This window comes from Variovorax sp. YR750 (assembly GCF_900109805.1).
GTDB lineage: Bacteria > Pseudomonadota > Gammaproteobacteria > Burkholderiales > Burkholderiaceae_C > Variovorax > Variovorax gossypii.
Genome location: NZ_FOBJ01000002.1, coordinates 559,028 through 613,080 on the forward strand (window position 1 = coordinate 559,028; position 54,053 = coordinate 613,080).

General features: G+C 66.7%; 60 protein-coding genes and 1 tRNA gene (2 of these 61 running past the window's edge). 28 read left to right on the top strand and 33 right to left on the bottom strand.

Annotation, left to right across the window (positions count from 1 at the left end; genetic code table 11):
• The 15 genes from rpsN to BMY35_RS06190 form a co-directional block, all read left to right on the top strand.
• On the top strand, positions 1 to 29 hold the end of the coding sequence (rpsN, locus tag BMY35_RS06120; protein WP_093196101.1) for a 30S ribosomal protein S14. It extends 277 nt beyond the left edge of the window; only the last 29 of its 306 coding nucleotides appear in the window; the start codon falls outside the window, past its left edge; its stop codon occupies positions 27 to 29.
• Between the two features lie 20 nt (positions 30 to 49).
• Positions 50 to 445, top strand: coding sequence for a 30S ribosomal protein S8 (gene rpsH, locus BMY35_RS06125; RefSeq protein ID WP_081267428.1), 396 nt, complete (start codon positions 50 to 52; stop codon positions 443 to 445).
• 24 nt (positions 446 to 469) lie between these two features.
• Positions 470 to 1,003 (top strand): 50S ribosomal protein L6, encoded by a 534-nt coding sequence (gene rplF, locus BMY35_RS06130; protein ID WP_093196102.1) that lies wholly within the window; start codon positions 470 to 472, stop codon positions 1,001 to 1,003.
• Positions 1,004 to 1,017: 14 nt separating this feature from the next.
• Positions 1,018 to 1,383, top strand: a complete 366-nt coding sequence (gene rplR, locus BMY35_RS06135; RefSeq protein WP_093196193.1) for a 50S ribosomal protein L18 — start codon at positions 1,018 to 1,020, stop codon at positions 1,381 to 1,383.
• An 18-nt stretch (positions 1,384 to 1,401) separates the two neighbouring features.
• Positions 1,402 to 1,920 (top strand): 30S ribosomal protein S5, encoded by a 519-nt coding sequence (gene rpsE / locus BMY35_RS06140; RefSeq protein ID WP_019653973.1) that lies wholly within the window; start codon positions 1,402 to 1,404, stop codon positions 1,918 to 1,920.
• Positions 1,921 to 1,955: 35 nt separating this feature from the next.
• Complete coding sequence (gene rpmD / locus BMY35_RS06145) at positions 1,956 to 2,138, top strand: 50S ribosomal protein L30 (RefSeq protein ID WP_019653974.1); 183 nt, start codon at positions 1,956 to 1,958, stop codon at positions 2,136 to 2,138.
• Between the two features lie 11 nt (positions 2,139 to 2,149).
• On the top strand, positions 2,150 to 2,581 hold the full coding sequence (gene rplO, locus BMY35_RS06150; protein WP_019653975.1) for a 50S ribosomal protein L15: 432 nt from the start codon (positions 2,150 to 2,152) through the stop codon (positions 2,579 to 2,581).
• A 27-nt stretch (positions 2,582 to 2,608) separates the two neighbouring features.
• On the top strand, positions 2,609 to 3,922 hold the full coding sequence (secY, locus tag BMY35_RS06155; protein ID WP_093196103.1) for a preprotein translocase subunit SecY: 1,314 nt from the start codon (positions 2,609 to 2,611) through the stop codon (positions 3,920 to 3,922).
• A 64-nt stretch (positions 3,923 to 3,986) separates the two neighbouring features.
• Positions 3,987 to 4,100 (top strand): 50S ribosomal protein L36, encoded by a 114-nt coding sequence (rpmJ, locus tag BMY35_RS06160; RefSeq protein WP_013544106.1) that lies wholly within the window; start codon positions 3,987 to 3,989, stop codon positions 4,098 to 4,100.
• Positions 4,101 to 4,123: 23 nt separating this feature from the next.
• The gene (gene rpsM / locus BMY35_RS06165) at positions 4,124 to 4,489 is read left to right on the top strand and encodes a 30S ribosomal protein S13 (protein WP_013544105.1); all 366 of its coding nucleotides are present in this window, start codon (positions 4,124 to 4,126) and stop codon (positions 4,487 to 4,489) included.
• 12 nt (positions 4,490 to 4,501) lie between these two features.
• Entirely contained in the window at positions 4,502 to 4,906 is a 405-nt protein-coding gene (gene rpsK / locus BMY35_RS06170; RefSeq protein ID WP_009124825.1) for a 30S ribosomal protein S11, read from the top strand.
• Positions 4,907 to 5,037: 131 nt separating this feature from the next.
• On the top strand, positions 5,038 to 5,661 hold the full coding sequence (rpsD, locus tag BMY35_RS06175) for a 30S ribosomal protein S4 (protein WP_093196104.1): 624 nt from the start codon (positions 5,038 to 5,040) through the stop codon (positions 5,659 to 5,661).
• A gap of 142 nt (positions 5,662 to 5,803) precedes the next feature.
• Positions 5,804 to 6,793, top strand: a complete 990-nt coding sequence (gene rpoA, locus BMY35_RS06180) for a DNA-directed RNA polymerase subunit alpha (RefSeq protein ID WP_009124827.1) — start codon at positions 5,804 to 5,806, stop codon at positions 6,791 to 6,793.
• A gap of 95 nt (positions 6,794 to 6,888) precedes the next feature.
• Positions 6,889 to 7,287 carry a 50S ribosomal protein L17 gene (gene rplQ, locus BMY35_RS06185; protein ID WP_093196105.1) on the top strand — a complete coding sequence of 133 codons (399 nt, stop codon included), beginning with the start codon at positions 6,889 to 6,891 and terminating at the stop codon, positions 7,285 to 7,287.
• Positions 7,288 to 7,305: 18 nt separating this feature from the next.
• Positions 7,306 to 7,382 (top strand) — tRNA-Met (locus BMY35_RS06190).
• Positions 7,383 to 7,515: 133 nt separating this feature from the next.
• On the opposite strand, the gene BMY35_RS06195 is transcribed toward BMY35_RS06190, so the two are convergent.
• Genes BMY35_RS06195 through BMY35_RS06220 form a run of 6 tightly spaced genes read right to left on the bottom strand, consistent with a single transcriptional unit; the run spans position 7,516 to position 14,456 of the window.
• Complete coding sequence (locus BMY35_RS06195; RefSeq protein ID WP_093196106.1) at positions 7,516 to 7,914, bottom strand: RidA family protein; 399 nt, start codon at positions 7,912 to 7,914, stop codon at positions 7,516 to 7,518.
• On the bottom strand, positions 7,911 to 9,533 hold the full coding sequence (locus BMY35_RS06200) for an AMP-binding protein (protein ID WP_093196107.1): 1,623 nt from the start codon (positions 9,531 to 9,533) through the stop codon (positions 7,911 to 7,913). Before BMY35_RS06200 ends, BMY35_RS06195 begins: the two co-directional genes overlap by 4 nt.
• Positions 9,534 to 9,538: 5 nt before the next feature.
• A complete protein-coding gene (locus tag BMY35_RS06205; protein ID WP_093196108.1) occupies positions 9,539 to 10,732 on the bottom strand; it encodes an acyl-CoA dehydrogenase family protein in 1,194 nt (397 codons plus the stop codon).
• A 4-nt stretch (positions 10,733 to 10,736) separates the two neighbouring features.
• Positions 10,737 to 11,591, bottom strand: coding sequence for an enoyl-CoA hydratase family protein (locus BMY35_RS06210; protein WP_093196109.1), 855 nt, complete (start codon positions 11,589 to 11,591; stop codon positions 10,737 to 10,739).
• Positions 11,588 to 12,070, bottom strand: a complete 483-nt coding sequence (locus tag BMY35_RS06215) for a MarR family winged helix-turn-helix transcriptional regulator (RefSeq protein WP_093196110.1) — start codon at positions 12,068 to 12,070, stop codon at positions 11,588 to 11,590. Before BMY35_RS06215 ends, BMY35_RS06210 begins: the two co-directional genes overlap by 4 nt.
• Before the next feature lies 1 nt (position 12,071).
• Complete coding sequence (locus tag BMY35_RS06220) at positions 12,072 to 14,456, bottom strand: bifunctional salicylyl-CoA 5-hydroxylase/oxidoreductase (protein WP_093196111.1); 2,385 nt, start codon at positions 14,454 to 14,456, stop codon at positions 12,072 to 12,074.
• Between the two features lie 132 nt (positions 14,457 to 14,588).
• On the opposite strand from BMY35_RS06220, the gene BMY35_RS06225 reads away from it, so the two are divergent.
• Both BMY35_RS06225 and BMY35_RS06230 read left to right on the top strand, forming a co-directional pair.
• Positions 14,589 to 15,857, top strand: a complete 1,269-nt coding sequence (locus BMY35_RS06225; RefSeq protein ID WP_093196112.1) for an SAM-dependent methyltransferase — start codon at positions 14,589 to 14,591, stop codon at positions 15,855 to 15,857.
• A gap of 11 nt (positions 15,858 to 15,868) precedes the next feature.
• Positions 15,869 to 16,192, top strand: a complete 324-nt coding sequence (locus tag BMY35_RS06230; protein ID WP_093196113.1) for a DUF1840 domain-containing protein — start codon at positions 15,869 to 15,871, stop codon at positions 16,190 to 16,192.
• Between the two features lie 118 nt (positions 16,193 to 16,310).
• Here the strand turns inward: BMY35_RS06230 and BMY35_RS06235 are convergent, their stop codons facing one another.
• Both BMY35_RS06235 and BMY35_RS06240 read right to left on the bottom strand, forming a co-directional pair.
• Positions 16,311 to 17,336: a Bug family tripartite tricarboxylate transporter substrate binding protein gene (locus BMY35_RS06235; protein WP_093196114.1), complete on the bottom strand. Its 1,026-nt coding sequence runs from the start codon at positions 17,334 to 17,336 to the stop codon at positions 16,311 to 16,313.
• Positions 17,337 to 17,418: 82 nt separating this feature from the next.
• Entirely contained in the window at positions 17,419 to 18,357 is a 939-nt protein-coding gene (locus BMY35_RS06240) for a LysR family transcriptional regulator (RefSeq protein ID WP_093196194.1), read from the bottom strand.
• 122 nt (positions 18,358 to 18,479) lie between these two features.
• On the opposite strand from BMY35_RS06240, the gene BMY35_RS06245 reads away from it, so the two are divergent.
• Both BMY35_RS06245 and BMY35_RS06250 read left to right on the top strand, forming a co-directional pair.
• Positions 18,480 to 19,253 carry an SDR family oxidoreductase gene (locus BMY35_RS06245; protein WP_093196115.1) on the top strand — a complete coding sequence of 258 codons (774 nt, stop codon included), beginning with the start codon at positions 18,480 to 18,482 and terminating at the stop codon, positions 19,251 to 19,253.
• Between the two features lie 17 nt (positions 19,254 to 19,270).
• On the top strand, positions 19,271 to 20,029 hold the full coding sequence (locus BMY35_RS06250; protein ID WP_093196116.1) for an SDR family oxidoreductase: 759 nt from the start codon (positions 19,271 to 19,273) through the stop codon (positions 20,027 to 20,029).
• Here the strand turns inward: BMY35_RS06250 and BMY35_RS06255 are convergent.
• The 12 genes from BMY35_RS06255 to BMY35_RS06310 form a co-directional block, all read right to left on the bottom strand.
• A complete protein-coding gene (locus tag BMY35_RS06255; RefSeq protein ID WP_093196117.1) occupies positions 20,017 to 20,472 on the bottom strand; it encodes a MarR family winged helix-turn-helix transcriptional regulator in 456 nt (151 codons plus the stop codon). The two genes, BMY35_RS06250 and BMY35_RS06255, sit on opposite strands and share 13 nt — an antisense overlap.
• Before the next feature lie 20 nt (positions 20,473 to 20,492).
• Complete coding sequence (locus tag BMY35_RS06260) at positions 20,493 to 21,452, bottom strand: alpha-ketoacid dehydrogenase subunit beta (RefSeq protein ID WP_093196118.1); 960 nt, start codon at positions 21,450 to 21,452, stop codon at positions 20,493 to 20,495.
• On the bottom strand, positions 21,449 to 22,483 hold the full coding sequence (locus tag BMY35_RS06265; RefSeq protein WP_093196119.1) for a thiamine pyrophosphate-dependent dehydrogenase E1 component subunit alpha: 1,035 nt from the start codon (positions 22,481 to 22,483) through the stop codon (positions 21,449 to 21,451). Before BMY35_RS06265 ends, BMY35_RS06260 begins: the two co-directional genes overlap by 4 nt.
• A gap of 167 nt (positions 22,484 to 22,650) precedes the next feature.
• Positions 22,651 to 22,884, bottom strand: coding sequence for a hypothetical protein (locus tag BMY35_RS06270; RefSeq protein WP_143080652.1), 234 nt, complete (start codon positions 22,882 to 22,884; stop codon positions 22,651 to 22,653).
• Between the two features lie 88 nt (positions 22,885 to 22,972).
• Positions 22,973 to 23,290 carry a hypothetical protein gene (locus BMY35_RS06275; RefSeq protein WP_143080653.1) on the bottom strand — a complete coding sequence of 106 codons (318 nt, stop codon included), beginning with the start codon at positions 23,288 to 23,290 and terminating at the stop codon, positions 22,973 to 22,975.
• Positions 23,280 to 23,783, bottom strand: a complete 504-nt coding sequence (locus tag BMY35_RS06280) for a hypothetical protein (protein WP_218152975.1) — start codon at positions 23,781 to 23,783, stop codon at positions 23,280 to 23,282. The genes BMY35_RS06275 and BMY35_RS06280 overlap by 11 nt, the downstream gene beginning before the upstream one ends.
• 52 nt (positions 23,784 to 23,835) lie before the next feature.
• The gene (locus BMY35_RS06285) at positions 23,836 to 24,258 is read right to left on the bottom strand and encodes a hypothetical protein (protein ID WP_093196122.1); all 423 of its coding nucleotides are present in this window, start codon (positions 24,256 to 24,258) and stop codon (positions 23,836 to 23,838) included.
• A 59-nt stretch (positions 24,259 to 24,317) separates the two neighbouring features.
• A complete protein-coding gene (locus BMY35_RS06290) occupies positions 24,318 to 24,689 on the bottom strand; it encodes a DUF7674 family protein (RefSeq protein WP_093196123.1) in 372 nt (123 codons plus the stop codon).
• A 117-nt stretch (positions 24,690 to 24,806) separates the two neighbouring features.
• The gene (locus BMY35_RS06295; RefSeq protein WP_093196124.1) at positions 24,807 to 25,106 is read right to left on the bottom strand and encodes a hypothetical protein; all 300 of its coding nucleotides are present in this window, start codon (positions 25,104 to 25,106) and stop codon (positions 24,807 to 24,809) included.
• Positions 25,107 to 25,334: 228 nt separating this feature from the next.
• Positions 25,335 to 25,652 carry a hypothetical protein gene (locus BMY35_RS38695; protein ID WP_256228247.1) on the bottom strand — a complete coding sequence of 106 codons (318 nt, stop codon included), beginning with the start codon at positions 25,650 to 25,652 and terminating at the stop codon, positions 25,335 to 25,337.
• 278 nt (positions 25,653 to 25,930) lie between these two features.
• A complete protein-coding gene (locus BMY35_RS06305; RefSeq protein ID WP_093196125.1) occupies positions 25,931 to 27,424 on the bottom strand; it encodes an aldehyde dehydrogenase family protein in 1,494 nt (497 codons plus the stop codon).
• A gap of 58 nt (positions 27,425 to 27,482) precedes the next feature.
• Positions 27,483 to 27,836, bottom strand: coding sequence for a cupin domain-containing protein (locus BMY35_RS06310; protein WP_093196126.1), 354 nt, complete (start codon positions 27,834 to 27,836; stop codon positions 27,483 to 27,485).
• 657 nt (positions 27,837 to 28,493) lie between these two features.
• Here BMY35_RS06310 and BMY35_RS06315 point away from each other — a divergent pair.
• Both BMY35_RS06315 and BMY35_RS06320 read left to right on the top strand, forming a co-directional pair.
• On the top strand, positions 28,494 to 29,129 hold the full coding sequence (locus BMY35_RS06315) for a response regulator (protein WP_093196127.1): 636 nt from the start codon (positions 28,494 to 28,496) through the stop codon (positions 29,127 to 29,129).
• A 205-nt stretch (positions 29,130 to 29,334) separates the two neighbouring features.
• The gene (locus BMY35_RS06320; protein WP_093196128.1) at positions 29,335 to 29,835 is read left to right on the top strand and encodes a ferritin-like domain-containing protein; all 501 of its coding nucleotides are present in this window, start codon (positions 29,335 to 29,337) and stop codon (positions 29,833 to 29,835) included.
• 24 nt (positions 29,836 to 29,859) lie between these two features.
• Here BMY35_RS06320 and BMY35_RS06325 read toward each other — a convergent pair whose 3' ends face one another.
• Positions 29,860 to 30,132, bottom strand: a complete 273-nt coding sequence (locus tag BMY35_RS06325) for a hypothetical protein (protein WP_093196129.1) — start codon at positions 30,130 to 30,132, stop codon at positions 29,860 to 29,862.
• Positions 30,133 to 30,405: 273 nt separating this feature from the next.
• Between BMY35_RS06325 and xylF the strand changes: the two genes are divergently transcribed.
• From xylF to BMY35_RS06345, 4 genes are all read left to right on the top strand, one after another.
• Positions 30,406 to 31,428: a D-xylose ABC transporter substrate-binding protein gene (xylF, locus tag BMY35_RS06330; protein ID WP_093196130.1), complete on the top strand. Its 1,023-nt coding sequence runs from the start codon at positions 30,406 to 30,408 to the stop codon at positions 31,426 to 31,428.
• A gap of 151 nt (positions 31,429 to 31,579) precedes the next feature.
• The gene (locus BMY35_RS06335; RefSeq protein WP_093196131.1) at positions 31,580 to 32,779 is read left to right on the top strand and encodes a sugar ABC transporter permease; all 1,200 of its coding nucleotides are present in this window, start codon (positions 31,580 to 31,582) and stop codon (positions 32,777 to 32,779) included.
• Position 32,780: 1 nt separating this feature from the next.
• Positions 32,781 to 33,584, top strand: coding sequence for an ATP-binding cassette domain-containing protein (locus BMY35_RS06340; RefSeq protein ID WP_093196132.1), 804 nt, complete (start codon positions 32,781 to 32,783; stop codon positions 33,582 to 33,584).
• A 13-nt stretch (positions 33,585 to 33,597) separates the two neighbouring features.
• On the top strand, positions 33,598 to 34,761 hold the full coding sequence (locus tag BMY35_RS06345; RefSeq protein ID WP_093196133.1) for an ROK family transcriptional regulator: 1,164 nt from the start codon (positions 33,598 to 33,600) through the stop codon (positions 34,759 to 34,761).
• A gap of 4 nt (positions 34,762 to 34,765) precedes the next feature.
• Here BMY35_RS06345 and BMY35_RS06350 read toward each other — a convergent pair whose 3' ends face one another.
• The gene (locus tag BMY35_RS06350; protein ID WP_093196134.1) at positions 34,766 to 36,031 is read right to left on the bottom strand and encodes a helix-turn-helix domain-containing protein; all 1,266 of its coding nucleotides are present in this window, start codon (positions 36,029 to 36,031) and stop codon (positions 34,766 to 34,768) included.
• Between the two features lie 144 nt (positions 36,032 to 36,175).
• On the opposite strand from BMY35_RS06350, the gene BMY35_RS06355 reads away from it, so the two are divergent.
• Positions 36,176 to 38,290 carry a PQQ-dependent dehydrogenase, methanol/ethanol family gene (locus tag BMY35_RS06355; RefSeq protein ID WP_093196135.1) on the top strand — a complete coding sequence of 705 codons (2,115 nt, stop codon included), beginning with the start codon at positions 36,176 to 36,178 and terminating at the stop codon, positions 38,288 to 38,290.
• Positions 38,291 to 38,314: 24 nt separating this feature from the next.
• Here the strand turns inward: BMY35_RS06355 and BMY35_RS06360 are convergent, their stop codons facing one another.
• The 4 genes from BMY35_RS06360 to BMY35_RS06375 all read right to left on the bottom strand — a co-directional run bounded on the left by BMY35_RS06360 (position 38,315) and on the right by BMY35_RS06375 (position 43,897).
• Positions 38,315 to 40,741 (bottom strand): hypothetical protein, encoded by a 2,427-nt coding sequence (locus tag BMY35_RS06360; RefSeq protein ID WP_143080654.1) that lies wholly within the window; start codon positions 40,739 to 40,741, stop codon positions 38,315 to 38,317.
• Positions 40,738 to 41,499 carry a hypothetical protein gene (locus BMY35_RS06365; RefSeq protein WP_143080655.1) on the bottom strand — a complete coding sequence of 254 codons (762 nt, stop codon included), beginning with the start codon at positions 41,497 to 41,499 and terminating at the stop codon, positions 40,738 to 40,740. Before BMY35_RS06365 ends, BMY35_RS06360 begins: the two co-directional genes overlap by 4 nt.
• A 117-nt stretch (positions 41,500 to 41,616) precedes the next feature.
• Entirely contained in the window at positions 41,617 to 42,591 is a 975-nt protein-coding gene (locus BMY35_RS06370) for a tripartite tricarboxylate transporter substrate-binding protein (protein ID WP_093196138.1), read from the bottom strand.
• Positions 42,592 to 42,718: 127 nt separating this feature from the next.
• A complete protein-coding gene (locus BMY35_RS06375; RefSeq protein ID WP_093196139.1) occupies positions 42,719 to 43,897 on the bottom strand; it encodes a citrate synthase in 1,179 nt (392 codons plus the stop codon).
• Positions 43,898 to 43,979: 82 nt separating this feature from the next.
• Here BMY35_RS06375 and BMY35_RS06380 point away from each other — a divergent pair, with 82 nt between their 5' ends.
• Positions 43,980 to 45,104 (top strand): citrate synthase/methylcitrate synthase, encoded by a 1,125-nt coding sequence (locus BMY35_RS06380; RefSeq protein WP_093196140.1) that lies wholly within the window; start codon positions 43,980 to 43,982, stop codon positions 45,102 to 45,104.
• Positions 45,105 to 45,188: 84 nt separating this feature from the next.
• On the top strand, positions 45,189 to 46,196 hold the full coding sequence (locus tag BMY35_RS06385) for a hypothetical protein (protein ID WP_093196141.1): 1,008 nt from the start codon (positions 45,189 to 45,191) through the stop codon (positions 46,194 to 46,196).
• On the opposite strand, the gene BMY35_RS06390 is transcribed toward BMY35_RS06385, so the two are convergent.
• From BMY35_RS06390 to BMY35_RS06420, 7 genes are all read right to left on the bottom strand, one after another.
• On the bottom strand, positions 46,187 to 47,437 hold the full coding sequence (locus BMY35_RS06390; protein WP_093196197.1) for a phenylacetate--CoA ligase family protein: 1,251 nt from the start codon (positions 47,435 to 47,437) through the stop codon (positions 46,187 to 46,189). The genes BMY35_RS06385 and BMY35_RS06390 overlap by 10 nt on opposite strands.
• Before the next feature lie 145 nt (positions 47,438 to 47,582).
• Positions 47,583 to 48,395, bottom strand: a complete 813-nt coding sequence (locus BMY35_RS06395) for an ABC transporter ATP-binding protein (protein ID WP_093196142.1) — start codon at positions 48,393 to 48,395, stop codon at positions 47,583 to 47,585.
• Between the two features lie 169 nt (positions 48,396 to 48,564).
• Positions 48,565 to 49,896 carry an ABC transporter substrate-binding protein gene (locus tag BMY35_RS06400; protein WP_093196143.1) on the bottom strand — a complete coding sequence of 444 codons (1,332 nt, stop codon included), beginning with the start codon at positions 49,894 to 49,896 and terminating at the stop codon, positions 48,565 to 48,567.
• A 54-nt stretch (positions 49,897 to 49,950) separates the two neighbouring features.
• On the bottom strand, positions 49,951 to 51,015 hold the full coding sequence (locus BMY35_RS06405) for a branched-chain amino acid ABC transporter permease (RefSeq protein WP_093196144.1): 1,065 nt from the start codon (positions 51,013 to 51,015) through the stop codon (positions 49,951 to 49,953).
• A 94-nt stretch (positions 51,016 to 51,109) separates the two neighbouring features.
• Entirely contained in the window at positions 51,110 to 52,039 is a 930-nt protein-coding gene (locus BMY35_RS06410) for a branched-chain amino acid ABC transporter permease (RefSeq protein ID WP_093196145.1), read from the bottom strand.
• Between the two features lie 2 nt (positions 52,040 to 52,041).
• Entirely contained in the window at positions 52,042 to 52,875 is an 834-nt protein-coding gene (locus BMY35_RS06415) for an ABC transporter ATP-binding protein (RefSeq protein WP_093196146.1), read from the bottom strand.
• A protein-coding gene (locus BMY35_RS06420; protein ID WP_093196147.1) for an AMP-dependent synthetase/ligase crosses the window boundary here: on the bottom strand, positions 52,872 to 54,053 show its 3' portion. The gene runs 774 nt beyond the window's last position; 1,182 of the gene's 1,956 nt are visible here — the last part of the coding sequence; its start codon lies off the right edge, out of view; its stop codon occupies positions 52,872 to 52,874. Before BMY35_RS06420 ends, BMY35_RS06415 begins: the two co-directional genes overlap by 4 nt.

Sequence of the window (54,053 nt, forward strand, 5' to 3'; positions counted from 1 at the left end):
TCCCCGGTGTCACCAAGGCCAGCTGGTAAGCCAGGCAGGAGCAAACAACATGAGCATGAGTGATCCCATTGCCGACCTGCTGACGCGTATCCGCAACGCGCAGATGGTGGCGAAGCCCACCGTGTCGGTCCCGTCTTCCAAGGTGAAGATCGCGATCGCACAAGTCCTGAAGGACGAGGGCTACATCGACGGTTTCCAGGTCAAGACCGAAGCCGGCAAGAGCGAACTGGAAATCTCGCTGAAGTACTACGCTGGCCGTCCGGTCATCGAGCGCATCGAACGCGTGAGCCGCCCCGGCCTGCGCGTCTACAAGGCCAGCGCTTCGATTCCGCAAGTCCAGAACGGCCTCGGCGTTGCGATCGTCACGACCCCCAAGGGCGTGATGACCGACCGCAAGGCTCGCGCCTCCGGTGTCGGCGGCGAAGTCCTGTGCTACGTCGCCTAACCGAGACATCGAGGAGTAACTGAAATGTCCCGAGTAGGAAAAATGCCGATCACCATCCCCGCAGGCGTGGATGTGTCGATCAAGGAAGACCAGATCAGCGTCAAGGGCACGGGCGGCACGCTCGCCCTCGCGCGCAATGTGCTGGTCAACGTCGTCAGCAAGGACGGCAAGCTGAGCTTCGAGCCCGCCAACGATTCGCGTGAAGCCAACGCGATGAGCGGCACGGTTCGCCAGCTCGTGAACAACATGGTGGTCGGTGTGACCAAGGGCTTCGAGAAGAAGCTCAGCCTGATCGGCGTCGGCTACAAGGCCGCAGCCCAGGGCACGAAGCTGAACCTCCAGGTCGGCTATTCGCACCCGGTCAACATCGACATGCCGCAAGGCATCACGGTGGCCACCGCGACCCCGACTGAAATCGTGATCAAGGGTGCTGACCGTCAGCGCGTTGGTCAAATCGCCGCTGAGATCCGCGCTGTTCGTCCGCCAGAGCCCTACAAGGGCAAGGGCATCCGCTATGCGGACGAGAAGATCGTGATCAAAGAGACCAAGAAGAAGTAAGGGGCAGCAAAATGATGTTGACCAAAAAAGCACAGCGTCTTCGCCGCTCGCGCCAGACCCGCATCCGCATCGCGACACAGGGTGTGGCTCGTCTGACGGTGAACCGCACCAACCTGCACATCTACGCCACCGTCATCTCCGGCGACGGCGCCAAGGTGATTGCAACCGCATCGACGGCAGAAGCCGAAGTGCGTACCTCGCTCGGCGGTTCGGGCAAGGGCGGCAATGCTGCCGCCGCCACCGCCGTCGGCAAGCGCATCGCTGAAAAGGCGAAGGCTGCCGGCGTCGAGAAGGTCGCCTTCGACCGCGCAGGTTTCGCATACCACGGCCGCGTCAAGGCGCTGGCCGAGGCTGCCCGCGAAGCCGGCCTGCAGTTCTAACCGGACACGAGATTCAAAATGGCAAAGATTCAGGCAAGAACGCAGAACGAAGGCCCCGAGGACGGTTTGCGCGAGAAGATGATCGCGATCAACCGCGTCACCAAGGTGGTGAAGGGTGGTCGTATCCTCGGTTTCGCAGCACTCACCGTGGTCGGTGACGGCGATGGCCGCGTCGGCATGGGCAAGGGCAAGTCGAAGGAAGTGCCCGCTGCAGTGCAGAAGGCAATGGAAGAAGCTCGTCGCAACCTGCTGAAGGTTTCGATCAAGAACGGCACGCTGCACCACCAGGTGCAAGGTCACCATGGCGCTTCGACGGTCGTGATGTACCCGGCCCCCAAGGGTACTGGCATCATCGCCGGCGGCCCGATGCGCGCCGTGTTCGAAGTGATGGGTATCACCGACATCGTGGCCAAGAGCCATGGTTCGTCGAACCCCTACAACATGGTTCGCGCCACGCTCGACGGGTTGAAGAACTCGACGACCGCCAGCGAAGTGGCTGCCAAGCGCGGCCTGACCGTCGAAGAAATCTTCGCCTGAGCGCAGGCCGTCGCAAGCCTCAAGGAAGCATTCAAATGACGCAACAACAAACCCTCAAGGTGCAGCTGGTCAAGAGCCCGATCGGCACCAAGGAATCGCATCGCGCGACCGTGCGCGGCCTCGGCCTGCGCAAGCTCAACAGCGTGAGCGAGCTGCAAGACACGCCCGCTGTGCGCGGCATGATCAACAAGATCAGTTATCTGGTCAAAGTCCTGTAAGAGAGACTGATATGGAACTCAATGGCATCAAGCCGGCGGATGGCGCCAAGCACGCCAAGCGCCGTGTCGGCCGCGGTATCGGTTCCGGCCTGGGCAAGACCTCGGGTCGCGGCCACAAGGGCCAGAAGTCGCGCGCAGGTGGTTTCCACAAGGTCGGCTTCGAAGGCGGTCAAATGCCGCTGCAGCGTCGGCTGCCGAAGCGTGGCTTCAAGTCGCATCTGCTGAAGTTCAACGCCGAAGTCACGCTGACCGCTCTCGAGCAGCTCGGCCTGGCCGAAGTGGACATCCTGGCGCTGAAGCAAGCCGGCCTCGTCGGCCAGCTGGCCAAGGTCGTCAAGGTCGTGAAGACCGGTGAGCTCACCAAGGCCGTCAAGCTGACGGGCGTGGGCGCAACGGCTGGCGCCAAGGCTGCGATCGAAGCGGCCGGCGGCAGCATCGCCTGATCATCATCGGACTGAAAGAAGTTCTTCGTGGCAACTAACGCGGCAACGATCGCAAAAACAGGCAAGTTCGGCGACCTCCGTCGTCGGCTCGTCTTTTTGCTGCTCGCGCTCGTGGTCTACCGGATTGGCGCGCATATTCCTGTGCCGGGCATCAACCCGGACCAGCTGGCTGCGCTGTTCCAGGGCCAGCAGGGCGGCATTCTGAGCCTGTTCAACATGTTCTCGGGCGGTGCGCTGTCGCGCTTCACCGTGTTCGCGTTGGGGATCATGCCGTACATCTCGGCGTCGATCATCATGCAGCTGATGACCTACGTGCTTCCTACCTTCGAGCAATTGAAGAAGGAAGGCGAGGCCGGCCGCCGCAAGATCACGCAGTACACGCGCTATGGCGCGCTGGGTCTGGCACTGTTCCAGTCGTTCAGCATCGCGGTGGCTCTCGAGTCGTCGGCCGGCCTGGTGATCTCGCCCGGCTTCGGCTTCCGCATCACCGCCATGGTGAGCCTGACGGCAGGTTCGATGTTCCTGATGTGGCTCGGCGAGCAGATCACCGAGCGCGGCCTGGGCAACGGCATCTCGATCCTGATCTTCGCGGGTATCGCGGCCGGTCTGCCCAACGCCATCGGCGGCCTGCTGGAGCTGGTTCGTACCGGCGCCATGAACGTGATCGTCGCGCTCTTCATCGTCGCCGTGGTGGTGCTGGTCACCTACTTCGTGGTGTTCGTGGAGCGCGGCCAGCGCAAGATCCTCGTGAACTATGCGCGGCGCCAGGTCGGCAACAAGGTGTACGGCGGCCAGTCGTCGCACCTGCCGCTGAAGCTGAACATGGCCGGCGTGATCCCGCCGATCTTCGCCTCGTCGATCATCCTGCTGCCGGCAACGGTGGTCGGCTGGTTCAGCACCGGCGAAGGCGGTTTTCGCTGGATCAAGGACGTTGCCAGCGCACTGCGCCCCGGCGAGCCGATCTACGTGCTGCTGTATGCCGCTGCGATCGTTTTCTTCTGCTTCTTCTACACGGCGCTCGTGTTCAACAGCAAGGAAACGGCCGACAACCTGAAGAAGAGTGGTGCATTCATTCCTGGCATTCGTCCGGGTGACCAGACCGCTCGCTACATCGACAAGATTCTGGTTCGCCTGACGCTGGCTGGCGCGGTGTACATCACCTTCGTCTGCCTGCTGCCAGAGTTCCTGATCCTGAAGTACAACGTGCCGTTCTACTTCGGTGGTACCTCCCTGCTGATCATCGTGGTCGTCACGATGGACTTCATGGCCCAGGTGCAAAACTACATGATGTCCCAGCAGTACGAATCGCTGCTGAAGAAGGCTAACTTCAAGACATCGTAGGGCTGTGTTTCAGTATTGAGTCCGGGCGGTAGACCGCCACGTTAAACAGTTTTAGGAGAGTGAAATGAGAGTTTCGGCTTCGGTCAAAACCATCTGCCGTAATTGCAAGGTCATCCGCCGCAAGGGTGTGGTGCGTGTGATCTGCACCGACCCGCGCCACAAGCAGCGCCAGGGTTGATTGAAGAGTATTAGAGGACGCACATGGCACGTATTGCTGGCATCAACATCCCGCCGCACAAGCACGCTGAAATCGGCCTGACCGCCATCTTCGGCATCGGTCGCACCCGCGCCCGTCAGATCTGCGAAGCGAGCGGCATCGAGTATTCGAAGAAGATCAAGGATCTGACCGACGCCGATCTCGAGAAGATCCGCGACCAGATCGCGCTGTTCACGATCGAAGGCGACCTGCGTCGCGAGACGACGATGAACATCAAGCGCCTGATGGACATCGGCTGCTACCGCGGCTTCCGTCACCGTCGCGGCCTGCCGATGCGCGGCCAGCGCACGCGCACCAACGCCCGCACCCGCAAGGGTCCGCGCAAGGCTGCGCAGTCCCTGAAGAAATAAGGATAGAACAGCATGGCTAAAGCACCTGCAAACAACGCCGCACAGCGCGTTCGCAAGAAGGTTCGCAAGAACGTCGCGGACGGTATCGCTCACGTGCACGCTTCGTTCAACAACACCATCATCACGATCACCGATCGCCAGGGCAACGCCCTGTCGTGGGCTTCGTCGGGTGGCCAGGGCTTCAAGGGCTCGCGCAAGTCGACCCCGTTCGCTGCGCAGGTCGCTTCGGAAGTTGCCGGCCGTGCTGCTGTCGAACAAGGCATCAAGAACCTCGACGTCGAGATCAAGGGCCCCGGCCCCGGTCGCGAATCGTCGGTGCGCGCACTGGCTGCGCTCGGCATCCGGATTAACTCGATCGCCGACGTGACGCCCGTTCCGCACAACGGCTGCCGTCCCCAGAAGCGTCGCCGCATCTGATCGTCAGTCCGCAAGGCGCAGCCGGCTTTGAATAGCGGCTGCGCATTTGTTTTTTAACTAAGCCCACTGCCATCAGCATCTTGCCGATGGCTCCCGCAGGCAACTGCGGCAGATGACACAAAGGAAAAATCGTGGCACGTTACCTCGGCCCCAAGGCCAAACTTTCCCGCCGTGAAGGCACCGACCTGTTCCTGAAGAGCGCCCGCCGCTCGATCCAGGACAAGGCCAAGTTCGACTCCAAGCCCGGCCAGCACGGCCGCACCTCGGGTCAGCGCACCTCCGACTACGGCCTGCAGCTGCGCGAGAAGCAGAAGGTCAAGCGCATGTACGGCGTGCTCGAGAAGCAATTCCGCCGCTACTTCGAAGAAGCCGATCGCCGCCGTGGCAACACCGGCGCCAACCTGCTGTTCATTCTCGAATCGCGCCTGGACAACGTCGTCTACCGCATGGGCTTCGGCTCGACCCGCGCCGAAGCGCGTCAGCTCGTGTCGCACAAGGCGATCACGGTGAACGGTCAGTCGGTCAACATCCCGTCGTACCTGGTGAAGACCGGCGACGTGATCGCCGTGCGCGACAAGTCGAAGAAGCAGACCCGCGTTGTCGAAGCGCTGCAACTCGCCCAGCAAGTCGGTATTCCGGCATGGGTCGACGTGAATGCCGACAAGGCCGAAGGCACGTTCAAGAAGGTGCCCGATCGCGACGAATTCGCAGCCGACATCAACGAATCGCTGATCGTCGAACTGTATTCGCGTTGATTTCTTCTACCCGCACCCGCCATTCGGCGCGTGCGGGAGATTGTTTTTGTTGTTCACGTTCCTGTTCCGCGCTTCGTCGCGGCTCAGGTGCTTCACCAGCCTTACCGGTGTAACGAGCCGGGGGTATTGAGAGGAAGTCTGCATGCAAACCACCCTGCTGAAACCCAAGACCATCCAGGTCGAGCAACTTGCCGCCAACAAGGCCAAGGTGACGCTCGAGCCTTTCGAGCGCGGCTACGGCCACACGCTCGGCAACGCGCTGCGTCGCGTTCTGCTGTCGTCCATGGTGGGCTACTCGGCCACCGAAGTCACGATCGCTGGCGTTCTGCATGAGTACTCGTCGATCGACGGCGTGCAGGAAGATGTCGTCAACATCCTGCTGAATCTCAAGGGCGTGGTGTTCAAGCTCCACAACCGCGACGAAGTCACGCTGAGCCTGCGCAAGGACGGCGAAGGCCCGGTGCTGGCCTCGGACATCCAGACCCCGCACGACGTCGAGATCATCAATCCCGACCACGTGATCGCCCACCTGTCGCAAGGCGGCAAGCTCGACATGCAGATCAAGGTCGAGAAAGGCCGCGGCTACGTGCCCGGCACGATGCGCCGCTACGCGGACGAGCCGACCAAGTCGATCGGCCGCATCGTTCTCGACGCCTCGTTCTCGCCCGTCAAGCGCGTGAGCTACACGGTCGAAAGCGCCCGCGTGGAGCAGCGCACCGACCTCGACAAGCTGCTGGTCGAAATCGAGACCAACGGTGCGATCACCGCCGAAGACGCAGTGCGCGCATCGGCTAAAATCCTGGTCGAGCAGCTCGCCGTGTTCGCGCAGCTCGAAGGCGGCGAACTCGCTGCGTTCGATGCTCCGGCTCCGCGCAGCGCACAGCAGTTCGATCCGATCCTGCTGCGCCCTGTCGACGAACTCGAACTGACGGTGCGTTCGGCCAACTGCCTGAAGGCCGAAAACATCTACTACATCGGTGACCTGATCCAGCGCACCGAGAACGAGCTGCTCAAGACCCCGAATCTGGGTCGCAAGTCGCTCAACGAAATCAAGGAAGTGCTCGCCTCCCGCGGCCTGACCTTGGGCATGAAGCTCGAAAGCTGGCCGCCGGCCGGCCTCGACAAGCGTTGATTATTTGAATTTTTGAAATAGGCCCCCTGAAAAGGGCCAGTGCACCGGGCAGTACCTGACACGGCTGCCTGTTTTATAAAGTAAAGGAAAGCACCATGCGTCACGGACACGGACTCCGCAAACTCAACCGCACCAGCTCGCACCGCCTCGCGATGCTGCAGAACATGATGAATTCGCTCATCGAGCATGAAGTCATCAAGACCACGGTCCCCAAGGCCAAGGAACTGCGCCGCGTCATCGAGCCGATGATCACGCTCGCCAAGAAGCCCACCGTCGCCAACAAGCGCCTGGCCTTCGACCGCCTGCGCAACCGCGACAGCGTCGTGAAGCTCTTTGGAGACCTCGGCCCGCGTTTCGCAGCACGTCCGGGCGGCTACACCCGCATCCTGAAGATGGGTTTCCGCGTGGGTGACAACGCCCCGATGGCGCTCGTCGAACTGGTTGATCGTCCTGAAATTAAAGAAGACGCAGCCGAGCAAAACGCTGCTGAATAAGCTATAATCTAAGTCTGCCGCGCGATGGAGCAGCCTGGTAGCTCGTTGGGCTCATAACCCAAAGGTCGCAAGTTCAAATCTTGCTCGCGCAACCAAATTGAAAAGGCCCTTTGAGAAATCAAAGGGCCTTTTTCTTTTTCGATCTTTTACCCATCAATTGCCGGTGAATGGCAAAAAAGAAATGCCCTCGCAATGAGGGCATTTTTTATTTTTGGTCAGCGTGGCAACTCAGTCAGGAATGACTGCCGTCACCTCGATCTCGACCTTCGCCCGATGCTCCACCAGCGCCGCCACCTGCACGCAGGTCATGGCCGGGAAGTTGCGCCCCATCGCGTCGCGATAGACGGGACCGAGCTCGGCGAGCCGGCGGCTGTATTCGTCGCGGTCCGTCACGTACCAGGTCATGCGCACCATGTGCTCCGGGCCCGCGCCGCCCGCACGCAGCACCTCGACAATGTTGCGCAGCGCCAGGCCGCATTGGTCGATGAAGTCGTCCGACTCGAATTGCTGCTGTGCATTCCAGCCGATCTGGCCACCGACGAACAGCATAGTTCCACGAGCGGCGACGCCGTTCGCATAGCCCTTGGGAGGCAGCCAGCCTTCGGGTTGCAGGAGTTTGTTGATCATGATGTCGTGTTGAGTTGTCTCAGTTTGAATCGTTGGAGCTTGCCGGTTTCCGTGCGCGGCAGGGCCGGCACGAACTCGATCTCCCGTGGGTATTTGAACGGCGCGATGGTCGCCTTCACGTGGTCCTGCAGTGTCTTCACGAGGGCGGCGTTGCCCTCGTTGCCCGGCTTGAGGACGCAGAACGCCTTCACGATCATGCCTCGCTCGGCATCCGGCTTGCCGATCACGCCGCACTCGGCCACGGCCGGGTGCTTGAGCAGCGCATCCTCCACCTCCGGGCCGCCGACGTTGTAGCCGGCCGTGATGATCATGTCGTCGGCGCGCGCCTGGTAGAAGAAGTAGCCGTCGTCGTCCTGCACGAACGAATCGCCGGGGTAGTTCCAGCCGTTCTTCACGTAGTCTGCCTGGCGCGGGTCGTCGAGGTATCTGCAGCCCACCGGCCCCTGCAGCGCGAGCTTGCCGACCGTGCCGCGCGGCACTTCGTTGCCCTGGTTGTCCACCACCTTCGCGGTGAAGCCCGGCACGGCCTTGCCGACCGCGCCACGGCGTACGTCGGAGCCCGCGGCCGAGATGTAGATATGGAATACCTCGGTGCCGCCGATGCCGTCGAGCATCTCGATGCCGGAAGCCTCCTTCCACAGCTGCCGCGTGGCGTCAGGCAGGGCCTCGCCCGCGCTCACGCTGATGCGCAGGCTGGGCATGCCGTGCTGCTTCACGAACGGCGCCATCTGGCGGTAGAACGTGGGCGCCGTGTAGCAGATGGTCGCGCCGACCTCGTTGATGAGCTTCACCAGCCCCTCGGGCGTGAACGGCGCATCGGGAAAGTAGACCGAAGCCCCGGCCCACATCGGAAACACCAGCAGCCCGCCGAGCCCGAAAGTGAAGGCCAGCGGGGGCGATCCCACCACGATGTCGTCGCTGCGCGCGCGCAGCACGTGGCGCGGCCATGTCTCGCACATCGCGAGCACGTCGCGGTGCGTGGTGACGGGCGCCTTCGGCTTGCCGGTGGTGCCCGAGGTGAAAGCCAGTAGCGCGATGTCGTCGGAAGCCGTGGGGCAGGCCGTGAATACGCCGCTCTTCTTCGCCGCGCGCGCGGAGAGCGAGTCTTCCGCGTCGGGCTTGTTGAATGCGATCACCGCGGCAAGCACCGGATGTTCCCGCTGCGCGATCGCCAGCTCGTCGAGCAGCCGTCCGTCGCACAGAGCGGCCACGGGCTGCGCCTTCTCGATGATGTCGCCCAGTTCCTTCGCGCGCAGCAGCGGCATCGTCGCCACTGCAATGAGCCCGGCCTTCACCACCGCGAGCCAGGCCAGCGCCATCGCCACGGAATTGCCGCCGCGCAGCAGCACGCGATTGCCCGGCACCAGACCGAGATCTTCGACCAGCACCTGGGCGATGCGATTGACCTCGACGGCCGCCTGCGCATAGGTCAGCGTGCCCTGCGGCGAACGCAGCATCGGCTTGTCGCCGAACCCCTTCGCCGCAGCCTTGTCGAGCAGTTCCTCGACCAGGTTGAGCTGGTCGGGCAGCCGTAGCTCGGGCAGGTCGTAGCGAAAGACGGGCAGCTGTGCCGCGGGCGGCAAGCGGTCGTGAACGAAGCGGTCGACTTGGGCAGACACGGTGTTTATCCCCGCAGAACGGATTTGCCGATGATCAGTTGTTGAACTTCCGTCGCGCCTTCGTAGATGCGCAGCGAGCGGATGTCGCGATAGAGGCTTTCAACCTTCGTGCCAACCTTCACGCCGAGGCCGCCGTGCATCTGCAGCGCCATGTCGATCACGCGGCTCGCGTTCTCGGTGGCGCACATCTTGGCCATGGCCGCTGCGGCCGACACGTCGCCCACCGCCGGCGCGCCGCGTCGTTCGGCGTCGTCACGCATCCATGCCGCGCGATAGGTGAGCAGGGCAGCGCTGTCGATCAGCGCTGCCATTTCGCCGAGCTTGGCCTGCGTGAGCTGGAAGTCCGCCAGCGTCTGGCCGAACATGCGGCGTTTTTTCGAATGCGAAATCGCTTCCGCCAGTGCGCGACGGCCCATGCCGAGGGCGGCTGCGGCCACCGAAGCGCGGAAGATGTCGAGCGTGCGCATCGCGAGCTTGAAGCCGCCGTTGAGCTCGCCGAGCTGCGCGGTGCGCGGCACCACGCAGTTCTCGAAGCGCAGCGTGGCCAGCGGATGCGGCGCCATCACGTCGATGTGCGCGGAGGTGTCAAGACCGGGCGTCTTCGCATCGACGATGAAGGCCGTGATGCCGCGCGTGCCGCCCGCCGGGTCGGTCTTCGCGAACACGCAGTAGAAGTCGGCGATGCCGCCGTTGCTGATCCAGGTCTTCTCGCCGTTGAGCTTCCAGCCGTCGGAGGTCTCCTCCGCGCGCATCGCCATCGCGCCCACGTCGGAGCCGGCTTCGGGCTCGCTGAGTGCGAAGGCCGCGATCTTGCTGCCCTTGGTAACGGCGGTCAGGTAGTCGGCGTGTTGCTGCGGCGTGCCAGCCAGCGTGATCGAGCCGCTGCCCAGACCCTGCATCGCGAACGCGAAGTCGGCGAGCGGCGAATGGTAGGCGAGCGTCTCGCGCAGCAGCACGAGCGCGCGCGAGTCGAGCCGCTCCAGCGCGCCGCCGGAACTGCCCGGCACGCAGTAGCGCAGCCAGCCGCCGGCGCCGAGCCGCTGGACCCAGTCACGGCAGGCGGCGCGGTCGTCGTGCTCGTCGACCTGCTGCGCGTCGGCCCAGGGCAGCAGGCCGTCGGCGAGCGCACGGTGCGCGTCGTCGAAGAAGGGCAGCGCGAGATGCGCTGTCGATGGAGGTGCGGGGGCCTTGGTCATCATCGCTTCAGTCTCCGCCGAACACCGGCTTGCGCTTGGCCGCGAAGGCCTCGTAGGCGCGCCTGAAGTCTTCGGTCTGCATGCAGATGGCCTGCGCCTGCGCTTCGGCCTCGATGGCCTGGTCGATGGTCATCGACCATTCCTGCGACAGCATCGTCTTCGTCATGCCGTGCGCGAAGGTCGGGCCTTCGGCCAGGTCGCGCGCAACCTTCGTCGCGGCCTCGAGCAATGCATCGCTTTCGTGCAGCGCGTTGAAGAAGCCCCAGGCATGGCCTTCCTGCGCCGTCATTGCGCGGCCGGTGAAGAGCAGTTCCGACGCACGGCCCTGGCCGATCACTCGCGGCAGCAGCGCGCAGGCGCCCATGTCCGCACCGGCGAGGCCCACGCGCGTGAAGAGGAAAGCGGTGCGCGTGGCCGGCGAGCCGTAGCGCAAGTCGCAGGCCAGCGCGATCATCGCGCCGGCGCCGGCGCACACGCCGTCGATCGCGCCGACGATGGGCTGCGGGCATGCGCGCATCGCCTTCACCAGGTCGCCCGTCATGCGCGTGAACTCCAGCAGCTCGGGCATGCGCATGCCGGTCAGCGGGCCGATGATCTCGTGCACGTCGCCGCCCGAGCAGAAGTTGCCGCCCGCGCCGGTCACCACGATCGTCTTCACGTCGGTGGCGTAGACCAGCGCGCGGAACAGGTCGCGCAGCTCGCCGTACGAGTCGAAGGTCAGCGGATTCTTGCGATCCGGCCGGTTCAGCGTGATGGTGCCCACGCCCGCTTCGTAGCTCCATGCGAAGTGCTCGGCCTTGTAGGGCGCCTTCGCCTCGAATTGCGCGCGCATGGGATTGCCCGCGCCGATGTAGTGCTTCATTCGGTCTCCGCCATCAGTAGTTGGTTGTGCGAGTGCTGCTTGACCTTGCCGAGCAGCTTGTGCAGTTGCGCGATCTCCTTGGCGCTGAGGCCGGAGAAGGCCTCGACGATCCAGTCTTCGTGCTGCTGCGCCATTTCGTTGAAGAGCTTGCGCCCGCGCGGCGTGAGGCGCACGCGCCATGCGCGGCGGTCGCCCTCGACGTTGATGCGCTCCACCAGCCCTTCGGACACGAGCTGGTCGGTGATGCCCGTCACGTTGCCGCCCGTCACCATCATCCGGCGCGAGAGCTCGTTCATCTTGAGCCCCTCGGGCGAACGCTCGAGCTGCGACATCAGATCGAAGCGCGGCAGCGTGGTAGCGAACTGCGAGCGCAGCTCGTTGCGCACCTGCTTCTCGATCAGCTGGGTGCAGGTGAGAAGCCGCAGCCAGAGCCGCAAGGCTTCGGGATGCTCGCTGTGCGCGCGCGCTTCGAGGTCCATGTCAGTGCGTCTCCTCGCTGTTCTGCGCGGCCATCGCGGCATTGGCGGCGGCCGCGAGCTGCTGTTGCTTGGCGATCTCGCGGTACATCTGGTCGCGCCCGCTCAGGTACTGCACGGGCCATTCGACGTCGCGGCTCTGCAGCTTGGCCGCCTCGTGCAGCGTCCATGCCGGATCGGCGAGATGGGGGCGCGCGATCGCGCACAGGTCGGCGCGGCCGGCCGCGATGATGCTGTTGGCCTGGTCGGCGTCGGTGATGGCGCCCACCGCGATGGTCGAGATGCCGACCTCGTTGCGGATGCGGTCGGAGAACGGCGTCTGGTACATGCGCCCGTACACCGGCTTTGCGGCGCGCGTGGTCTGGCCGGAGGACACGTCGATGAAGTCGGCGCCGGCTTCCTTGAAGAGGCGGGCCACCACGATGGCGTCGGCATCCGTGTTGCCGCCGGGCGCCCAGTCGTGGGCAGAGATGCGCACGCTCATCGGCTTGTCGGCGGGCCACACGGCGCGCATGGCGCGGAAAACTTCGAGCGGATAGCGGCAGCGCGCCTCGATGTCGCCGCCGTACTCGTCGGTGCGCAGGTTGGTGAGCGGGCTGATGAAAGCCGACAGCAGGTAGCCGTGCGCGCAGTGCAGTTCGAGCCAGTCGAAGCCGCATTCGGCCGCGCGGCGGGTCGAGTCGACGAACTGGTCGCGCAGCGTGTCCATCTCGGCGCGTGTGATGGCGGCGGGCAGCTGGTTCTGTTCGCCATACGGCAGTGCACTCGCGCCCAGCAGGGGCCAGTTGCCGGTCTCGAGCGGCTCGTCGGTGCCTTCCCAGCCCACGCGGGTCGATCCCTTGGGCCCGCTGTGGCCGAGCTGCATCGCGATCTTCGCGCTCGACTGCGTGTGCACGAAATCGACGATGCGCTTGAAGGCCGCCTGCTGCGCGTCGTTGTAGAGGCCCGTGCAGCCGGGGGTGATGCGGCCTTCGGGCGTCGGGCTCGTCATCTCGACGAACACCATGGCCGCGCCACCGAGTGCTCGTGCACCCAGGTGCACGAGCAGGAAGTCCTGCGGCACGCCGTCGACCGCGCTGTAGGTGGCCATCGGCGACACCAGGATGCGGTTCTTCAGCGTGAGCCCGCGCACCTTGTAGGGCATGAGCATCGGCGGCAGCGCCTTGCCGCCGGCCAGCCACTGTTCATAGCCGCTCAGCCATTGCGTGTCGCGCAGGCGCAGGTTCTCGTGGCTGATGCGCTGCGAGCGCGTGAGCAGTGAGTACGCGAACTGCTCGACCTGCATGCCCGTGTAGCGCGGCACGTTCTCGAACCATTCGGTGGAATTGCGTGCGGCGTTCTGGATCTTCAGCACTTCGACGCTGCGGCGTGCCTCGTAGCCTTCGAGCACGTGGTCGACGGTGCCGCCCTGGGCGAACTCGTTGGCCAGGTCGATCGCGTCTTCCAGCGCCAGCTTGGTGCCCGAGCCGATGGAGAAGTGCGCCGTGTGCGCCGCGTCGCCCATCAGCACCACGGGCACGGAGCGGCCTTCGACGTCGATGCGATGCGTCCAGCGCTCGCACACCACGCGCGGAAAGCGGATCCAGTTGGCCGAGCCGCGCAGGTGCGTGGCATTGCTGATGAGCGAGTGGCCGCCGAGGTACTTGGCGAAGAGCTTCTCGCAGAAGGCGATGGCCTCTGGCTGCTCCATCTGGTCGAGGCCGTGAGCGTTCCACACTGCCTCGGGCGTCTCGACGATGAAGGTCGAGGTCTTGTCGTCGAACTGGTAGGCGTGCGCCTGAAACCAGCCGTGCTCGGTCTGCTCGAAGGCGAAGGTGAAGGCGTCGAAGGTCTGGTGCGTGCCCAGCCAGACGAAGCGGCAGTTGCGCAGGTCGATGTCGGGGCGGAAAACGTCGGCGTAGCGCTGGCGGATGCGGCTGTTGAGGCCGTCGCTGGCGATCACCAGATCGGCCTTGTATTTGGCGGCAATCGCCTGGTCGTCGGCGACGTCGGTCTCGAACACCAGCTCGACGCCCAGCTCGAGGCAGCGTTCCTGCAGGATGTTCAGCAGCCGCTTGCGGCCGATGCCGCAGAAGCCGTGGCCGCCCGAGCGCACCTGGCGGCCCTTGAAGAAGACCTGGATGTCGTCCCAGTGATGGAACTCGTTGCCGATGAGCGCCGCGGTCGGCGCATCGGCCGCGCGCAGGTTGGCGAGCGTCTGGTCGCTCAGCACCACGCCCCAGCCGAAGGTGTCGAAGGGGCGGTTGCGTTCCACCACGGTGATCTGCAGCGCGGGATTGCGCGCCTTCATCAGCAGGGCGAAGTACAGGCCTGCCGGCCCGCCGCCGATGCAAAGGATGCGTTGGAGGTCCGAGGCGGGGGCGGACTTGGACGGGTCGAGGCTGTTCATGGCTAAATAGTTTAGACATAAACAATCTGTTGTCAATCGGGATTCCTGCAGGCCCGCCCCGGAGCGCATCTCGCGGCCTGCGCCGACACGGGAAGTCATGCAAAAGCTTGGAAAAATCAATACCATGCGCCCATGCAACACTTGATACCAAAAATCGAGTCGCAGCTGGCTTCGCTGCCTGTCCCCATCGCGCTGGAGCTGCCGGATGGCCGGCGCGTAGCCCAGGCGGGAGCCCGCGTCACCCTGGCCTTCAAGGAATGGGCGGTGCTCGCCAAGCTGGCGGCACGACAGGTGGGAGCCATCGGCGAGGCATACGTCGAAGGCAAGGTGCAGATCGAAGGCGCCATGCGCGACCTGATCGACGCCACGGTCGGCATGCTCCCGGGCAATCCGGCGCAGACCGACACCGGCTGGTGGAGCCGCCTGCAGCGCCGGGCCAAGTCGCACGGCTCGCATTCGCTGCGCAAGGACGCGGCCCAGATCGAGTTCCACTACGACGTTTCCGACGACTTCTACGCGCTGTGGCTCGACCCGCGCCGCGTGTATTCATGCGCCTACTTCCGCACGCCCGACCTCACGCTGGCGCAGGCGCAGGAAGCCAAGCTCGACCACATCTGCCGCAAGCTCATGCTGCAGCCCGGCGAGCGCTACCTCGACATCGGCTCCGGCTGGGGCGCGCTGCTGTTGTGGGCGGCCGAGCACTACGGCGTGGACGCCACCGGCATCACGCTGTCGAAGAACCAGCACGCGCACGTGCAGCGGCTCATCGAAGAGAAAGGCCTGCAGGGCCGCGTGCGAGTCGAGCTGCGCGACTACCGCGAAGTGCCCACCGACAAGCCCTTCGACAAGATCTCCTCCGTCGGCATGTTCGAGCACGTGGGCGCGGCCAACATGCCGACCTACTTCCGCAAGATCCATTCGCTGCTGAGGCCCGGCGGCCTGGTGCTGAACCACGGCATCACCTCGGGCGAGCTCAACTATCGCCAGCTCGGCGCCGGCATGGGCGACTTCATCGAGAAATACATCTTCCCCGGCGGCGAGCTGCTGCACGTGACGCACGTGCTGCGCGAGACCGCCGCGGCCGGCCTGGAGATGGTCGACACCGAGAGCCTGCGCCCCCACTACGCGCGCACGCTGTGGGCCTGGTCCGATGCACTCGAGGCGCAGCTCGACACCGCGCTCGAAGTCTTGCAACGAAGCGGCGGCCGCCAGGGCGACAACGCCGAGCGCATCCTGCGGGCCTATCGCCTGTACCTCGCCGGTTCCGCCATGAGCTTCGAGCAGGGCTGGATCTCGCTGCACCAGATGCTCTCCACCAAGCCCGACGGAAAGGTCGAACACGGCGTCCTGCGCGGCGCGCAATCGGTGTACCCTTTTGCACGTGACTACATCTACAAGTGAGTGAGAACACCATGCTCTATCGATTCCAGTCCCGTGCCTCTCCCGATTTCGTGATGCTCGAAGTGCATGCCCGCCAGCTGCTCGAGATCGTCGGCAAGTCGGCCGCCCCGCAGGGCATCATCACCGTCGAGCAGATCCCGGGTGCCATCGCGGCCATCGAGGCAGCGCTGGCGCGCGAGGCCTCCAACGCCCACAACAACGACGACTACGCCGTCGAAGGCCACGCCAACGAGGCCGAGAAGCAGCACGTGGGCCTGCACCAGCGCGCGATCCCCCTGCTGCACATGCTCAAGGATTCGCTGGCCGAAAAGAAAGACGTGACCTGGAAGACCTGATCGAATAGATCGACGGTTTCAGTCGCGAAACGCCGCGGAACCGGCTCCGCCGGGCCGCAGGCGTTGCCCCCTGCAAGGGGGTTGGCGAAGCGGCACGAAGTGCCGCGCAGCCTGGGGGTCAGTCCACCTTCGCGCCGGAGTCCTTGACCACCTTCGCCCATTTCACGTGCTCGCTCGCGATGAGCTTCGTGAAGTCCGCAGGCGAATTCCCGCTCGGGATTGCGCCCTGAGCCAGCATCTTCTCCTTCATGGCCGGCGTACCAAGCGCCTTGGCCACTTCCTGCTGGATGCGGTTCACGATCTCCGGCGAGGTGCCCGCCGGCGCCAGCAGCCCGAACCACGAACTTGCCTCGAAGCCCTTGAGCGAAGGGCCGCCCACTTCCTCCACCGTCGGAATGTCCGGCAGCGCGGGCGAACGCTGCGCGCTCGTCACCGCCAGCGCCGTGAGCTTGCCGGCCTTGATCTGCGCCATCGACGAGGGCAGGTTGTCGAACATCACGTCGGCGTTGCCGCCCACCATGTCCAGCAGCGCCGGGCCGGAGCCCTTGTACGGAATGTGGGCCATGAACGTGCCCGTCATGCTCTTGAACAGCTCGCCCGCCAGGTGGATCGAGGTGCCGCTGCCGCTGGAAGCCATGTTCAGCTTGCCCGGGTTGGCCTTGGCGTACTTGATGAAGTCCTGCACGTTGTGGATGTTCAGCGACTTCGCTTTCTCGGCGTTCATCTCCATCACGTTAGGCACGGCGGCCACCAGCGTGATCGGCGCGAAGTCCTTGATCGGGTCGAAGGGCAGCTTGGGGTACAGCGCGCGGTTGATGCCGTGCGTGCCCACCGTGCCCATCAGCAGCGTATAGCCGTCGTTCGGCGCGCGCGCTACGATCTCGGCGCCCACGTTGCCGCCAGCGCCGGCGCGGTTGTCCACGATGAACTGCTGGCCGAAGGCCTTCGAAAGCTCGGGCGCCACGGCGCGCGCGAGGATGTCGGTGGTGCCGCCGGCCGCGAAGGGCACGACGATGCGCACGGGCTTGGTCGGCCAGGTGCTCTGGGCCCACGAGGGGGCGGTCATCAGGGTCAGCGCGGCGGCGACCGACGCGGCCAGCGCGGTGCGGCGGTTCGGGGAGAAGAAGAAAGTCGGATTGGTCATGCGCGCGTTTGTACAGGTGCGCGCTGCGACCGTCGCGGGTGAAAACCCCGTGAGCCCCTTGAACCCGTGAGGGAGTTCTCGGTCAGGCCACCTGCATCCGCCGCGCGAATCGCTCGCTGCGCAAGCGCTCGAGCACGAAATCGACGAACACCCGCGTCTTCGGCGGCAGCAGCTTCTTGCTCGGGTAGTAGAGCCACACCGCGCCCGCGTCCTGGTACCACTCGGGCAGCAGCCTCAGCAGCGCGCCGCTGCGCAGCCCGCGTTCCACGAAGGGCATCGGCAGCATCGCCGCGCCCAGCCCCATCAGCGCGGCATGCGCGATCGCCTCGGGGTCGTTGAAGATCGCGCGCGGCCGTGGCAGCTCGACGCTGATTTCTCCCTCGCCGGCGCCCGTGCGCACGCGCCGCAGCGTCCAGCTGCGCACCCGGCCCGTGGGCGAGGAGCGGCGCAGCAGCGTGTCGAGCGCCGCCAGCTCCGACGGGTGCTTGGGCAGCTGCCGTCCCTCCATGTACGCGGGCGACGCCACCGCCACCACGTGGATGCGCGCCAGCTCCCGCGCCACCATCCCGGCCGGCAGCTCGATGCCGCCGCCGATGGCCGCGTCGAAGCCCTCGCCCACCAGGTCGACCTGCTGGTTGTCGAAATGCCAGTCCGGCAGGATGGCCGGATAGCGCGCGAGAAAGTCGCCCATCATCGGCAGCACATGCTCGCGCCCGAAGGCCTGGCCCATGCTCACCTTCAGCGTGCCGGCGGGCTGGCCGTCGTCGGTATCGACGCCGGCCACGGCCTCCTGCAGCGTGGCCAGCGCGGGGGCGACCTGCGCCAGGAAGCGTTCGCCGCCCTCGGTCAGCGTCAGGCGACGCGTGCTGCGCTGGAACAGCCGCACGCCCAGACGCGCTTCGAGCCGCGCCACGTTCTTGCTGACGGCGGCCGGCGTCAGCCCCAGGCGCCGGGCAGCCTCGGAAAAGCTGCCGCCCTCGGCGCTCTGCACGAAGGATTCGAGGTGATTGAGCGGCTCCATGGCCGCATTGTCGTGCTCATCTTCAACCATTGGTTGAATTTGATTGAGCCAATTGGTGGCTACCGAAGAAGGAATGAAAAACCCAAACTGAGGCCTTCTTCCTCCACCTCATCGGAAAAATCATGGCCTCCAACACTGCTTCTTCTTCGTCTTCTTCCCCCGTCCTGGCCGGCAAGGTCGCCTTCGTCACCGGCGGCTCGCGCGGCATCGGCGCGGCCATCGTGCGCCGGCTGGTGCGCGACGGCGCCGCCGTCGCCTTCAGCTACTCCAGCTCGGCCGCCCCGGCCAACGAGCTGGTGCGCAGCATCCAGTCCGAAGGCGGCCGCGCCCTCGCCCTGAAGATCGACAGCGCCGATGCCGCGGCCCTCACCGCCGGCATCGACGAAGCGGCCCGCACCTTCGGCAAGATCGACATCCTCGTGAACAACGCCGGCGTGTTCCTCGGCGGCACCCTCGACGACTTCTCGCTCGAGGACTTCGACAAGACGCTGAACGTCAACGTGCGCGCCGTCTTCGTCGCGGCCAAGGCAGCCTCGCGCCACATGGGCGAGGGCGGCCGGATCATCAACATCGGCAGCACCAACGCCGTGCGCATGCCCTGGCCCGGCGGCAGCGCCTACGCCATGAGCAAATCGGCGCTGGTCGGCCTGGTGCAGGGCCTGTCGCGCGACCTCGGCCCGCGCGGCATCACCGTCAACAACGTGCAGCCCGGCCCGGTCAACACCGACATGAACCCGGTCGACGGCCCCAATGCCGCCGCCATGCACGGCCTGATGGCAGTCGCCCGCCACGCCCTCCCGGAAGAAATCGCCGGCATGGTCGGCTACCTGGCCAGTCCGGAAGCCGCGTTCGTCACCGGTGCCAGCCTGAACATCGACGGCGGCTTCGCGGCCTGAGCCCGGGCGCGACGACGATGACGCACCCGACTCCCAAGCCCGCCCTGGCCGGCAAGGCTGCTCTCGTCACCGGTGGCTCGCGCGGCATCGGCGCGGCCATCGTGCGCCGGCTGGCGCGCGACGGCGCCGCAGTGGCCTTCACCTTCGTGAGCGCACAGGCCGAGGCCGACGCGCTGGCCGGCGAGATCCGCGCCGCCGGCGGCCGCGCACTCGCCCTTCGTGCCGATGCGGGCGATGCCGCTGCGCTCACCGCCGCCGTCGAGCAGGCCGCGAAGGACTTCGGGCGGCTCGACATCCTGGTGAACAACGCCGGTGTCTACCTGCGCGGCGATCTCGACAGCTTCACGCTCGAGGACTTCGACCGCACCGTGAACGTCAACGTGCGCGCCGTCTTCGTCGCGACCCAGGCGGCTGCGCGCCGCATGGGCGAGGGCGGGCGGATCGTCAACATCGGCAGCATCAACGCCGAGCGCGTGCCGGCCGTGGGCGCCAGCGTCTATGCAATGAGCAAGGCCGCGATCGTCGGTCTCACGCGGGGCCTGGCACGCGACCTCGGCCCGCGCGGCATCACGGTCAACAACGTGCAGCCGGGTCCGACCGACACCGACATGAACCCCGCCGCCGGACCGCGCGCCGGCTTCATGCACGGCCTCATGGCCCTGCAGCGCCACGGCCGCGCCAGCGAGATTGCCGGCATGGTGGCGTATCTCGTCGGGCCCGATGGCGGCTTCGTCACCGGCGCCAGCCTGAGCGTGGACGGCGGCTACACCGCCTGAGCGTCCGGCCCTGGAGCGCCATCACCGCTGTTCGACACGGCGAGGATCAGCTTGTCGAGCGTGGCTTCCATGCGCGCCAGTTCGCCGGCCTCGATGCCCGCGAAGAGCTCGGCCTCGCGCTCGCGGCCGAGCGCGCCGACCGTTTCATGCAGTGCCTTGCCGACGGCGGTGAGATAGAGCCGGCTGCTGCGCCGGTCGGTCGGATCATCGTGGCGCTGCATGCGCTTGTGCCGCCGCAGGCCGGCGAGCGCGCGGCTCACCGCCATCTTGTCGAGGCCGGTCTGGTCGGCGACCTGCGTGGCGTTGAGCCCCGGCTGCGCGGCGAGCACGGCCATCGTGCGCCACTCGTTCAGCGTGAGCCGGTGCTCGCGGCCCACGCGCTCGTGAAAAGGCCGAGCCGTGAGGTTCACGACCCGCACCAGCTTGAAGAAGAGCGGGTCCATTGTTCCCGGCGAGGCTGCGTTCAGCCCGCTAGCTTCTTCGCAGCAGCCACGATCGCCTCTACGCCGATGCGCGACTGCGCCTCCAGCACTGGCGAGTAGCCGACCGGAATGCGCGGCGCGCCCAGCCGCGCGATGCGGCAGCCCGTGGCCTCCGCCGCGCTCGCTGCGATCTCTGCGCCAAAGCCCGCCGCCTGCACCGCCTCGTGCACCACCAGCAGTCGGCCGGTGCGCGCGCACGACGACAGCACCGTCTCGCGGTCCCAGGGCCACAGCGTGCGCAAGTCGATCAGATCCACCGTGATGCCCTCGGCAGCCAGCGCATCGCAGGCCGCCGCGCAGGCCTGCATCTGCCGGCTCCAGCTCACCAGCGTGAGCGCATTGCCCTCGCACACGCGCGCCGCCTTGCCCAGCGGCACGGCGACGCTTTCGTCGACTTCGCCCTGCGTGCCCCACAGCGTCTTGTGCTCGATGTAGACCACCGGGTCGCCGCACTGCAGCGCGGCGCGCAGCAGGCCGTGGTTGTCCTGCGGCGTCGAGGGGCACACCACCACCACGCCCGGCAGGTGCGCGAACCACGCTTCGAGCGATTGCGAATGCTGCGCCGCCGAGGCGTCCCAGATGCCGCCCGGCATGCGCGCCACCAGCGGCACGCGGCCCTGGCCGCCGAACATGAAGCGGTTCTTGGCGGCCTGGTTCACCAGCTCGTCCATGCCGCACAGCGCGAAGTCGACCACCCGCATCTCGACCACCGGCCTCAGGCCCGCGAGCGCCATGCCCACGCCGGCGCCCATGATCGCGGCCTCGCTGATCGGCGTGTCGATCACGCGACCGTCGCCGAAGTGCTGCTGCAGCCCCTTGTACTGCCCGAAGATGCCGCCACGGCCCACGTCCTCGCCGAGCACCACCACGCGCGGGTCGGCTTCCATCTCGCGCCGCAGGGCCAGCAGGGCGGCTTCCGAATAGCTCAGTTGCTGCTTCATCGCCACTGGCCCTCCCCGACGGTCTGCACATCGGTGAAGGCGGCACCGGGCTCGGGCCAGGGCGCTGCGTCGGCCACCGCGAGCGCGGTGTCGACCTCGTCGCGCGCGGCGTTCTCGATGGCGTCGAGCGTCGCGGCGGCAACGCCGGCTGAAAGCAGATGGCCGCGCGCCCGCGCGATCGGATCGGTTTCCAGCGCCGCCGCCAGCTCGGCCGGATCGCGGTATGCCGCGACGTCCACCGACACGTGCCCCTTCACGCGGTAGGTCAGCGCATGCAGCAGGCGCGGCCCGCTGCCGGCGCGCACTTCGGCCACCAGCTTCGCGGCCGCCGCGTGCACAGCGAACACGTCGTTGCCGTCGACCTGCGTGGCTGCGATGCCGAGCGCCTCGGCGCGCACCGAGGCACCCTCGCCCGCCGTCGTCGGCCCGCTCGCGGTGGTCGCGCTCCAGCGGTTGTCCTCGCAGACGAAGAGCACCGGCAGGTCGTACACGCGCGCCCAGTTCAGCGCTTCGAGAAAGGGCCCGCGGTTGATCGCGCCGTCGCCGAAGAAGCAGACCGTGATGTCGTCGCCTTTGTTCAGCAGTTTCTGCGCATGCGCCGCGCCCACCGCGATAGGCAGCCCCGCCGCCACCACGCCGTTGGCGCCCAGCATGCCGACCGAGAAGTCAGCGATGTGCATCGAGCCGCCCTTGCCGCCGTTGAAGCCGGTGGTCTTGCCGAACAGCTCGCACATCATCCGCGTGAGGTCCGCGCCCTTGGCCAGCGTGTGGCCGTGGCCGCGATGGGTGGAGGTGAGGTAGTCGCTGGCGCGCAGATGGGCGCAGACCCCGGCCGGCACCGCCTCCTGCCCGGTCGACAGGTGCAGCGGGCCGCGCACCTTGGCCGCGTCCGCCGCCTGCTGGCCGTAGGCGCTCACGCCGCCCTGGCTGGCGGTCTCCGCCGCGTTCTCGAAGGCCCGGGTCCGCACCATGGTGCGGTACAGCGCCTCGCCGGCGCCGTGGTTGGCGTGGCTGGAAATGCTCGAGTCCATCTTGTCTCCGACGCCCTTGGGGCGGGCGTTTCGACAAAAATCGTATCAAGCGAGATGGGATCGCGGCACCGGGCTTACCCGCCGGCGTTCAAAGTTTGGCGTCGGGCTTTTGTTTCGGACTGGTTGTGGGCATGCGTTTGGAGCAGCGCCGGATTTTGTCCTGGCCATCACTGACCTTTGCTGCGCAACGCTAGGCCAACCAGCACCAACAGCATGCCGAGTCCAATCAACAATGCCTCCATGAGCCAGCTGTGCTCGGTTGGGACAACGCGGTAGTAATGATGCATACCGCCAAACAGATCGACTGGCAGAAGATCGCCAAGCGGCAACAACAGAAGGATGCCTAGAGCCATCAAGATATAGCCCATTCTCACAAGCCAAGTTAGGCGTGTCTGCTTCATGTGCATGGCCTTGGAGGGGTGTCTGCTTCTGGCCGACATTGGTCGGTCGCCTGGCGTTTATCGATGCAAGCCTCTCAGAGGCTCGGCTCTAGCGGTAATCAGAAAGACGGGTTGGATTGCCGGCCTTGATAACTCGGCCTCTGAATCTGACGTGCCAATCCGGGTCCCACTCTTTGTGTGCGTGTATATGGAGACCGTCCTCCATAGGGGTCACCTTGAGAGGCAGCAGGTTGTCAGTAAGTTGCGCAAGCAGTTCCACCTCATCGCCAGGCTCAAGGATTACCTCTTCGGGGACCATCTCAAGATACAGCGTTATCGCGAATGCGGTTTCGTTCTTGAATCGGCCAACCACTGGGTAATTTTCTGGCGTCACGGCGAAGGTCTGGTGATGGCCGTCATATTGCATCTAGAGCTGCGGTTAAGTCCCGCGTACCGTCCTCACCCCACCAAGGAGCCTCCACCCTGCCACCAAGGCACTGAAGCCCGCGTAGCAAATGGAGCAGTGATTCGATCTGAGCAGTTGCCCAGTCTGCCCCCATCCGGTAGTCAATGGTGAGCCGGTCGGCAAGAACGAAGACCCCAAGCAAAGGAATTGGGCACTTGAGCCCAACGATGTCTGCAAGGACGACGTGAAATGGCGCTGCGATGCCTGACGCTACCAAGCTTGCGTCACCTGGACCAGTAAACGGTTTCTCCAGTTGCGTCTCCGAAATCCATAGATAGCCGCCACCTTGCGTTACGTTCCTGGCGCCGCGCTCATACAGATGTCCAAAAGCCACCGGGATTGATGATGCGCTGTCAAAGATGACTTCGATCTCAGGAAGCGAGCCGTCATCCGTGTCGAAGTAGTTTGTCAGGGCCACGTTTTGAATCAAAGAGTTTTGGGAAGCAAGCGTCAAGCAGCCGAGTTGGCCAGGACAGCGGATGGCCGCTTCTGGCCGCGTCCTGCCATCAGCCGTGGTGTACCAATGCGACGCAGCGGCACTGAAAAGGTACGGCCTCGATGAAGTCACCGGACCAGAATATGTCGCAAAGCCCGTTCCATGTGAGTTCTACGTGCCCGGCGGTCGCGCAACCGAACGCCAACGTCGTGTCGTACACATCATGGTGACCGAAAACATACATCAGCCCTAGCTCTGGATGCGGGTACGCGGCGTCCGATTTATTGCTCCACGAGGTGCTCGCTCCTTCCAGATCGCCTTCTGTAGACGCCAGCAGCCGTAAGCCCTGGTGGTACAGCCTGGGCGACCATATTTCGCCGTCGAACTCCTTCGGCATCGTCTCAATCTCCACGCTCCACAGCCCGTCGAAATGTCGAACTACCGCTGACGTCACGTTGAACCTTCGGTCTCTGAGGCTGATGTAGCTGGTCATAGGGCTAGCTCCTAGGGACGAACTGGGCGTACTGGTCAGATGTCTGGTCTTGGCCGACCTCAGCCCTTGAAGGATAGCCACCGGTCAGCGTGGCTGCGAGAAACCGGGCCAAGTGCGGCGAGGAATTGTGCTAGGACGCCATGCCGGTCCGCCGACGCGACCAGTCCCTCGATGAAGCCGGTCGCAGCAGCGGTGACAAGGTCAGCATCCCCGCTCGCCATTGCGGCTTCGACGACGCGCAAAGCGCGCTCCGTTTCGGGGGCCATTGGGTTGGCGGATGCATCGACCAGACAGTTCGCGAGGGTCGCCAAGAGCGAAGTCATCGGCGGCTCGTCCGGTGCCCAGTATTCCTTCGCATCCTGAAGGGCTCCCTTCAGCGCTGGCGACCCAGCGGCCAGGTCCTCAAACAAGGTATGGCAAGTGTTGCTCATTCAATGGGTCTCGTGTGCGAATGACTGGGTTCTCGCCGACCGCAGGGTGTTCGCGAACTGGGCTGCGTGGGCGACGGTCCGGTTCTGGCCGGATTCTGCCTTTTCTGTTTTTCGCGACTACGGATACCAAACAAGCGAACACCCCTCCACCAAGGCGCCCTCATAGTGCTTCTTGAACACATGCATCCGCGGGTCGTTGAGCGATTCAACCTCTATCGGTCGCCCGGCACCAACATGAAGCTCGACAAAACCAAATCGCGCGAGCTCTGATGTGGCCCTGTCCTCTCGGGAGGTCTCGTCGTCCTGTGCCAGGAAGAGGATGACCTTGTGCCTGCCGCCGACGGTGGGAGCTTGCCATTCGAAGTCGCAACCTCCGGCATATGTCGCTTCAACGCCGTACAGGTAAATCTGGGTCATGCTGGTCCGCCATCTCCTGGGAAAGCCAGTCCGTGTTGCCGTTGATGCTCAACTTTGAAATGACCCGGTAGAGGCCAGCTTCTGGCCGGATGCCGAAGTTTGGCACGACCCTACTAGAGAACCACGCTCGCTGCGAAGCGGATGTCCCCACGGGAACCCCTACCAACGCAGAGAGCGCAACGCCGACGGCCATGCACTCGGCGCAGCCAACGGTTCGTAGTGGTCTTCTTATTGCCCAGTACCTTCACTCGCAGCTACACGCAACGACTGAATCGTCCCCTCGGTCGTTTCGATACGCCGCCGCAGTTCTTCATTGACCACTCGCACCAGCGCGCCGAGTTCGGAGCGTGTCGGATAGACCTCTTCCGTATCGTTCACTCCCTGCTGCACGATGAGTTTTTCGAGGCCCGCATATGCGCGTCGCACCTCGTGAAGATCGTCGATGTCATCGCATGCCTGCAGGGCAAGCGATTCGACGCTGGCGGTTTCAGAAGAAGATTCAGGAACGGAAGAGACGTGCGCGGACGCGCGAGCGGATGCAGCCATGAGTGGCCTCCAAGAGGTGCGGTTTGCTGAAACCGCCGCTCCCGAGACCAATCGGAGGCGGCAGCTCGACGGGTTGGTCTACCGGGCACCTCTCGCGAGAACCGGCCGGGCTTGCGCCCGCCCGTCGAGCCGCCAAAAATCGGAGGCACGAATGACAAAGCCGCAGACCCTGCGGGGAAACTGCGGCTTTCGTCGCAGAGATGCTTCAGGAGACCAATCCCGGTCACGCCTCTTTTTGACGTGACCGGCGCAGTATAGCCACGGGCAACACGGCCAACCTACGCCTCAAAGAAGCCGAGAACGGCCTTCGTCTCCAGGTACTCCTCCAGCCCATGCCGCCCGTACTCGCGTCCATTGCCTGAAAGCTTGTAGCCGCCGAAAGGAGCAAAGGGGTCCCACGCCGGATGGTTGATGAGCACCTGGCCGGCGCGGATCTGCCTGGCCACCGCGCGGGCCCGGTCCATGTCGGTGCCCTGCACGTGCGCACCCAGGCCGTACACCGTGTCGTTGGCGATGGCCACGGCCTCTTCCACCGTGTCGTAGGGAAGGATGCAGAGCACGGGGCCGAAGATCTCTTCCTGTGCGATGCGCATGCCGGTGCTCACCGACGAGAAGATGGTCGGGCGGGCGTAGAAGCCTTCGTGCAATCCCTCCGGCCGGCCGGGGCCGCCGCACAGCAGTTGCGCGCCGTCTTCTTCCATGCCGACCCGGATCATGTGCTGCACCCGCTCGAACTGGGCCCTGTTGGCAATGGGGCCCAAGGTGGTCTGCGGCGACATCGGGTAGCCCACCACCAGCGCCTCGGCCGCCTCACGTGCCAGCGCCTCCACTTGCGCAAGGGCGTTGCGCGGCACGAGCATGCGCGTGGGCGCGCTGCACGACTGGCCGACGTTGCGGAACGCGGCAGCCACGCCCAGCGGAACCGCGCGTGCGAAGTCGGTGTCGGGCAGCATCACGTTGGGCGACTTGCCTCCGAGTTCCTGCGTGACCCGCTTGACGGTGGGTGCAGCGGCCTGCGCCACCAGCACGCCGGCGCGGGTCGAGCCGGTGATGGAGATCATGTCGATGCCTGGGTGCTCGGCCATGGCCGCGCCGACCTCGGGACCGGTTCCGTTGACGAGGTTGAACACACCGGCCGGCACGCCGGCGTCGTGCATCAGGCGGGCGAACATGAGGGCGCTGAACGGCGACAGCTCGCTGGGCTTCAGCACCACGCAGCAACCTGCCGCCAGCGCGGGTGCGACCTTGGCCGTGACCTGGTACAGCGGCCAGTTCCACGGCGTGATGAGGCCGCAGACGCCGATGGCCTCGCGTGCGATGGCGGTGGTGCCCTGCTGCTGCATGAACGGGTAGTCCAGCAGGGTCTCGCGTGCCACCCGCACGTGCTCCGCCGCGAACGGAACCTGCGCGGCGCGGGCGTAGCTGATCGCCACGCCCATCTCCAGGCTGAGCATCAGCGCGAGTTCGTCGGCACGCTCCAGGATCAGGGCGTGGACTCTTTCCAGCAGCGCGGCGCGTTCCTGAACGCTCGAGCGAGAGAACGCGGGGAACGCCCTGCGTGCCGCGGCGACCGCGCGGTCCACGTCGCTTGCGTTGCCCATGGCGATGCGGCCCAGCACCTGTTCGTTGGCGGGGTTCATCACCGTGAATGCGTGCGCGCCTTCGTCGGGTTCCTGCCAGGCGCCGTCGATGTAGAAGCGATGGCAGTCGGCGCTCTCGACACCCGTGGCGATGAGCAGGCGCACGGCCTCGGGCAATGCAGTGGTCGTCATCTTCGATCGCCTATTTGTTCAGCAGAGGTGCGCGCTTGAGCATGGCAAGGCAATCGCTTCAGGCCGTGACCCACACCTTGCGAACCGTCTCGATGGTGCGCCAGGTGCCGAGGTAGCCGGGCTTCATGATGAAGCAGTCGCCGGCCTTGTAGGTCACGGGGTCGTGGCCGTCCTCGGTGATCTCCGCCACGCCGGACAGGATCAGGCAGAACTCCCAGGTCTCGCCCTTGATGGAACGGTTGACGCCCGGTGTCGACTCGAACACGCCGGCGCGCACCTTGCCGTCCTTGGCGCTGTCGACGTCCCAGCTGCGGCACACGACATCGCCTTCGAGCACGCGGTCGGCCGGCGGCCGGTATTCGCGTGGTTCGCCGAGTCGGTCGAAGTCGAAGGAGACGAGCAGATTGGACATGGAAGACGGACGTGCCGGGGCGGGTTGTTCGGTGCATCGATGCTAGGGGTGCTAGCTGCCGTGCCGATGCCGAAGCTGGTTGCCGCAACGGCTGCAAATGCGCGAATCGCCGGCCTGCGCAGCGCAATCTGCCGAGGTCCTTCCAGCCTCCCCGTGGCATGTCCGGATGCGTGGTCTCCGGCTGGACCTTTGCGATGCGTCGCAGCTTCGCCCTCGTTTTCCTCTTCTCTTATTTATTCTTCTTATTGAAGATAGTAGTAGTAGATAAGGGTAAACCCGGGCTGTGGACATCACGCCTTTTCCCTTGGCCGACAACGACTTGGCTTGCCCGTCTTGCTGTGCGCACCTGTGCTTTCGGGGCGCTCAGGAAAAAGAACAACTCGGCACCGTGCGGTCCGTCTGTGGACAACCACGGCGTTGTGCCGGAATTTTCCCCAGGGCTTTCCCGTGCCGCCCGCGCCATGGATGAAGCCCGGCCCTCATCGGCGGCCCCTGCTCCTACGTCGCCGAAAGACGCTTCCCGCATCGCTTGCAGGACAAACGCCCGACCTGCGTTGCGATGCCCCGGATCGCGGATGCGTGTGGCATGGTGACGTGTTCCTGCCGCGTGCTTGCTTGCCTGCTCGCGGCCGCCCACCAACCAGGAGGAACACAACCATGATCAAGATCGGCATCGTCGACGACCACGCAGTCGTCCGCACAGGCCTGAAGTCATTCTTCTCCACCTTCGTCGACTTCCGCGTCGCGGGCGAGGCCGGCTCCGGCCGCGAAGCCATCGACCTGGTGCGCACCACCGACATCGACGTGCTGGTGATGGACCTGTCCATGCCCGGCCAGAGCGGCATCGACGCGCTCGCCATGGTGCGCGCCAAGGCTCCGGACCTGGGCGTACTCATCCTCAGCGGCTACCCCGAGGAGCACTACGCGGTGAACCTGATCCGCCAGGGCGCATCGGGCTACCTCAACAAGGAATGCGATCCCGAGGAGATCGCCAAGGCCATCCGCACCATCGCGCTGGGCCGCCGCTATATCTCGCCCTCGGTGGCCGAGCTGCTCGCGGGCCAGCTGGAGCGCAAGGACGGCAGCGCGCCGCCGCACGAGCACCTGTCGGAGCGAGAGTTCCAGGTGTTCCTCAAGCTCGCGAAGGGCGAGACCGTGGGCGCCATCGGCGAGGCGCTTTCGCTGTCGGTGAAGACCATCAGCACCTATCGCACGCGCCTGATGGAGAAGATGAACCTCTCCACCAACAGCGACCTGACCTACTACGCCATCAAGACGCAGCTCATCGACTGAGCCGCGGGTCGAATCGCGAACGGGCGGGTCATCCTCCGCCTACGCCGTGTCGCCCGATGGGCCGACGCGGCGGTGCCGTCGATCTTTCCAACATGGGTCTTCGACCAGCCGCCAGAGCGCCAGAGCAATCCAACACAGAGGCGACACGAGGGCTGGACTTCGCAGACCCGGCCTGCCGCAAGGCAGGCAACGAAAGGACCACGACATGGCATACACCGAAGCAACCGCGGACACCCTGACCACCGGCCCCACGCTGGGCAACGACGAAGTGGTGGACGTGCTCAACGACCTGCTCGAGAACGCGCGCGACGGCGAATACGGCTTCCGCGCCTGTGCCGAGGAGGTGAAGGACCCCGCGACGAAGCAGCTGTTCGCGAGCCGCGCAGAGCAATGCAGGCAGGCCGGAGTCGAGCTGATCGCCCTCATCGCCACCTACGGCGGCACTCCTGCTTCAGGCGGTACCGCCAGCGGCGCGCTGCATCGCGGCTGGGTGCACGTGAAGGGATCGCTGGGCGCGAACAGCGAACTGTCGATCCTCGAGTCGTGCGAGCGCGGCGAAGACACGGCGGTCGCACGCTACCGCAAGGCGCTGAAGCAGAACCTGCCGCTCGAAGTGCGCAGGGTGATCTCGATGCAGGCCGACGGCACACAGCGCAACCACGACCAGATCCGCGACCTGCGCGACGCCGCGCGTACGCGCGAATGAATGACGTGACGCGCGGACCGCGCCTCAGGAAAGGGCCAGGGCTTCCTGGCCCTTTTTCTCGTGGGCGCCTTCGCCCGGATAGCGCACGCACTGCAGGGCCTCGAAGCCCTTCTGCGTGACGGCGAGCACCTGCACCACGCGCAGGCCGGGCATCTTCGCGATGTCGGCGGCCGAGGGCACCAGCGCGAGCACCAGTCCCGCGGCGCGCAGCTTCAGCACTTCATCGATGTCCTTGGGCGAGGACATCACCATCGGCAGCCGCGTGGCGGCAATCTGCCTGAGCATGTCGGTGGACATTTCGTTGTCTCCTTGTGGGTCGGAGCGCCTGGGGCGTCCGGGGCAATGCGGGCCCCGCCGGGGGCGGGGGGATGCGAAAGATACCCGGCCGCGCGGGCGCTCGGCGTAGGACCTCATCTCGCAAAAGGGGGCGCGCAATGCGCTTCGGGAATTCCCGGATGCCGGGAGTCCCATCCCGATGGGATAGTTAGTTCGCCCTTCAAACTAACTAATTTCTTACTGGCCTCATCGGCCGTGCGCCGATCGACGGGCGAACCAACAGGAGAGACACCGATGCAACTGAAACACACCCTGGCCGCCATGGCCTTCGGTCTCACGGCCGTGGGCGCGATGGCGCAGACCGTGGTCGGCGTGAGCTGGTCCAACTTCCAGGAAGAACGCTGGAAGACCGACGAGGCCGCCATCAAGGCAGAGCTCGAGAAGCTCGGCGCCAAGTACATCAGTGCCGATGCGGGCGGCTCGCCCGAGAAGCAGCTGGGCGACATCGAGGGCCTGATGTCGAAGGGCGCCAAGGCGCTCATCGTGCTGGCGATGGACAAGGACGCCATCCTGCCCGCCGTCACCAAGGCCACGCGCCAGAAGGTGCCCGTGATCGCATACGACCGGCTGATCGAGGCGCCCGGCGTCTTCTACATCACCTTCGACAACGTCGAGGTCGGCCGCATGGAGGCGCGCGAAGTCTTCAAGGTCAAGCCCAAGGGCAACTACGTGATCATCAAGGGCTCGCCCAGCGACCCGAACGCCGACTTCCTGCGCGCGGGCCAGCAGGAAGTGCTGGACGCCGCCATCAAGAAGGGCGACATCAAGATCGTCGGCGACGAATACACCGAGGGCTGGAAGCCCGAGGTCGCGCAGAAGAACATGGAGCAGATCCTCACCAAGAACGGCAACAAGGTCGACGCGGTGGTGGCCGCCAACGACGGCACGGCCGGCGGCGCGGTGGCCGCGCTCACGGCCAAGGGCATCCGCGGCATTCCGGTGTCGGGCCAGGACGCCGACTTCGCGGCGCTCAACCGCATCGCGCTGGGCACGCAGACCGCCACCATCTTCAAGGACTCGCGCGAGCTCGGCCGCGAAGCGGCCAGCGCGGCCATCGCGCTGTCGCAGGGCAAGCCGGTCGACAAGGCCGCGACCTGGAACTCGGGCCCGAAGAAGGTCTCGCTGCAGTCGCGCCTGCTGACACCGGTGGCGGTGACGCGCGACAACCTCGACCTCGTGGTCAAGGCCGGCTGGATCAAGAAGGACGAGCTCTGCAAGGGCGTGTCGGGCGCGAGCGCGCCCGCGGCCTGCAAGTAACGCGGCACGACAGACGAGCAACCCGCCGGCGCCATCCGCGGAAAGCGCGCCGGCCTTTTCTCCTTCCCATGCAACGCACCAGCTGCCGGCCCCACGGGCCCGGCCGGCGGGGGCTTGCGCATCTCTCCGTAGTCCCAAGGGGGTCTGAAACATGAGCAACCCATCGTCATCAACACCGGGCTGGTGGCGCCGCACCGGCGTCGACCTGCGGCTCATCCTGATGTGCGTGCTGCTGGTCATCATGGCCGTGGCGTTCAGCGTCATGTCCGGCGGCGTGTTCCTCTCGCCCGAGAACCTCTACAACGTCGCGCAGCAGACTGCGGTGGTGGGCATCGTCTCCACCGTGATGGTGCTCATCATCGTGGCGCGCCACATCGACCTGTCGGTGGGCTCGGTGATGGGCTTCGTCGGCGTGCTGATCGCCTACCTGCAGTACACCTCGGGCTGGTCGTGGCCCACGGCCTGCCTCGCGGGGCTCGCGGTGGCGCTGCTGGTGTCCATCTACCAGGGCTGGCTCACCGCGGTGCTGGGCGTGCCTTCCTTCGTGGTCACCCTGGGTGGCCTCATGTCCTTCCGCGGCGCGGCCTTCCTGGTGGCCGACGGCAAGACGCAGCCGGTGAACGACGAATTCTTCCAGCGCCTGGGCGGCGGCTACGACGGCGGCATCGGCGTCACCGCGAGCTGGGTGCTGGCGGCGCTGGTGGCGGTGGTGCTGTTCGCGCGCATGGTGCAGAAGCGTCGCGCGCGCCAGCGCTACGACATGCCGACCGAGGCACTGTGGCTCGACGTGCTCATTACCGCCGTGCCGGTGGCCGTGGTGTTCGGCTTCGCATGGATCATGAACAGCTACCAGATCTCGTCGAAGAGCGAGCCGCAGGGCATTCCGATCCCGGTGCTGATCTGGGCCGTGGTGGCCATCGTGCTGTCGTTCATCGTGCACCGCACGCGCTTCGGGCGCTACGTGTTCGCGATGGGCGGCAACCCCGACGCGGCGGCGCTGGTGGGCATTCCGGTCAAGCGCGTCACGCTGATGCTGTTCGCGCTGCTGGCGGTGCTGGTCACCATCGCGGCCATCGTGTCGATCGCACGCCTCAACGCGGGCACCAACTCGCTGGGCACCGGCATGGAGCTGTACGTGATCGCCGCGGCCGTCATCGGCGGCACCGCGCTCGCGGGCGGCAGTGGCTCCATCTTCGGCTCGGTGCTGGGCGCGCTCATCATGCAGTCGCTCGACAGCGGCATGCTGCTGCTCGACGTGCCCATCGGCAAGCGCATGGTCATCATCGGCCAGGTGCTGATCGTGGCGGTCGTCTTCGACGTGCTGTACCGCCGCAAGTTCGGGGAGAACTGACATGGACACGAACATCGACACCTCCAAACCCCTCGTCGAACTGCGCGAGATCCGCAAGGCCTTCGGCGGAGTGAAGGCCGTGGACGGCGTGAGCGTGAACCTCTATCCCGGCGAGGTGGTCGCGCTGCTGGGCCACAACGGCGCGGGCAAGTCCACGCTGATGAAGATGCTGGCGGGCGCCTACCCCATCGACTCGGGCGACACGCTGATCGCGGGCGAGAAGGTCCACATCCGCACGCCAGCCGAGGCGCAGGCGCAGGGCATCGAGACCATCTACCAGACCCTCGCGCTGGCCGACAACCTCGACTCGGTGGCCAACCTCTTCCTCGGCCGCGAGAAGATGACGCCCTGGAACACGCTCGACGACCACTTCATGGAAGTGCAGGCGCGCAAGGTGTTCCAGCGTCTCAACAAGAATTTCACCAACATCCGCGTGCCGGTGCGTCGACTCTCGGGCGGGCAGCGGCAGGTGGTGGCGATCTCGCGCGCGCTGTACTTCAACGCGCGCATCCTCATCATGGACGAGCCCTGCGCCGCGCTCGGCCCCGAAGAGACCGCGATGGTCGGCGGCCTGGTGAAGCAGCTCAAGGCCGACGGCGTGGGCATCTTCCTCATCACGCACGACATGCCCGACGTGTTCTCGCTGAGCGACCGCCTCGCGGTGATGAAGAACGGCAAGCTGGTCGGCACCTACCGCACGGCCGACGTGACCGAGGACGAAGTGCTCGGAATGATCATTGCCGGCAAGCGTCCCGAGGGCAAGGAGCAGGCCCACCACGCCGATACGGCCGCGGCACCTGCCTGACCAGAGACCTCAAGTGACCACCACGGCCGACCAGCAGCTCGTCAAGCGCATGAACCGCAGCGTGCTGCTGCGGCTGCTGCGCGCGCAGCCGGGCCTCTCTCGCGCGCGGCTGGCCGGCGAGAGCGGCCTCACCAAGTCGACCGTGAGCCTTCTGGTGCGCGAGCTGATCGACGAGGGCTGGCTCAGCGAGGCCGGCGCGACCGTGGCCGACGGGCTGGGCCGGCCTTCCACGCCGCTGCAGATCAACGTCGGCGTGCGCGCGCTGATGGGCGTGGAGATCGCGGTGGAAACCGTGCGCCTGGTGTGCATGTCGCTGCAGGGCGAGGTGCTGCATTCGCAGAGCCATGACCTGACCGACGGATCGCCGGCCGGCGTGTGCGCGCTGGTCGCGCGCATGGCCGCGGCCGCGCACGAGAGACTGAAGCAGCTCGGCCTGCGCCTGTCGAGCATCGGCGTGTGCGTGCCCGGCGCGGTGGACGACTGCACCGGCGTGGTCCGCTTCGCACCCAACCTCGGCTGGCGCAACGTGAGCCTGCTGCCCGCGCTCGAGAAAGCCTTTGCCGCCGTCGGCCTGCCGGGCGTCACCGTGCAGCTGCAGAACGACGCCGACGCCGCCGTGCTCGGCGAGTACGAGTTCGCGGCCAGCGTGGGCCAGGAGGGCGAAGACCCGCTGATCTTCGTGAACTGCGACGTGGGCGTGGGCGCCGGCGTGGTGCTGAACGACCGGCTCTTCACCGGCGGCCAGGGCATGGCCGGCGAGATCGGCCACACCATTCTCGAGCTCGACGGCCCCCTGTGCTCGTGCGGCCGCCGCGGCTGCGCCGAAGCCTTCTTCGGCTCGCGCGTGCTGGAGCGCGAAGGCGTCGACACCCGCCGTGCGGCCGCCTTCTTCGGCGTGCTGCTGCAGAACCTGTGGGTCACCTTCAACCCGCGCGCAATCGTGCTCGGCGGCAAGGCCTGCACCGACCATCGCGGCTTCGTTCAGACCGCCTTCGAATGCGTGAAGCGCCACGCCGACGGGGCCGGCATGCCCGCGCCCGACCTGCGCACCGCGCGCTACGAGGAGCTTGCGCCGGCAGTGGGCGCCGCGGCGCTCGCGCTGCACGAATACCTGCGGCCGCTGCAGCCCGACGCGAAGGCGCGGCGCGCGCGTGCGCTGGCCCGCGCGGCGGCCTGAGCGATCAATCCGCCGGGCCCGTTCCTTCCGCGTCGTCGCGCCAGCCGCGCAGCCGTCGATAGAGCGTGCCGCGCGATACGCGCAGCTGCCGCGCCGTCTGCGACACGTTGCCGCCGTGCGCGGCGAGCGTTTCCTCTATCAGCTTGCGGCTGTGCTCGCGCAGCGTCGTCGTTGATTCCGCATGAGGATCGCCGTGATCCGCGTGCCCGCATGCGTCGCCGGCGGGCTCCTGCGCATCGCGCTCGATGGCGAGCTGCGCCGGCTCCCCGGGCATAGCCACCGCATGGCGGAAGTCCGCGCCGTCCTTGCCTTTCAGCCGCGCCTGCACCCACACGCCCAGTCCGCTCGCCAGCCGCAGCGGCTGCGCGGCCTCGCGCCGTCCCAGCCGCAGCAGGCTCGCGAGGTCGTGCCCCAGCAGGCACTCGACATCGCGTTCGTCCTCCGCCTCGGGCAGCCGGCCGAGCAGCCGCGCGCCCGCGTTGTTGAGCCAGGTGATGGTGCCGTCGGGCGCGATGCCGGCCAGCGCTTCCAGCGGCGTGCCCAGCAGCGTCGGGCTGGCCTGGAAGCGCAGGATCAGATGGTCGCGCGACTGCGCCTGCAGCAGCCGGTTCTCGATGGTGGTGGCGTAGAGCGAGACCATCGAGGCCGCGTCGAAGCCGAAGCGGCGCGCCTCCACCGTGAGGTCGAGCACGCCCGCAAGCCGGCCCGTCACGTCGCGTATCGGCGCGGCCGCGCACTGCATGTGGCACAGCACGTCGAAGTAGTGCTCGGCGCCGTCGACAGTACAGGCCTGCCCGGTGCTCGCTACGATGCCCGGCGCCGTGGTGCCGACGATGTGCTCGGCAATGTTCACGCCCACGCGCGCGGTCTTGCGCAGCACCGGCTGGTGCGCGGCGGCCGGCTGTTGCGTGACGTGCACCACCACGCCCTCGCTGTCGGTGAGGATCACGCGGCAGTCGGTGCCCGCGAGCGCGTGTTCCATCTGCACCAGTTCCTGGCGCGCAACCTCGAGCAGCTCGCGGTTGCGCGCGAGCGTGGCGTGCAGGCGGCTGGGCGTGACCGCGTCGAAGGGCACGATGCGCTGGCGGTCGGTGTGCGTGCGGCTGCAGCGCATCCACGACTGGATAACCGCCTCGCCGACCAGGCCCGAGGGGCGCACGCCTTCCTCGAAGAACTGCCGCCGTGCAAGCGCCACGCGTTGCGCGGGCGTGCTGGCGAAGAGCTGGCGCGGGGCGTCGGGCGTGCCGATTCTTCTTGCGTCGAGGGCCATGGATTCATTGCCTCCCTGCGTGGGGTCGGGGACCGGGACCAGCATCGAATGTGTTCCGCAATGGAACAGCGCCGGACTGGGGAAATCCCGAAGATGAACGCCGGGCCCGTCCCGACGATTCTTGAGGCACAAAGGAGACCTGCGATGAAAAAAACACACTCCGGGCTGCTCGTGCTCGCCGGCGCATTGCTGTGCCTGGGCGCGACAACGGCGGCCACGGCCCAGAACGCACAGGACCGCGCGGCAGCCGCGACCAAACGCGTGGACGGCGGCTTCATCCGCGCCAACGCCGCCCAGAAGAAGACGCCCGACTGGCCCAGCGTGGGCCTGGACTATTCGGAGTCGCGCTTCAGCCAGCTCGACCAGGTGAACGCCGGCAACGTCAAGCAGCTGGGGCTGGTCTGGTCGTACAACCTCGAGTCCACGCGCGGGGTGGAGGCCACGCCGCTGGTGGTGGACGGCATCATGTACGTCACCGCCTCGTGGAGCGTGGTGCATGCCATCGACACGCGCACCGGGCAGAAGCTGTGGACCTTCGATCCGCAGGTCGATAAGTCCAAAGGCTTCAGGGGCTGTTGCGACGTGGTGAACCGGGGCGTCGCGATCTACGAGGGCAGGGTCTACGTGGCGGCCTACGACGGACGCCTCATCGCGCTCGACGCGGCCACCGGCCAGAAGGTGTGGGAGAAGAACACCATCGAGGGCCAGAAGGGCAGCTACACCATCACCGGCGCGCCGCGCGTGTTCAAGGGCAAGGTCATCATCGGCAACGGCGGCGCCGAGTACGGCGTGCGCGGCTTCGTCACTGCCTACGACGCGAAGACGGGCGACCAGAAGTGGCGCTGGTTCGTGGTGCCTGGCGACCCGAGCAAACCCTTCGAGGACGAGTCGATGGCGCGCGCTGCCAAGACCTGGGACCCCAGCGGCAAGTACTGGGAGGCGGGCGGCGGCGGCACCGCCTGGGACAGCTTCGCCTTCGACCCCGAGCTCAACCTGATGTACGTGGGCACCGGCAACGGCTCGCCCTGGTCGCACAAGGCGCGCAGCCCCAAGGGCGGCGACAACCTCTACCTGGGCTCGGTGGTGGCGCTCAACCCCGACACCGGCAAGTACGTGTGGCACTACCAGGAGACGCCCGGCGACAACTGGGACTACACCTCCACGCAGTCGATGATCCTGGCCAACGTGAAGATCGCCGGCAAGTCGCGCAAGGTGCTGCTGCATGCGCCGAAGAACGGCTTCTTCTTCGTCATCGACCGCACCAACGGCAGGTTCATCTCGGCGAAGAACTTCGTCGAGGTCAACTGGGCCACGGGCTACGACAAGAACGGCCGCCCCATCGAGATCGCCGCCGCGCGCGACGGCACCAAGCCCGGCGACAGCATCCCCGGCCCCTTCGGCGCGCACAACTGGCACCCGATGTCGTTCAACCCGCAGACCGGCTTCGCCTACCTGCCCGCGCAGCACGTGCCGATCAACCTCATGGACGACAAGGACTGGAAGTTCAACGAGGACGTGCCCGGCCGCCCGCACGCGGGCCTGGGCTGGAACCTCGCCAAGTTCGCCAACGCCGAGCCGCCCAAGAGCAAACCCTTCGGCCGGCTCGTGGCCTGGGACCCGGTGGCGCAGAAGGAAGCCTGGGGCGTGGACTACGCATCGCCCTGGAACGGCGGCACCCTCACCACCGCCGGCAACCTCGTGTTCCAGGGCACGGCCGACGGACGCCTGCTGGCCTACAACGCGAAGACCGGCGAGAAGCTGTGGGAAACGCCCACCGGCACCGGCGTTGTCGCGGCTCCGTCGACCTACATGGTCGACGGCAAGCAATACGTGTCGGTCGCGGTGGGCTGGGGCGGCGTGTACGGCCTCGCGCAGCGCGCCACCGAGCGGCAGGGCCCGGGCACGGTCTACACCTTCGCCGTGGGCGGCACCGCCAAGATGCCCGACTTCGTGCAGTACCGCATGGACAAGCTCGTGCAGGGCGTGAAGTACGACCCCGCCAAGGTCCAGGCCGGCACCATGCTCTACGTGAGCAACTGCGTCTTCTGCCACGGCGTGCCGGGCGTGGACCGCGGCGGCAACATCCCCAACCTCGGCTACATGGACCCGGCCTACATCGAGAACCTCGACAAGTTCGTGCTCAAGGGCCCGGCCATGTCGCGCGGCATGCCCGACTTCACGGGCAAGCTCTCCAACGACGAGATAGAGAGCATCAAGGCCTTCATCCAGGGAACGGCCGACGCGATACGTCCGAAGTAACTTGCAAAGCGGCGGCGGCCTGCCTCAGCGTCCGCCGTACCAGTACGGGGTGGAGGCGGTCCACGGCGACTTCGGATAGTTCGTGCGCAGGGCCTGCAGCCCCTTGCGTGACCAGTCGCCCGCCGCCTTGTCCTGGCAGGTGTAGCGCGCCATCTTCACCGCGACCGACAGCGCCTGCGGCACCAGCGGATCGGCGCGGTCGCGCTGCATCAGCGCCAGGCTTTCCTGCGTGAAGTAGATCGAGTCCTGCGGAATGGCGCGCAGCTTCTCGACCAGCGCGGCCTGCCGGTTGCGTTCTTCCTGCGGCAGGAAGGCGGGCATCTCGAAGTCGGCCGCCGTGGCCGCCTGCGGCCCGGAGATCGCAACGCCCAGCGGGCGGCACCACTTGCCGTAGCTGCCGACCGCCATGCCGCGGTCGTAGTACTCGGAGCCTGCGCCGAGCTTGAGCGGCGTGGGCCGGATGCCCTCGGAGCCGGGCCAGTGCGGCGGCAGCAGCACTTCGGTGGTGCTCGCCATGCGCTCCAGCAGCAGGTGCCGCCAGGCGGCGCCGTCGGTGTCGGGCAGCCCCACCGAGCGGCGGATGCCGGCGATCGCGTCCGCGCCCTTGGCGGTGCCTGCCTGAGGCGGCGAGGCGATGCGCATCTGCGCCGCGCGTCGGGCCGTGGCGTAGTCCTCGGCGAGCACGGCGCGGGTCCATGCGGTCTCGAGCAGGCTGTCGCGCAGCGCGGGCGACAGGGCCGGATCGGCGGCGAGACGCAGCCACATCGGCAGCGGCGCGCGCGTGTTGAGGAAGCGCACCACGTCCTCGTCGAAGGCACTGGCCAGCGGTACCGCGGTCGGCTTCGCTTCCATCGCCTCGGGATCGCGGCGCGCGACCACGGGGCGGATCGCGAGGCGGCGCCATTCGTCTTCCGATGCGGCGGTCGGCAGCAGCAATGCCTTCACGAGGTTCTGGCCCGAGAGGCTGCGTGCGATCAACGGCGAATCGGCCGTGGCGGCCATGAGCTCGCGCACCTCCTGGTAGCGCCCCTGCGCGAACATGCGCTGCGCGCGCAGCTGCGTGGCGGCGAATCGCGCCGGATGGTCTTCGGGCACCGCCGCCAATGCGGCCTGCAGTTCGGCCTCTCGCTTGTCGTCGTTCGTGGCGGCCACCGGTACCAGGCTCGCGGCGGCCATCAGCCAGGCGAGGTCGTGCGTGCGCTGGTAGCGGCTCCAGCTCAGCGTTTCGCGCCACTTGCCGTTGGGCTCACCGCTGCCGCCGGGGCCGTCGAAGCCGCGCACGGTGCTGATCCACTGCACGAGGTCGGAGGTCTGTGCCGGGCCGATGTAGTTGCAGCCTCCGAAGAAACCGCAGGCACGGAACTCGTGGTTCAGCAGCAGCAGCTTCGCGGCGGCCGCGTCGGGCTGGCCCATGGTCTTCAGGCCGTCCGTCAGCCGCTGCATGCGCGTGGCGGGCAGCAGGTAGCGGATGCGCAGCGCCTCGGCCAGCCGGTGCACCGAGGGATGCAGCGCCTTCAGGCGCGGGTTCTTCAGCAGCGGCAGCGCGATGGCGTCGACCTGCTTCGTGAGCTCGGCCTGCTGCTTGAGGGCCTCGGCGCTTTCCTTCTTGTTCTCCGGGCCGTCCGAAGGCGCATCGCCCGGGTTCTGCCGCGCCAGCACGCGCAGCCGCATGTAGGCCGCGAGATCGCGCCAGGAGCTGGACTTGTCGGCCGCGATGGCGGTGAACGCGGTGTCGGCCTCGTCGAAGTCGCCGGCATAGAAGCGCTGCGCGGCCAGCTGGTAGGCGTGGTCGGCCTGCAGCCAGGCGGGCGCGCCCGGCGGCAGTTCGGGAACGGTGCCGGGCTCCTTGTTGCAGGTGTCGAACACCGCGTCCTGCGCCTTCAGCCAGTGCAGCACGAAGGGGCCGGCCGACTTGTCTCCGGCCGCACGCGTCATGCGCTGCGCCAGCGTCTTCGTGGCGTTGCGGAAGGCGTCGCCGTAGAAGCAGTTCGGGTCCGCCTGCAGGGTGCCGGTGTTCCAGTTCGGCGGCTGCTGCGACGGGGGCGGCATGTTGGGCCTGTCGCGGGGCGATTTCGGATCGAGCTTCGCCATGGCGTCGTCGCGCGCCTTGCGCCATTCGATCCAGGCGTCGTCGGTTTCGGCCATGCCGTTGTCCTCGCGCGGCAGCTTCTCCAGCAGGTCGGTGAAGGCGCGCACCGCGTCGGGAGAAAAGGCCTGGCCGTGCAGGCGCCAGTACCAGAGCACCTGGTAGGGCACGAGGTAGCCGGTGTAGTAGCCCGCGGGCCGCTCGACGAATTCGCGCACCGGCTGGTCGGGCCGGGTGCTGGCGAAGAACAGGTCCTCGGGCTCGCCGCCGCCGCTGGCGTGCGTCGCCGTCGCGCCGAGCAGGGTGGCGCCGGCCAATGCGGCGATGGCGAGCAGCCTCGCGCCTCCCATTTTCGAAAGAGTCATTTGTGCGTTTCCCTGTTTCCGGTCTGCAGTTTTTCGAAGTCTTCTTTCTTCCACGAGCCCGCATGGAACACGTAGCGCCGCTTCACGTCGCGCAGCGCGGGCCAGTCTTCTCCGAGCATCAGGCCGGCTGCGTCGCGGCAGGCCGACACCGTGGCCGCACCCGTCGCGCCGAGCCGCTGGCGGATGCGCGCGGATTCCGCTCCCATGCGGAAGTACATCGGCACGATCTCGTCGAGCAGGCCGGCCGGCAGCCACGGATCGCCCATGCACCACGACGCGAGCGCCGTGGCTGAGATCCGCGTGCCGCCTTCACGCAGCGGCTGCAGCCGGCGCAGCAGCGTGACGTAGGCATCGCGCTGGCTGCGCCGCGCCTCGAAGTCGAGCTGCACCCAGCCCGAGCGGTTGCCTTGCTTCGCGGCATGCTCGACGGCGGCGGCGATCGCCTGCTGCTGCGCATCGTCGAGCGGTGAGGGCGAGAGATTGTCGAGCGCGACGTGGACCACCGGCACCACCGTGGCGCCCGGCGCGATGCGCAGCGGCCACTGGCGCCAGCTCGTGCGGCTCTCGGTGCCGCTCAGGCGCACCGTGGCATGCAGGTAGGCCACGCCCGTGGCTTCGGGCAGAGCGGAAAAGAGTTGGGGCCGGTCCCACACCCAGAGCAGCATCCGGGCCTCCTGCATCCGTGTCTGCGCCTGGGCCATGCCCTCCCGCGCCAGCAGGGCCACGAAGACCAGAAGGGCCGCGCTGCGAAGACGCATGGAGGAGAAGAAGGAGCGGGATGTGGATGGAAGAAATCCCGCGCAGCATAACGAAAAAGCCGCCTGGCCCAGGGGGCTCAGGCGGCCTTGCGGCTGCTCGTGGTTGCAGTGAATCTATCAGTCGGCGTACACGCCAGCGGCCTTGATGATCGGGCCCCACTTCGCGATCTCGGCCGAGACGAACTTCTTGTGTTCGGCAGGCTCGGTGCGCTTGTCGGTGGTGATCACCGCGCCCAGCGCTTCCTCGCGCTGGATGAAGCCCGGGTCCTTCATCGCCGCCTTGATGGCTTCGTTGAGCTTCTTCAGCACCGGCGCGGGCGTGCCCTTGGGTGCGTACACGCCGTGCCAGATCGTCACTTCGAAGCCCTTGAGGCCCGATTCGTCCAGCGTGGGCAGGTCCTTCAGCGCGGGCGTGGTCAGGCGCTTGCTCGTGGTCACGGCATAGGCCTTGACCTTCTTGGCCTCGATCTGCGACGTGGTGTTGGTCGTCTGGTCGCACAGCAGGTCGATCTGGCCGCCCAGCAGGTCGGCGATGGCCGGGGCGGTGCCCTTGTAGGGGACCGGCGTCATCTCGACCTTCAGCGCGCTCTGGAACAGCAGGCCGCACAGGTGCGATGCCGCGCCCAGGCCGGCGTTGCCCAGGTTGATCTTGCCCTTGTTGGCGGAGATCCAGGTCGTCAGTTCCTTGTAGTTGTTGGCGGGCAGGCCGGGCTTGCCGATCAGCGTCATCGGCACTTCGTTGACCATGCCGAGGTATTCGAAGTCGGTCTCGACGTTGAAGGGCAGCTTGCGATAGAGCGCCGGCATCGTCGACATGCCAATGTGGTTCAGCAGCAGCGTGTAGCCGTCGGGGTTGGCGCGCGCCACCTTGGCTGTGCCGATGGAACTGCCCGCGCCCGCGGTGTTGTCCACCACGATCGTGGTGCCCAGCGTCTTCTGCATGGCCTCGGCCAGGTCGCGCGCGACACGGTCGGTCGGGCCGCCGGCCGCGAAAGGCACCACCAGCGTCACGGTCTTGCCCGCGGGAAAGTCCTGGGCGTGCGCGCCGACGGCAGCAGCGGCAATCGCCGCGAGGGCGAACAGTTTCTTCATGTCGTCTCCGAAAGGGGGGGATAAAAACGCCGCGATCTTAAGGGCTGACTGCTGCCTGACCTATAGCGAATAGCCCTTAGGGTTGCGTCGTCATCCGCACCTTCCCGGGGCGCGCGGCGGCGCCTTCTCAGCCAGGCTGCGCGACCCCTGGTCCGGTGTAGCGCGCACGAGGGCGTATCAGCTGCCCCGTGGCCTGCTGCTCGAGCACGTGCGCCGTCCAGCCGACGGTGCGCGCGAGCGCGAACAGCGTGAGCGGCGCGCCGGCCGGCAGCCTGTGCACGGCAGCGAGGGCTGCGAGCGCGAAGTCGATGTTCACCGCATCGCCCAGCAGCTTCTCGCCGATGTCGCGGAGTTCACCGAAGGCAGGCGGCAGCTCGATGTTCGCGAGCAGTGCGCGGCAGCGCGCATCGCCTTGCGGATAGAGCGGGTGCCCGAAGGCCGCCAGCGGCCGGTCGTGTGCGAGCCATTCGCGCACCGCCGCTTCGGCGCCAATGGCCGCAGCGCTGCGCATCAGCGCCTGCACCGCCGCGGAGGCCCCGCCATGCAGCGGCCCCGTCAATGTCGAGAGGCCGGTGAGCAGGCACGCCGACACCGAGGCGCCGGTCGATGCCGTCACGCGCGCGGCGAAGGTCGATGCGTTGAGCTCATGGTCGGCCAGGAGCACCAGCGCGCGGCGCAGATCGTCGGCGGCGCGGGGCCTGCGCCATGCGGAGGCCAGCCGCATGTGCAGCGGCACCTCGCGTGCCGGCGCGGCGCCGAGCAATGCATCGGCCAGCGCGCCGATCGCGTCCGCCGCCTCGGCCTGCAGCACGCTGCGCGAACGGCCGCGCGAGGGCAGGTCGGTGGCTGCGCGCGATGCGAGCGCGAGCAGGCCGGCCTGAAGGGGCGCTGCCTGCGTGGCGGGCAGTGTCACGGCAGACGAGGCCGCGAAGCGCGGCGACGGGCTTGCCCAAAGCAGCCCCGCGACATCCTCGAGCGTGGCGTGCCCGGCCAGCACGCAGGCGTCCTGCCCGCGGTACAGCAGCCGCCCTTCGGCCACCGTCGAGACTGCGGAAGCCAGCACCGGCTCGCCCCACTGGATCGCCTCGCTCGCCACCGTCTCGCTGCTGCGGCGGCCGCGTGCGCGTGCCGCGATGCGCTGCACGTCGTCTCGGTGGTAGAGGCTGCGGCGCGGGTCCGCGGCATCGGGCTTGGCGCGGATGCGGCCGCGGCTCACGCTCGCGTAGAGCGTCTGCGGGCGCACCTGCATCAGTTCGAGGGCTTCGGCGGCAGGGAGCCACAGCGGCGCGGTTCTCTTCGTGGTCATGTTGACAGAATAGATCAAGATTGACGTCAATATTCATCGGAACAGAATCAATGTCATCGTGACAACCCAGGAGCAAAGAGCGATGAACAACGACGATGGCAGCCTCGAAGGCGTGGTGGCCGCGCATACCGTGCTGTCCGCGGTGGACGGCGAGGCCGGCCGGCTGGTGATCCGCGGCCACGAGCTCGACGAGATCGCGCAGCGCTGGCGCTATGAAGACGTGGTGGGCCTGCTGTTCGAAGGCTTCTTCGACACGCTGCCCGCCACCGCCGCCCTGCGTGCCGCCGTCGGCCGCGCGCGCCGCGAGGCTTTCGAGCGCCTGCAACCCAACGACGGCGCGATGCTGCGCCGGCTGCCGCCCATCGAGGCGGTGCGCGCGCTGCTGGCGCGGTTGCCTGATGGCGACGACCTGCCGACCGCGCTGCGCCTCGTGGCCGCGCCGGCCGTCTACACCGCCGCCGTGATGCGCTGGCGCCTGGGCGTGCCGGCGCTCGCGCCCGACGAGGCGCTGCCGCACGCCGCCGACATGCTTCGCATGCTGCACGGCCGCGCGCCCACGCCGGCGCAAAGCGCCGCGCTCGACACGTACCTCGTCACCGTGTGCGACCACGGCCTGAACGCCTCGACCTTCGCGGCGCGCGTGGTCGCATCCACCGGCGCGGGCCTGGCCTCGGCCGTGCTCGCCGGCATCAGCGCGCTCAAGGGGCCGTTGCACGGCGGCGCGCCAGGGCCGGTGCTCGATGCGCTCGACGCCATCGGCAGCGCCGCCAACGCCCGTGCGTGGCTGGAGGAGGCCGTGGCCAGCGGCCAGCGCCTGATGGGCTTCGGCCATCGCATCTACCGCGTGCGCGATCCGCGCGCCGATGCGCTCAAGCGTGCGCTCGGCCGGCTCGGCGAGGAAGGCAGCGTCAACGCCGCGCGCTTCGCTCTTGCCGAGGCCGCGGAGCAGGCGGCGCTGGCCATCCTGCGCGAGAAGAAGCCGGGCCGCGCGCTCGAGACCAACGTGGAGTTCTATACCGCGCTGCTGTTGGAGGCCCTGGGCTTCGGTCGCGAGAGCTTCACCTGCGTGTTCGCGGCCGGCCGCGTGGGCGGCTGGGTGGCGCATGCGCGCGAGCAGGTGCGGAAGGGGCGGCTGATCCGTCCGCAGTCGGTGTACGTCGGGCCCGCGCCCGAAGAGGAGCAGGGCGAGGCCGCACTCGCGCACTGAGCCTACACGGCCTGCCGGCCGTCATCCGATACGCTCGCCTTCTCCGCATGCCGAGGCATGCGCCATGCAAAGCGAAGAGATCTCATGACGGCAAACCTTTCCAACGAGCGCGCGCGACGCCTGCCGCGCGATCTCGCGCTCATCACCGTGGCCATCGACATCGCGATGGTGGCCGCCAACATGGTCATGCAGCTCTGGCCCGACTCGCCCCACAGCGAGCAGCTGCGCAGCGCCTATGCGCTGCCGGGCGTGTGGATACCGATGGTGTTCAGCATTGCCATGGCGTGGGTGCTGGCGGCGGCGCTGGCATGGAGCCACGGGCGCAACGCGCTCGAGAAGCGCGGCACGCAGAGCGTGGCGGCGCTGCCCCAGCCGCGCATCCGCTACGCGCTGGCGTACTTCATGGTGCTGGTGCTGAACTTCTATGTGCTGAGCCCGCTGTTCTACGAACTGCAACTGCTCTTCATGCCGGGCGGCCGGCTGCACGAGTTCTTCGGATCGCCGTCCATGCGTGCCGTGATGCCGTTGTTCATGTTCCTGCAGTCCATCGCCCAGCTGGTCGTGTTGGTGCTGGGCGTGTGGGTCGCGGCGTGGTTCGCGCTGCGGGCGCGTGGCGCGGCGGTTCCGGAGATGGAACATGGCGAGAGCTTCGGCTCCCCGCCGCGCCGAGCGGTGGCGCTGGTGGGAGCCTCGGTGTTCGCGTCGCTGCAGATGTGGATCGGTGCGGCGCTTAGTCGCTGGACATCCGTGGCGCGCGATCTGGACGGCCCCGAGCTGCTGGTCGCCTGGGCGGTTCCGCCCCTGGTCGCCTTCGCGCTGGCGTTCTGGGGCGGCTGGCTCGGCGCCGCGCCCGTGCTGTCGCGCGTGCGCCCTTTCAGGGCGGTGGGAGCGGCCGTGCTGGCCTTCGCGCTGGTGCAGGTGGGCTGCATCGCCATCGCGCTGCTGTGGCTGATGCTGGCGGTGTGGCTGCACGGCTTCAACAGCGCGGGCAGCCTCGTCGGCTTCGCGCTGGCGCTCGTGCTGGTCTACTCGGTGCTCGTGGTGGTGCTCACGCGCGTCATCACGCGCGTGCTGTATCGCCGCTACTTGTAGCTGCGCGCGTCCTCGATCACCTTGCCGTCGTTGGGCAGTTCGCCCGTGCCCACGACGACGACCTCGCCGCGCAGCTTGGTCACTTCGCGGATCACCGCGCTCACGCGTGCCTCGATGCCTTCGGGCGCCGTGCCGGCGCATTCGAGCCGCAGCGTCATCTTGTCGTCGCCCATCTCGCCGGAGACGACCAGCCGCGCGCGCTGCACTTCGGGAAAGCGCCGCACGATCTCGGCGACCTGCGAGGGATGCACGAACATGCCGCGCACTTTTGTGGTCTGGTCGGCGCGGCCGAGCCAGCCCTTGATGCGCTTGTTGGTGCGGCCCGTGGGGCAGGTGCCCGCGAGCACGGCCGAGAGGTCGCCGGTGCCGAAGCGCACCAGCGGGTAGTCGGGGTTGAAGGTGGTGACGACGATCTCGCCGACCTCGCCGTCGGGCACCGGGTCGCCGGTGCCGGGCCGCACGATCTCGACCAGCACGCCCTCGTCGAGCACCAGGCCTTCGCGCGCGCTGGTCTCGTAGGCGATGAGGCCCAGGTCGGCGGTGGCATAGCACTGCGTGCCCTTCACGCCGCGCGCGGCGATCCAGTCGTGCAGGCTCGGCGGGAAGGCCTCGCCGGAGACGAGCGCCTTGGTGAGCCAGGGCAGCTTCTGTCCCTTTTCCTCGGCCTTCTCCAGCAGTATCTTGAGGAAGCTCGGCGTGCCCGCATAGCCTTCTGGCTTGAGGTCGACCATGGCCTCGAGCTGCTGCTCGGTCTGGCCGGTGCCGCCCGCGAACACGGTGCAGCCCATGGCGCGCGCGCCGCTTTCCATGATCGAACCCGCGGGCGTCATGTGGTAGCTGAAGCTGTTGTGGATGAGCTCGCCGCTTCGGAACCCCGCCGCGTGCAGTGCACGCGCGGTGCGCCAGTAGTCGCGCGCCTCGCCCTCGGGCTCGTAGATGGTGCCGGGGCTCGCGAACACGCGCGGCATGCGCGGGCCGCGCACGATCGAAGAGAAGCCGCCGAAGGGGTCGTCGGCGCGGCGCGCCTTCTGCAGGTCGAGCAATTCCGATTTGCGCGTGACCGGTAGTTTCGCGAGCGCCTCGCGCGTGGTGACGTCGGCGGGCTTCACGCCGTCCAGGATCTTCGCGAACGCGGGGGCCGCCGTCTGCGCCTGCGCGATCTGTTTCGGCAGCGCGGCCAGCAGGTCGCGTTCACGTTCGGCGGGGTCTCGGATCTCGAGCTTGTCGTAGTGGTCGGTCATGTCCGTACCCTTCATCTTTCAGTTCGGTTCAAGGCGCTCAACTTGCTCATTCAGGAATACCGCGGAACCGGCTTTGCCAGGCCGCTGGTATTGCCCCCGGCGAGGGGGGCGAAGCGACACGAAGTGCGCGAAGACTGGGGGAGAGTCAAGCCAGCCAGCGCTTGCGCCGCTTGTAGCTCTTCACGTCGCGGAAGCTCTTGCGGTCCGCGCCACCCACGCCCAGGTAGAACTCCTTCACGTCCTCGTTCTCGCGCAGGCTCTTCGCCTCGCCGTCCATCACGATGCGGCCGTTCTCCAGGATGTAGCCGTAGTCGGCGTAGCGCAAAGCCATGTTGGTGTTCTGTTCGGCCAGCAGGAAGGTCACGCGCTCCTTGGCGTTGAGGTCCTTCACGATCTCGAACACCTCCTCGACGATCTGCGGCGCGAGGCCCATCGAGGGTTCGTCCAGCAGCACCATGGTCGGGTTGGCCATCAGCGCGCGGCCGATGGCGCACATCTGCTGCTCGCCGCCCGATGTGTAGGCCGCCTGCGAGGTGCGCCGCGTCTTCAGGCGCGGGAAGTAGGCATAGACCTTCTCCAGCGTCTGCTGCACCGCGGCCTTGCCGTCGGTGCGCGTGTAGGCGCCGGTCATCAGGTTCTCCTCGATGGTCAGGTGGGCGAAGCAGTGTCGGCCTTCCATCACCTGGATTAGGCCGCGCTTTACCAGTTCGGCCGGCGACAGCGCCTCGATGCGCTCGCCGCGCAGCTCGATGGTGCCCTTGGTGACCGCGCCGCGCTCGCCCGCGAGCAGGTTGCTCACCGCGCGCAGCGTGGTCGTCTTGCCCGCGCCGTTGCCGCCGAGCAGCGCCACGATGCCACCGTCGGGCACGGTCAACGACACGCCCTTGAGCACCAGGATCACGTGGTTGTAGATGACCTCGATGCCGTTGACGTCGAGGAGGATTTTGGATTCGCTCATGGTGTGGTCCGAAGCATTTGAAAAAACAAGAACATCGTTCTTTCAGATGCCCGCTTGGCCCGCCTCCCTCCGGGGAACACCGCGGAACCGGCTTTGCCGGGCCGCAGGTGTTGCCCCCTGCAAGGGGGTGGGCGAAGCGACACGAAGTGCGCGCAGCCTGGGGGTTAGCTCAAGATTGGCAATCCGCTGCTTCGCGGCGTGTCAGCTTCTTTTCGCCCGCGTACTTGTCGGCGGCGGTCTTCACCATCGGCTTGATGATCTGCTCGTCGGCCTGGTACCAGTCGGACATGTCGCCCCACTTCGCGCCGTCCCAGGTATGCACACGTGCCCAGGTCGAGCCCATGTGGTCCTGGCATGAGGTGCTCACCGGACGCATCACGCCCGAGAAGCCCAGCGCGTCCAGCTTCTTCTGGTCGAGCGCGAGGTTCTCCATGCCCCAGCGCACCTGCTCGCCGGTCATGACCTTGCCCTTGCCGAAGCGCTCCTGCGCACGCTTCACGGCCTCGATGGTCAGCATCTGGATGATCACGCCGCGCGTGTAGAGCACCGAGCCCACTTCGTCCTTCGGACCCGTGCCCTGGCCCTTGTCGTGCACCTGCTTCAGGATGTCCTGGATCACCTTGGGCTGCGTGCCCGAGGTGTTCAGCGCCAGCGCGTGGTAACCCTTGGCGTTGGCGCCCACGTCCTTCACGTCGGGCTCGGCGCCGGCCCACCACACGCCGTACATCTTCTCGCGCGGGTAGCCCGTGGCCACGGCTTCCTTCAGGGCGGTGGAGTTCATCACGCCCCAGCCCCACAGGAGCACGAAGTCGGGGCGCTGCTGGCGCACCTGCAGCCAGGCCGACTTCTGCTCCACGCCGGGCGCGGTCACCGGAATCAGCGAGAGCTCGAAGCCGTTCTGCTTGGCACGTTCCTGCAGCAGCGGGATCGGCTCCTTGCCGAAGGGCGAGTCGTGGTAGACGAGGGCGATCTTCTTGCCCTTGAGCTTGTCCATGCCGCCTTCCTTCTTCCCGATGTGCTGGATCAGGATGTCGGCCGCGGTCCAGTAGGAGCCCATCAGCGGGAAGTTCCACTTGAAGACGCCGCCGTCCTGCGAGGCGGCCAGGCCGTAGCCCAGCGTGATCAGCGGGATCTTGTCGGTGGGCACCTTGTCGGTCAGCGCGAAGGTGATGCCGGTGGCCTGCGGGTCGAAGAGCGCGACGCCCGGGCGGCCCTTCAGGCGCTCGTAGCACTCCACGCCCTTGTCGGTGGCGTAGCCGGTCTCGCACTCCTCGTACGAGATCTTCACGCCGTTGATGCCGCCGGTGGCGTTGACCAGCTTGATGTAGTCCTGCTTGCCGTTGGCCCAGGGCGTGCCGTTCGGCGCATAGGGACCGGTGCGATAAACCAGCAGCGGAAAGAACTGCTCCTTGGCCTGCGCGCTGGCCATCGACGGCGCAAGCGCCGCGCCGAGGGTGCCGGCCACCAGGGCGGCGGTCAGAGCGAGCGATTTCAGTTTCATGCCTGTCTCCTTTGTGGGCACCTCGGTGCCGGGTTTTCTACGAACGGGAACTCATCAATGAGGGAAGGGCCACAGCCGCAGCTTCTCCTTGGCCGTGGACCACAGCCGCGCGAGGCCGTGCGGCTCGACGATCAGGAAGAACACGATCAGCGCGCCAAAGATCATGGTCTCCAGGTGCGAGGCCAGCGCGGTGGAAATGGAGAAACCCAGCCATGCGGGCAGCTGGTTCAGGAACAGCGGCAGCAGCACGATGAAGGCGGCGCCGAAGAAGCTGCCCATGATCGAGCCGAGCCCGCCGATGATCACCATGAACAGCAGCTGGAACGAACGGTCGATGCTGAAGGCCGCCGGCTCCCACGCGCCCAGGTGCACGAAGCCCCACAGCGCGCCGGCCACGCCGACGATGAAGCTGCTCACAGCGAAGGCCGTGAGCTTGGCGTACACCGGGCGGATGCCGATCACCGCGGCCGCCACGTCCATGTCGCGCATCGCCATCCATTCGCGGCCGATGGCGCTGCGCACCAGGTTCTTCGCCAGCAGCGCGAACACCGAAACGAAGATCAGGCAGAACAGGTACTTCTGCGCCGGCGATTCGATGGGCACGCCGAACACGTTGAGGCCCGCCACGCTCACCGAGCCGGAAGAGGAATTGTTGGTGAACCACTGGATGCGCAGGAAGGCCCAGTCGGTGAAGAACTGCGCCGCCAGCGTGGCCACCGCGAGGTACAGCCCCTTGATGCGCAGGCTCGGAATGCCGAACAGCACGCCGATCACCGTGGCGCACAGGCCGCCCAGCAGCAGCGATGCGATCAGCGGCATGCCGTCGATGCGCACCTGGAAGTTGTAGGCCGCATAGGCACCCACCGCCATGAAGGCGCCGGTGCCCAGCGAGATCTGGCCGCAGTAGCCCACGAGGATGTTCAGGCCCAGTGCCGCGAGCGACAGGATCAGAAAGGGCGTGAGGATGGCGCGCATCCAGTAGTCGGACACGCCCAGCGGCACCACCACGAAAGCCACCAGCAGGAGCACGAGGATCGCGAGGCGGTCCTGCGCGATCGGGAAGATCTGCTGGTCGGCGCGGTAGCTCGACTTGAATTGGCCGTTTTCTCTATAGAACATTTTCAGACCCGATCGATGATCTTTTGGCTCCGGCCCGCTTCGCTTAACTTGCTTCGCAAGTTAGCCTGCACCGAAAAATTGTTGATCTCGTATTTCATACGCGATCAATAATTTTTTCGCCGAAGAGGCCTTGCGGACGGACCAGCAGGAACACCAGCGCGAGAACGTAGGCGAACCAGATTTCGATGCCGCCGCCGAACATGGGCCCGAGATAGATTTCGGAGAGCTTCTCGCCCACGCCGATCAAGAGGCCGCCGATGATGGCGCCCGGAATCGAGGTGAGACCACCGAGGATCACCACCGGCAGCGCCTTCAGCGCCACCAGCGACAGCGAGAACTGCACGCCCAGCTTCGATCCCCAGATGATCCCGGCCACCAGCGCGGAGAAACCGGCCACCGACCACACGATCACCCAGATGCGCTTGAGCGGAATGCCGATGGACTGCGCGGCCTGGTGGTCGTCGGCCACAGCGCGCAGGGCGCGGCCGGTGGCCGTCTTCTGGAAGAACACGGCGAGTACCACCACCAAGCCAGCGGCCACCAGCGCGGCGATCAGGTCTTCCTGGCTCAGCAGCAGGCCGCCCTGGAAGGTGTTCTCCAGCACCATCAGCGGTTCCTTGGGCATGCCCACGTCGATCTTGTAGATGTCGTTGCCGAAGATGGTCTGACCCACGCCGTCGAGGAAGTAGGCGATGCCCAGCGTGGCCATCAGCAGCGTGATGCCCTCCTGGTTCACCAGCTTGCTGAGCGCCAGCCGCTCGATGAGCCAGGCCACGAGGACCATCACCGCCATGGCCGCAATGAAGGCCAGGATGTTCGCGAGGATCTGGCTTTCGAAGCCGAACCACTGCGGGAACCACTCGGCGAAGCGCGCCATCGCCAGCGCCGCGAACAGCACCATCGCGCCCTGCGCGAAGTTGAAGACGCCGGAGGCCTTGTAGATCAGCACGAAGCCGATGGCGATCAGCGAATACAGCATGCCGACCATGAGGCCGCCGAAGAGGGTTTCGAGGAAAAAGCCCATGATCAATGTTCCACGCCGAGGTATGCCCGGATCACGTCTTCGTTGTTGCGGACTTCGTCGGGCGTGCCGTCGCCGATCTTCTTGCCGTAGTCCAGCACCACCACGCGGTCGGAGATGTCCATCACCACGCCCATGTCGTGCTCGATCAGCACGATGGTCGCGCCGAACTCGTCGTTCACGTCGAGGATGAAGCGGCTCATGTCCTGCTTCTCTTCCACGTTCATGCCGGCCATGGGCTCGTCCAGCAGCAGCACCTGCGGTTCCATCGCGAGCGCGCGGCCGAGGTCGACGCGCTTCTGCAGGCCGTAGGGCAGGCGTCCCACGGGCGTCTTGCGGTGTGCCTGGATCTCGAGGAAGTCGATGATGTGCTCGACGAACTCGCGGTGCGCGAGCTCCTCGCGTTCGGCCGGGCCCCAGCGCAGCGCCTGCGCGAACAGGCCGCTCTTCATCTTGAGGTTGCGCCCCGTCATGATGTTGTCGAGCACGCTCATGCCCTTGAAGAGGGCCAGGTTCTGGAAGGTGCGCGCCACGCCCATCTCGGCCACCTGGCGCGAGTTCATGTGCTTGAAGGTCTGGCCGCGGAAGGTGATGGAGCCCTGCTGCGGCCAGTACACGCCGTTGATGCAGTTCAGCATCGAGCTCTTGCCCGCGCCGTTCGGCCCGATGATGGCCCGCACCTCGTGCTCGCGCACGTTGAAGCTGATGTCCGTCAGTGCCTTCACGCCGCCGAAGCTCAAACTGATGTTCTGCACATCGAGGATGACCTCGCCATCTTTGCGGCCGCCTCGGGTCGTTGTTGCAAGCATGGATGCCTCGGTGAGGTTGTGCGCGTTCATGCGGCCGCCTTGATCAACGGAAAGCGCTTCGCGTCGACGATCTTCAGCGTGGCACTCACCGAGCCCGTGCGTCCGTCCTCGAACTTGACCTGGGTCTCGATGAACTGCTCGGCCTTGCCGCCGTACAGCGCGTCGACCAGCACCGCGTACTTGTCCGCGATGAAGCCGCGGCGCACCTTGCGCGTGCGGGTGAGCTCGTCGTCGTCGGGGTCGAGTTCCTTGTGCAGCACGAGGAAGCGCGCGATCTGAGTCTCGCCCATGCCGTCCTCGGCGGCGAGGTCGGCGTTCACCTTGGCGATGCACTCGGCCACCAGCGCGAGCACGTCGGGCTTGCCGGCCAGGTCCACGTAGCCGCCGTAGGCCAGGCCGCGGCGCTCGGCCCAGTTGCCGACGGCCTCGTAGTCGATGTTGATGGCTGCGCAGACCTCGTCGCGGCCGTTGCCGAAGCACACGGCTTCCTTGATCTGCGGGAAGAACTTGAGCTTGTTCTCGATGTAGTTGGGCGCGAAGATCGCGCCGCCCACGAGCCGGCCCACGTCCTTGGCGCGGTCGATGATGCGCAGGTGGCCCTCGCTGTCGAGCACGCCGGCGTCGCCGGTGTGGAAGTAGCCGTTCGCGTCCAGCACCTCGGCGGTGGCGTCGGGGCGCTTGTAGTACTCCTTGAGCACCGAGACGCCACGCACCAGTACCTCGCCGTCGTCGGCGATCTTCAGCTCGATGCCCGGCGCGGCCGTGCCCACGGTCTGCAGCTTGACCTTGCCGTCCTGCTGCAGGCACACGTAGGCGCAGGTCTCGGTCTGGCCGTAGAACTGCTTCAGGTTGACGCCGATGGAGCGGTAGAAGCGGAACAGGTCGGGCCCGATGGCGGCGCCCGCGGTGTAGGCCACGCGGATGCGGCTCATGCCCAGCACGTTGCGCAGCGGGCCGTAGATCAGCAGATCGCCTAGGCGGTACATCAGGCGGTCGCGCGCGCCCACCGGCGCGCCGTTGAGGATGTCCGCGCCCACGCGCTGCGCCAGTGCCATGAACTTCGCATAGAGCCAGCGCTTCGGCGCGGCCGCGTCTTCCATGCGGATCGACACGGCCGTGAGGAGTCCCTCGAAGGTGCGCGGCGGGCCGAAGTAGTAGCTCGGGCCGATCTCGCGCATGTCGTTCATCACCGTCTCGCTCGACTCGGG

Coding starts and splice junctions, on each gene's coding strand:
- BMY35_RS06220 (WP_093196111.1), bottom strand. CDS start 14,456: ATGAACAGCCTCGACCCGTCCAAGTCCGCCCCCGCCTCGGACCTCCAA.
- BMY35_RS06290 (WP_093196123.1), bottom strand. CDS start 24,689: ATGAGCAACACTTGCCATACCTTGTTTGAGGACCTGGCCGCTGGGTCG.
- BMY35_RS06405 (WP_093196144.1), bottom strand. CDS start 51,015: ATGTTCTATAGAGAAAACGGCCAATTCAAGTCGAGCTACCGCGCCGAC.
- BMY35_RS06360 (WP_143080654.1), bottom strand. CDS start 40,741: ATGACTCTTTCGAAAATGGGAGGCGCGAGGCTGCTCGCCATCGCCGCA.
- BMY35_RS06245 (WP_093196115.1), top strand. CDS start 18,480: ATGGCCTCCAACACTGCTTCTTCTTCGTCTTCTTCCCCCGTCCTGGCC.
- BMY35_RS06385 (WP_093196141.1), top strand. CDS start 45,189: ATGACGGCAAACCTTTCCAACGAGCGCGCGCGACGCCTGCCGCGCGAT.
- rpsM (WP_013544105.1), top strand. CDS start 4,124: ATGGCACGTATTGCTGGCATCAACATCCCGCCGCACAAGCACGCTGAA.
- BMY35_RS06235 (WP_093196114.1), bottom strand. CDS start 17,336: ATGACCAATCCGACTTTCTTCTTCTCCCCGAACCGCCGCACCGCGCTG.
- BMY35_RS06260 (WP_093196118.1), bottom strand. CDS start 21,452: ATGAAGCAGCAACTGAGCTATTCGGAAGCCGCCCTGCTGGCCCTGCGG.
- BMY35_RS06315 (WP_093196127.1), top strand. CDS start 28,494: ATGATCAAGATCGGCATCGTCGACGACCACGCAGTCGTCCGCACAGGC.
- rpsK (WP_009124825.1), top strand. CDS start 4,502: ATGGCTAAAGCACCTGCAAACAACGCCGCACAGCGCGTTCGCAAGAAG.
- BMY35_RS06240 (WP_093196194.1), bottom strand. CDS start 18,357: ATGGAGCCGCTCAATCACCTCGAATCCTTCGTGCAGAGCGCCGAGGGC.
- BMY35_RS06375 (WP_093196139.1), bottom strand. CDS start 43,897: ATGACCACGAAGAGAACCGCGCCGCTGTGGCTCCCTGCCGCCGAAGCC.
- BMY35_RS06225 (WP_093196112.1), top strand. CDS start 14,589: ATGCAACACTTGATACCAAAAATCGAGTCGCAGCTGGCTTCGCTGCCT.
- BMY35_RS06250 (WP_093196116.1), top strand. CDS start 19,271: ATGACGCACCCGACTCCCAAGCCCGCCCTGGCCGGCAAGGCTGCTCTC.
- BMY35_RS06285 (WP_093196122.1), bottom strand. CDS start 24,258: ATGACCAGCTACATCAGCCTCAGAGACCGAAGGTTCAACGTGACGTCA.
- BMY35_RS06210 (WP_093196109.1), bottom strand. CDS start 11,591: ATGAAGCACTACATCGGCGCGGGCAATCCCATGCGCGCGCAATTCGAG.
- BMY35_RS06265 (WP_093196119.1), bottom strand. CDS start 22,483: ATGGACTCGAGCATTTCCAGCCACGCCAACCACGGCGCCGGCGAGGCG.
- BMY35_RS06230 (WP_093196113.1), top strand. CDS start 15,869: ATGCTCTATCGATTCCAGTCCCGTGCCTCTCCCGATTTCGTGATGCTC.
- rplO (WP_019653975.1), top strand. CDS start 2,150: ATGGAACTCAATGGCATCAAGCCGGCGGATGGCGCCAAGCACGCCAAG.
- BMY35_RS06205 (WP_093196108.1), bottom strand. CDS start 10,732: ATGATGACCAAGGCCCCCGCACCTCCATCGACAGCGCATCTCGCGCTG.
- BMY35_RS06310 (WP_093196126.1), bottom strand. CDS start 27,836: ATGTCCAATCTGCTCGTCTCCTTCGACTTCGACCGACTCGGCGAACCA.
- rpsH (WP_081267428.1), top strand. CDS start 50: ATGAGCATGAGTGATCCCATTGCCGACCTGCTGACGCGTATCCGCAAC.
- BMY35_RS06395 (WP_093196142.1), bottom strand. CDS start 48,395: ATGAGCGAATCCAAAATCCTCCTCGACGTCAACGGCATCGAGGTCATC.
- BMY35_RS06305 (WP_093196125.1), bottom strand. CDS start 27,424: ATGACGACCACTGCATTGCCCGAGGCCGTGCGCCTGCTCATCGCCACG.
- BMY35_RS06350 (WP_093196134.1), bottom strand. CDS start 36,031: ATGGCCCTCGACGCAAGAAGAATCGGCACGCCCGACGCCCCGCGCCAG.
- rplF (WP_093196102.1), top strand. CDS start 470: ATGTCCCGAGTAGGAAAAATGCCGATCACCATCCCCGCAGGCGTGGAT.
- BMY35_RS06370 (WP_093196138.1), bottom strand. CDS start 42,591: ATGAAGAAACTGTTCGCCCTCGCGGCGATTGCCGCTGCTGCCGTCGGC.
- BMY35_RS38695 (WP_256228247.1), bottom strand. CDS start 25,652: ATGGCTGCATCCGCTCGCGCGTCCGCGCACGTCTCTTCCGTTCCTGAA.
- rplQ (WP_093196105.1), top strand. CDS start 6,889: ATGCGTCACGGACACGGACTCCGCAAACTCAACCGCACCAGCTCGCAC.
- xylF (WP_093196130.1), top strand. CDS start 30,406: ATGCAACTGAAACACACCCTGGCCGCCATGGCCTTCGGTCTCACGGCC.
- BMY35_RS06275 (WP_143080653.1), bottom strand. CDS start 23,290: ATGCAATATGACGGCCATCACCAGACCTTCGCCGTGACGCCAGAAAAT.
- rpmJ (WP_013544106.1), top strand. CDS start 3,987: ATGAGAGTTTCGGCTTCGGTCAAAACCATCTGCCGTAATTGCAAGGTC.
- BMY35_RS06295 (WP_093196124.1), bottom strand. CDS start 25,106: ATGACCCAGATTTACCTGTACGGCGTTGAAGCGACATATGCCGGAGGT.
- BMY35_RS06340 (WP_093196132.1), top strand. CDS start 32,781: ATGGACACGAACATCGACACCTCCAAACCCCTCGTCGAACTGCGCGAG.
- BMY35_RS06380 (WP_093196140.1), top strand. CDS start 43,980: ATGAACAACGACGATGGCAGCCTCGAAGGCGTGGTGGCCGCGCATACC.
- BMY35_RS06195 (WP_093196106.1), bottom strand. CDS start 7,914: ATGATCAACAAACTCCTGCAACCCGAAGGCTGGCTGCCTCCCAAGGGC.
- BMY35_RS06355 (WP_093196135.1), top strand. CDS start 36,176: ATGAAAAAAACACACTCCGGGCTGCTCGTGCTCGCCGGCGCATTGCTG.
- BMY35_RS06400 (WP_093196143.1), bottom strand. CDS start 49,896: ATGAAACTGAAATCGCTCGCTCTGACCGCCGCCCTGGTGGCCGGCACC.
- rpmD (WP_019653974.1), top strand. CDS start 1,956: ATGACGCAACAACAAACCCTCAAGGTGCAGCTGGTCAAGAGCCCGATC.
- BMY35_RS06335 (WP_093196131.1), top strand. CDS start 31,580: ATGAGCAACCCATCGTCATCAACACCGGGCTGGTGGCGCCGCACCGGC.
- BMY35_RS06390 (WP_093196197.1), bottom strand. CDS start 47,437: ATGACCGACCACTACGACAAGCTCGAGATCCGAGACCCCGCCGAACGT.
- BMY35_RS06325 (WP_093196129.1), bottom strand. CDS start 30,132: ATGTCCACCGACATGCTCAGGCAGATTGCCGCCACGCGGCTGCCGATG.
- BMY35_RS06320 (WP_093196128.1), top strand. CDS start 29,335: ATGGCATACACCGAAGCAACCGCGGACACCCTGACCACCGGCCCCACG.
- rpoA (WP_009124827.1), top strand. CDS start 5,804: ATGCAAACCACCCTGCTGAAACCCAAGACCATCCAGGTCGAGCAACTT.
- BMY35_RS06410 (WP_093196145.1), bottom strand. CDS start 52,039: ATGGGCTTTTTCCTCGAAACCCTCTTCGGCGGCCTCATGGTCGGCATG.
- rpsE (WP_019653973.1), top strand. CDS start 1,402: ATGGCAAAGATTCAGGCAAGAACGCAGAACGAAGGCCCCGAGGACGGT.
- BMY35_RS06270 (WP_143080652.1), bottom strand. CDS start 22,884: ATGAAGCAGACACGCCTAACTTGGCTTGTGAGAATGGGCTATATCTTG.
- BMY35_RS06365 (WP_143080655.1), bottom strand. CDS start 41,499: ATGCGTCTTCGCAGCGCGGCCCTTCTGGTCTTCGTGGCCCTGCTGGCG.
- BMY35_RS06415 (WP_093196146.1), bottom strand. CDS start 52,875: ATGAACGCGCACAACCTCACCGAGGCATCCATGCTTGCAACAACGACC.
- rplR (WP_093196193.1), top strand. CDS start 1,018: ATGTTGACCAAAAAAGCACAGCGTCTTCGCCGCTCGCGCCAGACCCGC.
- BMY35_RS06215 (WP_093196110.1), bottom strand. CDS start 12,070: ATGGACCTCGAAGCGCGCGCGCACAGCGAGCATCCCGAAGCCTTGCGG.
- BMY35_RS06255 (WP_093196117.1), bottom strand. CDS start 20,472: ATGGACCCGCTCTTCTTCAAGCTGGTGCGGGTCGTGAACCTCACGGCT.